Annotated in this window: 48 protein-coding genes and 1 pseudogene (2 of these 49 running past the window's edge); 22 read left to right on the plus strand and 27 right to left on the minus strand. The window is 61.1% G+C overall.

What is annotated here, in order from left to right:
- The 3 genes in view from AC1RMF_RS17570 to AC1RMF_RS17580 are tightly spaced (at most 11 nt apart) and all read left to right on the plus strand, a layout consistent with a single transcriptional unit that may run on beyond the window.
- On the plus strand, positions 1–1,095 hold the 3' portion of the coding sequence (locus tag AC1RMF_RS17570) for an electron transfer flavoprotein subunit alpha/FixB family protein (RefSeq protein WP_493143153.1). 15 nt of this gene lie to the left of the window's left edge; 1,095 of the gene's 1,110 nt are visible here — the last part of the coding sequence; its start codon lies beyond the left edge, outside the window; the stop codon is at positions 1,093–1,095.
- A gap of 11 nt (positions 1,096–1,106) precedes the next feature.
- A complete protein-coding gene (locus AC1RMF_RS17575; protein WP_342619308.1) occupies positions 1,107–2,417 on the plus strand; it encodes an FAD-dependent monooxygenase in 1,311 nt (436 codons plus the stop codon).
- Positions 2,414–2,713 (plus strand): ferredoxin family protein, encoded by a 300-nt coding sequence (locus AC1RMF_RS17580; RefSeq protein WP_493143155.1) that lies wholly within the window; start codon positions 2,414–2,416, stop codon positions 2,711–2,713. Before AC1RMF_RS17575 ends, AC1RMF_RS17580 begins: the two co-directional genes overlap by 4 nt.
- A 15-nt stretch (positions 2,714–2,728) precedes the next feature.
- Here AC1RMF_RS17580 and AC1RMF_RS17585 read toward each other — a convergent pair whose 3' ends face one another.
- Positions 2,729–4,627, minus strand: a complete 1,899-nt coding sequence (locus tag AC1RMF_RS17585; RefSeq protein WP_493143156.1) for a sigma-54-dependent Fis family transcriptional regulator — start codon at positions 4,625–4,627, stop codon at positions 2,729–2,731.
- Positions 4,628–4,869: 242 nt separating this feature from the next.
- On the opposite strand from AC1RMF_RS17585, the gene AC1RMF_RS17590 reads away from it, so the two are divergent.
- From AC1RMF_RS17590 to AC1RMF_RS17605, 4 genes are read left to right on the plus strand one after another with little or no spacing between them, the layout of a single operon-like run.
- Complete coding sequence (locus AC1RMF_RS17590; RefSeq protein WP_493143157.1) at positions 4,870–6,345, plus strand: benzaldehyde dehydrogenase; 1,476 nt, start codon at positions 4,870–4,872, stop codon at positions 6,343–6,345.
- 35 nt (positions 6,346–6,380) lie between these two features.
- Positions 6,381–7,256, plus strand: a complete 876-nt coding sequence (locus AC1RMF_RS17595) for a transporter (RefSeq protein ID WP_493143158.1) — start codon at positions 6,381–6,383, stop codon at positions 7,254–7,256.
- 35 nt (positions 7,257–7,291) lie between these two features.
- Complete coding sequence (locus tag AC1RMF_RS17600) at positions 7,292–7,879, plus strand: gluconate 2-dehydrogenase subunit 3 family protein (protein WP_493143160.1); 588 nt, start codon at positions 7,292–7,294, stop codon at positions 7,877–7,879.
- A gap of 23 nt (positions 7,880–7,902) precedes the next feature.
- A complete protein-coding gene (locus AC1RMF_RS17605) occupies positions 7,903–9,465 on the plus strand; it encodes a GMC family oxidoreductase (RefSeq protein WP_493143162.1) in 1,563 nt (520 codons plus the stop codon).
- A gap of 200 nt (positions 9,466–9,665) precedes the next feature.
- Here the strand turns inward: AC1RMF_RS17605 and AC1RMF_RS17610 are convergent, their stop codons facing one another.
- The 5 genes from AC1RMF_RS17610 to AC1RMF_RS17630 all read right to left on the minus strand — a co-directional run bounded on the left by AC1RMF_RS17610 (position 9,666) and on the right by AC1RMF_RS17630 (position 14,884).
- Entirely contained in the window at positions 9,666–10,778 is a 1,113-nt protein-coding gene (locus AC1RMF_RS17610) for a methyltransferase (RefSeq protein WP_493143164.1), read from the minus strand.
- Positions 10,775–11,407: a TetR/AcrR family transcriptional regulator gene (locus tag AC1RMF_RS17615; RefSeq protein ID WP_342619316.1), complete on the minus strand. Its 633-nt coding sequence runs from the start codon at positions 11,405–11,407 to the stop codon at positions 10,775–10,777. The genes AC1RMF_RS17610 and AC1RMF_RS17615 overlap by 4 nt, the downstream gene beginning before the upstream one ends.
- Before the next feature lie 293 nt (positions 11,408–11,700).
- Positions 11,701–12,621 (minus strand): DMT family transporter, encoded by a 921-nt coding sequence (locus AC1RMF_RS17620; RefSeq protein ID WP_493143166.1) that lies wholly within the window; start codon positions 12,619–12,621, stop codon positions 11,701–11,703.
- A gap of 21 nt (positions 12,622–12,642) precedes the next feature.
- Positions 12,643–14,088 carry a sensor domain-containing diguanylate cyclase gene (locus AC1RMF_RS17625; RefSeq protein WP_493143168.1) on the minus strand — a complete coding sequence of 482 codons (1,446 nt, stop codon included), beginning with the start codon at positions 14,086–14,088 and terminating at the stop codon, positions 12,643–12,645.
- 13 nt (positions 14,089–14,101) lie between these two features.
- Positions 14,102–14,884, minus strand: a complete 783-nt coding sequence (locus AC1RMF_RS17630) for a substrate-binding periplasmic protein (RefSeq protein ID WP_342619319.1) — start codon at positions 14,882–14,884, stop codon at positions 14,102–14,104.
- Between the two features lie 276 nt (positions 14,885–15,160).
- Between AC1RMF_RS17630 and AC1RMF_RS17635 the strand changes: the two genes are divergently transcribed.
- Positions 15,161–16,042, plus strand: coding sequence for a diguanylate cyclase domain-containing protein (locus AC1RMF_RS17635; RefSeq protein ID WP_493143170.1), 882 nt, complete (start codon positions 15,161–15,163; stop codon positions 16,040–16,042).
- 10 nt (positions 16,043–16,052) lie between these two features.
- Here the strand turns inward: AC1RMF_RS17635 and AC1RMF_RS17640 are convergent, their stop codons facing one another.
- Positions 16,053–16,178 (minus strand): hypothetical protein, encoded by a 126-nt coding sequence (locus AC1RMF_RS17640; protein ID WP_493143172.1) that lies wholly within the window; start codon positions 16,176–16,178, stop codon positions 16,053–16,055.
- A gap of 8 nt (positions 16,179–16,186) precedes the next feature.
- Positions 16,187–16,576: a GGDEF domain-containing protein gene (locus AC1RMF_RS17645; RefSeq protein ID WP_493143174.1), complete on the minus strand. Its 390-nt coding sequence runs from the start codon at positions 16,574–16,576 to the stop codon at positions 16,187–16,189.
- Positions 16,577–16,828: 252 nt separating this feature from the next.
- Here AC1RMF_RS17645 and AC1RMF_RS17650 point away from each other — a divergent pair, with 252 nt between their 5' ends.
- Positions 16,829–20,308, plus strand: a complete 3,480-nt coding sequence (locus tag AC1RMF_RS17650) for an EAL domain-containing protein (RefSeq protein ID WP_493143176.1) — start codon at positions 16,829–16,831, stop codon at positions 20,306–20,308.
- A gap of 40 nt (positions 20,309–20,348) precedes the next feature.
- Here AC1RMF_RS17650 and AC1RMF_RS17655 read toward each other — a convergent pair whose 3' ends face one another.
- Positions 20,349–21,209: a class I SAM-dependent methyltransferase gene (locus AC1RMF_RS17655; protein ID WP_493143178.1), complete on the minus strand. Its 861-nt coding sequence runs from the start codon at positions 21,207–21,209 to the stop codon at positions 20,349–20,351.
- A 117-nt stretch (positions 21,210–21,326) separates the two neighbouring features.
- Here AC1RMF_RS17655 and AC1RMF_RS17660 point away from each other — a divergent pair, with 117 nt between their 5' ends.
- A complete protein-coding gene (locus tag AC1RMF_RS17660) occupies positions 21,327–22,547 on the plus strand; it encodes an MFS transporter (protein WP_493143180.1) in 1,221 nt (406 codons plus the stop codon).
- 27 nt (positions 22,548–22,574) lie between these two features.
- On the opposite strand, the gene AC1RMF_RS17665 is transcribed toward AC1RMF_RS17660, so the two are convergent.
- Entirely contained in the window at positions 22,575–23,339 is a 765-nt protein-coding gene (locus AC1RMF_RS17665) for an enoyl-CoA hydratase-related protein (RefSeq protein WP_342619325.1), read from the minus strand.
- A gap of 267 nt (positions 23,340–23,606) precedes the next feature.
- On the opposite strand from AC1RMF_RS17665, the pseudogene AC1RMF_RS17670 reads away from it, so the two are divergent.
- Positions 23,607–23,903, plus strand: a pseudogene (locus tag AC1RMF_RS17670) (PAS domain-containing protein); the annotation flags it as partial.
- A 105-nt stretch (positions 23,904–24,008) separates the two neighbouring features.
- On the opposite strand, the gene AC1RMF_RS17675 reads toward AC1RMF_RS17670, so the two are convergent.
- The 3 genes from AC1RMF_RS17675 to AC1RMF_RS17685 all read right to left on the minus strand — a co-directional run bounded on the left by AC1RMF_RS17675 (position 24,009) and on the right by AC1RMF_RS17685 (position 26,135).
- Positions 24,009–24,602: a hypothetical protein gene (locus tag AC1RMF_RS17675; protein ID WP_493143182.1), complete on the minus strand. Its 594-nt coding sequence runs from the start codon at positions 24,600–24,602 to the stop codon at positions 24,009–24,011.
- A gap of 115 nt (positions 24,603–24,717) precedes the next feature.
- Positions 24,718–25,470, minus strand: coding sequence for a sulfite exporter TauE/SafE family protein (locus AC1RMF_RS17680; protein WP_493143184.1), 753 nt, complete (start codon positions 25,468–25,470; stop codon positions 24,718–24,720).
- Complete coding sequence (locus AC1RMF_RS17685; RefSeq protein ID WP_342619328.1) at positions 25,467–26,135, minus strand: HAD family hydrolase; 669 nt, start codon at positions 26,133–26,135, stop codon at positions 25,467–25,469. Before AC1RMF_RS17685 ends, AC1RMF_RS17680 begins: the two co-directional genes overlap by 4 nt.
- Before the next feature lie 227 nt (positions 26,136–26,362).
- On the opposite strand from AC1RMF_RS17685, the gene AC1RMF_RS17690 reads away from it, so the two are divergent.
- Complete coding sequence (locus AC1RMF_RS17690) at positions 26,363–27,853, plus strand: sensor domain-containing diguanylate cyclase (protein ID WP_493143186.1); 1,491 nt, start codon at positions 26,363–26,365, stop codon at positions 27,851–27,853.
- Positions 27,854–27,870: 17 nt separating this feature from the next.
- Here the strand turns inward: AC1RMF_RS17690 and AC1RMF_RS17695 are convergent, their stop codons facing one another.
- Together AC1RMF_RS17695 and AC1RMF_RS17700 are read right to left on the minus strand one after the other, a co-directional pair.
- A complete protein-coding gene (locus AC1RMF_RS17695; RefSeq protein WP_493143188.1) occupies positions 27,871–30,699 on the minus strand; it encodes a sensor domain-containing protein in 2,829 nt (942 codons plus the stop codon).
- A gap of 164 nt (positions 30,700–30,863) precedes the next feature.
- Positions 30,864–31,661, minus strand: coding sequence for a phytochelatin synthase family protein (locus AC1RMF_RS17700; protein ID WP_493143189.1), 798 nt, complete (start codon positions 31,659–31,661; stop codon positions 30,864–30,866).
- A 96-nt stretch (positions 31,662–31,757) separates the two neighbouring features.
- Here AC1RMF_RS17700 and AC1RMF_RS17705 point away from each other — a divergent pair, with 96 nt between their 5' ends.
- Genes AC1RMF_RS17705 through AC1RMF_RS17715 form a run of 3 tightly spaced genes read left to right on the plus strand, consistent with a single transcriptional unit; the run spans position 31,758 to position 37,354 of the window.
- Positions 31,758–32,558: an ABC transporter substrate-binding protein gene (locus AC1RMF_RS17705; RefSeq protein WP_342619332.1), complete on the plus strand. Its 801-nt coding sequence runs from the start codon at positions 31,758–31,760 to the stop codon at positions 32,556–32,558.
- On the plus strand, positions 32,555–36,703 hold the full coding sequence (locus tag AC1RMF_RS17710; RefSeq protein WP_493143191.1) for a PAS domain S-box protein: 4,149 nt from the start codon (positions 32,555–32,557) through the stop codon (positions 36,701–36,703). Before AC1RMF_RS17705 ends, AC1RMF_RS17710 begins: the two co-directional genes overlap by 4 nt.
- Positions 36,704–36,727: 24 nt before the next feature.
- Positions 36,728–37,354 carry a LysE family translocator gene (locus AC1RMF_RS17715; RefSeq protein ID WP_493143193.1) on the plus strand — a complete coding sequence of 209 codons (627 nt, stop codon included), beginning with the start codon at positions 36,728–36,730 and terminating at the stop codon, positions 37,352–37,354.
- A gap of 1 nt (position 37,355) precedes the next feature.
- Here AC1RMF_RS17715 and AC1RMF_RS17720 read toward each other — a convergent pair whose 3' ends face one another.
- Together AC1RMF_RS17720 and AC1RMF_RS17725 are read right to left on the minus strand one after the other, a co-directional pair.
- Positions 37,356–37,835, minus strand: coding sequence for a hemerythrin domain-containing protein (locus AC1RMF_RS17720; RefSeq protein WP_493143195.1), 480 nt, complete (start codon positions 37,833–37,835; stop codon positions 37,356–37,358).
- Between the two features lie 112 nt (positions 37,836–37,947).
- Positions 37,948–38,748: a DODA-type extradiol aromatic ring-opening family dioxygenase gene (locus AC1RMF_RS17725; RefSeq protein ID WP_493143197.1), complete on the minus strand. Its 801-nt coding sequence runs from the start codon at positions 38,746–38,748 to the stop codon at positions 37,948–37,950.
- A gap of 370 nt (positions 38,749–39,118) precedes the next feature.
- Between AC1RMF_RS17725 and AC1RMF_RS17730 the strand changes: the two genes are divergently transcribed.
- The 3 genes from AC1RMF_RS17730 to AC1RMF_RS17740 all read left to right on the plus strand — a co-directional run bounded on the left by AC1RMF_RS17730 (position 39,119) and on the right by AC1RMF_RS17740 (position 41,413).
- Entirely contained in the window at positions 39,119–39,976 is an 858-nt protein-coding gene (locus tag AC1RMF_RS17730) for a DMT family transporter (RefSeq protein ID WP_493143199.1), read from the plus strand.
- Between the two features lie 109 nt (positions 39,977–40,085).
- Positions 40,086–40,478, plus strand: a complete 393-nt coding sequence (locus tag AC1RMF_RS17735; protein WP_342619338.1) for a universal stress protein — start codon at positions 40,086–40,088, stop codon at positions 40,476–40,478.
- 137 nt (positions 40,479–40,615) lie between these two features.
- Positions 40,616–41,413: a ParA family protein gene (locus AC1RMF_RS17740; RefSeq protein WP_493143201.1), complete on the plus strand. Its 798-nt coding sequence runs from the start codon at positions 40,616–40,618 to the stop codon at positions 41,411–41,413.
- A gap of 15 nt (positions 41,414–41,428) precedes the next feature.
- On the opposite strand, the gene AC1RMF_RS17745 is transcribed toward AC1RMF_RS17740, so the two are convergent.
- Genes AC1RMF_RS17745 through AC1RMF_RS17765 form a run of 5 tightly spaced genes read right to left on the minus strand, consistent with a single transcriptional unit; the run spans position 41,429 to position 46,803 of the window.
- Positions 41,429–42,274 (minus strand): hypothetical protein, encoded by an 846-nt coding sequence (locus AC1RMF_RS17745; RefSeq protein ID WP_493143202.1) that lies wholly within the window; start codon positions 42,272–42,274, stop codon positions 41,429–41,431.
- Positions 42,275–42,334: 60 nt separating this feature from the next.
- A complete protein-coding gene (locus AC1RMF_RS17750; protein WP_493143203.1) occupies positions 42,335–43,963 on the minus strand; it encodes an NAD(P)-binding protein in 1,629 nt (542 codons plus the stop codon).
- 2 nt (positions 43,964–43,965) lie between these two features.
- Positions 43,966–44,976, minus strand: coding sequence for a thiamine pyrophosphate-dependent enzyme (locus tag AC1RMF_RS17755; protein WP_493143204.1), 1,011 nt, complete (start codon positions 44,974–44,976; stop codon positions 43,966–43,968).
- Positions 44,976–46,229: a transketolase C-terminal domain-containing protein gene (locus tag AC1RMF_RS17760; RefSeq protein WP_493143205.1), complete on the minus strand. Its 1,254-nt coding sequence runs from the start codon at positions 46,227–46,229 to the stop codon at positions 44,976–44,978. Before AC1RMF_RS17760 ends, AC1RMF_RS17755 begins: the two co-directional genes overlap by 1 nt.
- Complete coding sequence (locus tag AC1RMF_RS17765; protein ID WP_342619345.1) at positions 46,213–46,803, minus strand: 2-oxoacid:acceptor oxidoreductase family protein; 591 nt, start codon at positions 46,801–46,803, stop codon at positions 46,213–46,215. The genes AC1RMF_RS17760 and AC1RMF_RS17765 overlap by 17 nt, the downstream gene beginning before the upstream one ends.
- Positions 46,804–46,960: 157 nt before the next feature.
- On the opposite strand from AC1RMF_RS17765, the gene AC1RMF_RS17770 reads away from it, so the two are divergent.
- Complete coding sequence (locus AC1RMF_RS17770) at positions 46,961–48,640, plus strand: response regulator (RefSeq protein WP_342619346.1); 1,680 nt, start codon at positions 46,961–46,963, stop codon at positions 48,638–48,640.
- Here AC1RMF_RS17770 and AC1RMF_RS17775 read toward each other — a convergent pair.
- The 5 genes from AC1RMF_RS17775 to AC1RMF_RS17795 form a co-directional block, all read right to left on the minus strand.
- Positions 48,637–50,010 (minus strand): HD-GYP domain-containing protein, encoded by a 1,374-nt coding sequence (locus AC1RMF_RS17775; protein WP_493143208.1) that lies wholly within the window; start codon positions 50,008–50,010, stop codon positions 48,637–48,639. The two genes, AC1RMF_RS17770 and AC1RMF_RS17775, sit on opposite strands and share 4 nt — an antisense overlap.
- A gap of 73 nt (positions 50,011–50,083) precedes the next feature.
- Positions 50,084–52,003 carry an acyl CoA:acetate/3-ketoacid CoA transferase gene (locus AC1RMF_RS17780; protein WP_493143209.1) on the minus strand — a complete coding sequence of 640 codons (1,920 nt, stop codon included), beginning with the start codon at positions 52,001–52,003 and terminating at the stop codon, positions 50,084–50,086.
- On the minus strand, positions 51,951–54,323 hold the full coding sequence (locus AC1RMF_RS17785; protein ID WP_493143211.1) for a DUF3141 domain-containing protein: 2,373 nt from the start codon (positions 54,321–54,323) through the stop codon (positions 51,951–51,953). Before AC1RMF_RS17785 ends, AC1RMF_RS17780 begins: the two co-directional genes overlap by 53 nt.
- A 173-nt stretch (positions 54,324–54,496) precedes the next feature.
- On the minus strand, positions 54,497–54,982 hold the full coding sequence (locus tag AC1RMF_RS17790; protein WP_342619351.1) for a hypothetical protein: 486 nt from the start codon (positions 54,980–54,982) through the stop codon (positions 54,497–54,499).
- 144 nt (positions 54,983–55,126) lie between these two features.
- Complete coding sequence (locus AC1RMF_RS17795) at positions 55,127–56,161, minus strand: zinc-binding dehydrogenase (protein WP_493143213.1); 1,035 nt, start codon at positions 56,159–56,161, stop codon at positions 55,127–55,129.
- Between the two features lie 160 nt (positions 56,162–56,321).
- Between AC1RMF_RS17795 and AC1RMF_RS17800 the strand changes: the two genes are divergently transcribed.
- The 3 genes from AC1RMF_RS17800 to hpf all read left to right on the plus strand — a co-directional run.
- Entirely contained in the window at positions 56,322–56,651 is a 330-nt protein-coding gene (locus AC1RMF_RS17800) for a cupin domain-containing protein (RefSeq protein ID WP_342619353.1), read from the plus strand.
- 28 nt (positions 56,652–56,679) lie between these two features.
- Positions 56,680–57,207 carry a glycine cleavage system transcriptional repressor gene (locus tag AC1RMF_RS17805; protein ID WP_342619354.1) on the plus strand — a complete coding sequence of 176 codons (528 nt, stop codon included), beginning with the start codon at positions 56,680–56,682 and terminating at the stop codon, positions 57,205–57,207.
- 199 nt (positions 57,208–57,406) lie between these two features.
- Positions 57,407–57,671, plus strand: partial view of a ribosome hibernation-promoting factor, HPF/YfiA family gene (gene hpf / locus AC1RMF_RS17810; protein ID WP_342619355.1) — the 5' portion only. Its footprint extends 68 nt past the window's final position; only the first 265 of its 333 coding nucleotides appear in the window; its start codon is at positions 57,407–57,409; the stop codon falls past the right edge of the window.

Raw genomic sequence — 57,671 nt, forward strand, 5'->3', positions numbered from 1 at the left:
GCAGCCGCCCCCGCCGCACGGCCTACCGCCGGACGCGGACGCAATCTGGAACTGTCGGAAGAACTCAAGGCCTACAAGGGCGTATGGGTCTTCATCGAGCATGACCGCGGCCATGTGCACAGCGTGTCGTGGGAACTGGTGGGCGAGGCGCGCAAGCTGGCCGACCAGCTGGGCTGCCCGGTCAGCGCCATTCTGCTGGGCGGGGAAGATGAAGGGTTGGAAAAGTTTGCTGCGGAAGCGTTCACCTTCGGCGCCGACAAGGCCTATCTGATGAAGGACCCGGTGCTCAAGGGCTACCGCAATGAACCCTTCACCAAGGGCCTGACCGATCTGGTGAACAAGTACAAGCCAGAGATCCTGCTGCTGGGTGCCACTTCACAAGGTCGTGACCTGGCCGGCTCGGTGGCGACCACGTTGCTCACCGGCCTGACGGCTGACTGCACCGAGCTGCGCATTGACCCGGTCAGCAAGGCACTGGCGGCCACGCGCCCCACTTTTGGCGGCTCGCTGTACTGCACCATCATGACCCTGGCCTACCGCCCGCAGATGGCGACGGTGCGCCCCCGCGTGATGGAAATGCCGCGCGCCGATGCCAGCCGCACCGGCGAGATCACTTACGACGCACTGGGCATGGTGGAGACGCAGATCGTGACCAAGCTGCTGGACTTCATCGCCGACGCCAACAGCAACAAGATCAACCTGCCCTATGCCGACGTCATCGTCAGCGGCGGCAAGGGCCTCAAGAGCCCGGAGAACTTCAAGCTGGTGTTCGAGCTGGCGCGCGTGCTGGGTGCCGAGGTGGGTGCCACCCGCCCCTGCGTGCAGGCCGGTTGGGTGGAAGCGGACCGCCAGGTCGGGCAGACCGGCAAGACGGTACGGCCCAAGCTCTACATTGCCGCGGGCATATCGGGCGCGGTGCAGCACCGCGTGGGTTGCGAAGCGTCGGACGTGATCGTGGCCATCAACACCGACATCAACGCGCCAATCTTCGAATTCGCGCACTACGGCATCGTGGGCAACGCCATGCAGGTGCTGCCCGCGCTGACACAGGGGTTTGCCGCGCACCTGGCGCTGCGTACCCGCCAGGCCGCCTAAAGGAGAACACGATGAAGAAGCCCTCCCAATTTGATGCCATCGTGGTCGGTGCCGGCCCTTCGGGCAACGCCTGCGCCTACACCATGGCCAAGGCCGGCCTCAAGGTGCTGCAGATCGAGCGCGGCGAATACCCGGGCAGCAAGAATGTGCAAGGCGCCATCCTGTATGCCAAGGCGCTGGAGGAGATCATCCCCGACTTCCGCGAGGACGCGCCGCTGGAGCGCCACATCATCGAACAGCGCATGTGGATGCTGGATGAAAGCTCGTTTGTGGGCACGCATATCCGCAGCGAGGAATACAACAAACCGCCCTACAACCGCTACACCATTCTGCGTGCGCAGTTTGACAAGTGGTTCAGTTCCAAGGTGCGTGAGGCCGGTGCGCTGCTGATCTGCGAAACCACGGTGGACCACCTCATCATGGATGGTGAGCAGGTAGTGGGCGTGCAATGCGACCGCCTGAATGGCGATGTCTATGCGGATATGGTGATCCTGGCCGACGGTGTGAACTCCACCCTGGCACGCAAGGCGGGCTTCCATGGCGAGATAGAGGCCGGCAATGTGGCGCTGGCGGTGAAAGAAATTTTGTTTATGCCGGAAGACGTGATCCGCCAGCGCTTCAACATCGGCGAAGAGTCGGGTGTGGTCATCGAGATGGTGGGGCGCATTACCGACGGCATGATGGGCACCGGCTTTCTGTACACCAACAAGGAGTCCATCACCATCGGCGTGGGCTGCATGCTGGCTGACTTCAAGGCCAACCCCAACAAGACCACACCCTATGGCCTGCTGGAACAGATGAAGCGCCACCCCTCGATTGCACCGCTGATTGAAGGCGGCGAGATGAAGGAATACTGCGCCCACCTGATCCCCGAGGGCGGCTTCCACGCCATCCCGCAGATCTATGGCAATGGCTGGATGATCGTGGGCGACTCGGGCGGCTTTGTGAACGCCGTGCACCGCGAAGGCTCCAACCTGGCCATGACCACCGGCCGCCTGGCCGCCGAGACGGCGATTGCCGCCAAGGCAGCGGGCAAAGGCTTCAAGGCCGCAGCGCTCAGCGACTACAAGAAAAAGCTGGACGCCAGCTTTGTGATGAAGGACTTGTACAAATACCGCGACATGCCCGCGGTGCTGCACAAGAACCCGCAGTTCTTCACCAGCTACCCCGACATGGTGGCGCAAGCCGCACGCACCATGATCACGGTGGACGGTGTGGACAAGAAGACGAAAGAGCGCGCGATCTTTGCCAACTTCCGTCAGACCCGCAAACTCACCGGACTGATGGGTGATGCATACAAACTCTGGAAGGCCATACGATGAACGCCATAGCCGTCAATGTGGAAGACAAGCTCTTCCAGAACCGCTACCGGGTGGATGCCGGGCGGCCCCATATCAAGATCAAGAGCGCCGACGTGTGCACCAACATCTGCGTGAGCAAGAGCTGCACCTACGTCTGCCCCGCCTCCTGCTACAAGGCCGAAGGCAATGGCAGCGTCACGCTGATCACCGACGGCTGCCTGGAATGCGGCAGTTGCCGCATCATCTGCAGCGACCACGCCAATGTGGACTGGGAGTATCCGCGCGGCGGGCACGGGATTCTGTTCAAGTTCGGCTAGGCGTTGGCGCAGGGCCTAACGCAGTAGCTGTTTCAACTTCCGATACAGCGTGGCCCGGCTGATTCCAAGCAGTGCGGCGGCTGCGGCCACATTCCCATTCGTGCGCTCCATCGCCTGGGCGATGGAATCGCGCATGGCCTGGCCCATGTCCAGCGTGCTGGAGGCCGTGCGCGCGACCGCTTCTTTTGCTGGGGCATGTGCAGGCAGGTTGAAGTCGCCCAGGCTCAGCGGCGCGCCGGGTTCGGCCAGCGCCGCGGCCAAGGTCAATGCATGCTGGAGTTGGCGCACATTGCCCGGCCATGGGTAGCACTGGAGCGCGTGCCTCAACGAAGAGGACAGTTGGCTGGATCTGATTCCCACTTTCTCGCAAAGGCTGTCCAACACCGCGTCGAAGTCCGCGCGCTCGCGCAGAGGCGGCACGCGCAGGTTGAAGCCGTGGATGCGATAGAGGAGGTCCTGGCGGAAGAGCCCCTGATCCACCAGCGATTGCAGATCCCGGTGCGTGGCGCAGATGAAGCGCACGTCCACCGCAACCGGCCGGGAAGCCCCCACGGGCAAGATCTCTCCACTGTCGAGCAGGCGAAGCAGGGCTACCTGCAGGCTCAAGGGCATGTCGCCGATTTCGTCCAGAAACATGGTGCCGCCCCGGGCTGCTTCAATCTTGCCGGGGCTGCCGCCGCGTGCCGAACCGGTAAATGCGCCTTCGACGTGACCAAACAATTCGGACGCAATCAGTTCGGGTGCCATGGCGCCACAGTTGATCGCCACAAAAGGGGCCTTTCTGCGGCGGCTGCCAAGGTGCAGGTTTCTTGCCGCCACCTCTTTGCCAGAGCCCGTCTCACCCGTCACCAGCGTGGGCAGCCCGGCCTCGAACGCCCGCAGCGCTACCTGGAAGTTCGCCAGGTAACCGGGGTCATGCGGCCTGCTGCTGACCTGCTTTGGCGGCTCGGCCACCGCAGCGCCGCTCACTGCATGCACTCTAGGCGTGGCGCCTTCGAACACCGCGCTTGCATGAATTCGCACCCCTCCGTTCAAATTCAATGGACCCGCCTGGCGTTGGTTTTCACGGTGGCTGCGGACCCAGCGCGAGAAGTCGCCCTCGAAGATGTCTTCGAACCTGCACCCCTCGCGCACGGTGGGCAGGTCGATGAGGCGGCGCGCAGAACTGCTGGCAGCAATCAGCTGACCATCGCAGTCGAACGACAGGCAGGCTCCGTCTGTCCCCACCCATTCAATCTTGACGAACGCTCCCATGGCGTCAAACAGCTTGCGCTCTATGCGGTGTGCACATGCCTGTGTGAGTGCCATGGCCCCTGCGACCAGGCCTGGGGTGTCACGGGTGACGTCCACCGTCCCCAGCAGGTGCCCTTGGGGATCGAAGATGGGTGTCGCGCAGCAGTGGAACAGCTGGTTGTCCGAAAAATAGTGCTCGGGCCCGAGCACCTTCACTGCGCGTCGCTCGGCGATGGCTACCGACATGGCGTTGGTGCCAATGGCCATCTCCGACAGGTCAACGCCCGGGCGGAACGCGTTGCGCAATGCAATGCTGCGTTGGCTGATATTGCCCGCCACGGACAACACCGTCCCACAGGCATTGGTCAGCATGGCGGCGTAGCCCGCTTCGGCCACACCGGCTGCCAGCTGCTGCAGCTCGGACTGCGCCAGGTCCAGCCAATGGCGCTCGGAGTCCATCATGTGCGAGAGGGTGCTTCGTTCCACCGGAGCAAACGCCACATGCTCGTTGGCCCCCAGACCCGACTGGCGGCATCGCTCCCAGGACTGAAGCAGGGGGTGTTCCACCAAATCCACAGGGAGCAGGCCATCGACAAAGTACCGCTCTCTGGCTTGCCAGATGCGCTGCGGAACATAGCGCTGACCTGCAGGAGATGACGCGCTCGCGCGGGAAATGGTCATGGCACAACTCGTTTCTTGATGGCTCTCAGGCTGTCTCAGATTGAGACCTTCTGTCTCAGACAGAGATGATCTGCGTGAGAAGTTGCCTTGGTTTGATGCACTTTAATGCATGACTTAGATCATTTCATAGGTGAAAACCCGGCATCAAAGGCCGCAAATGCACTGAAATGCATGACTGGCATGCAGGTTGCGGGAGTGGGTCGGTTGGCACATGCAACAACCCCATTCAACGGAGACACAAGATGAGCATCGTTCTGGAGCACATTGCTTCCCAAGCCCCCTGGAAAGGGAAGATTTACAGCAACGGCTGGGCCTCTGCCGCAGGCGGGGTTCACGACATCGTGGAACCCGCCACGGGCGACGTCCTGGGCAGCGTCGGGCAAGCCAATGCCGAAGACGTGGACCAGGCTGCCCGCAGCGCGCAGGCCGCGCGTTCCAAGTGGGCCGCCACCCCCTTTGATCAACGCGCCGCTGTGATGCGGGAGGCGGCGCGCCTGTTCAAGGAACGCGCCTCAGAAATCAACGCCTGGAATATGCGCGAGGGCGGCTCCATCGGTCCCAAGGCGGACTGGGAACTGCATGCAACCATCGAACAGGTGCACATGGCAGCGGCACTGCCCATGCAATCCAACGGGCTGCTGTTTCCCTCTGCCATGCCTGGCCGAACCAACATGTGGCGGCGCGTGCCCGTGGGTACCGTGGGCGTGATTGCGCCCTGGAATTTCCCCTTGCTGCTGGCCATGCGTTCGGTTGCACCCGCCCTCGCCTTGGGCAACGCCGTGTTGCTCAAGCCGGACCCACAAACCGCGGTCACGGGCGGCCAGTTGATTGCACAAATATTTGCCGATGCAGGGTTGCCCGAAGGCGTGCTGCATGTGCTGCCCGGCGGCGCATCCACGGGGGACGCACTGGTCCGCCATCCTGCGGTCGACATGATTTCCTTCACCGGCTCCACCGCCGTGGGCCGCAGCATTGGCGCGATCTGCGGCAGCATGCTGAAGAAGGTGGCGCTGGAGCTGGGCGGAAACAACGCCATCGTCGTGCTGGACGATGCAGACCTGGAAGCGGCCAGCTCCAGCGGCGCCTGGGGCGCCTTTCTGCACCAGGGGCAAATCTGCATGCAGGCCGGCCGTCACCTGGTCCACAAGAGTGTTGCAGAGCGTTATGCCGCGCTGCTGAAGGAACGTGCCGAGAAGCTCTACGTGGGCAACCCGCACGCCGGCCCCGTGCACCTGGGTCCCATCATCAATGACAAGCAGGTGCAGCGCATCGATGGCCTGGTACAGGACGCCCTGCGCTCAGGCGCCAAGGCACTGACAGGTGCCACCCACGAAGGACGCTTCTACCGCCCCACCGTGCTGGATGCGGTGACCCCTGACATGAAGGTCTTCCAGGAAGAAATCTTCGGCCCCGTCGCACCGATCACCGTCTTTGAAAGTGACGCTGAGGCGATCGACCTGGTGAATGCTTCGCCCTACGGGCTGGCTGCCGCCATCCACACTCGCAACACGCAACGCGGGCTGGCCTTTGCCCACCAGTTGCACACCGGCATGGTTCACATCAACGACCAGACGGTGAACAACGAGTTCCACGTGCCGTTCGGCGGCATGGGCGCATCCGGCAACGGGGGACGTTTTGGCGGCCCATCCAATCTGGAAGAGTTCACCCAGACGCAGTGGGTCAGCGTGCTGGAGCAAGGCATCCAGTACCCGTTCTGACATATCGGCATCAACTTCCCCACTCCCCACACACCATGTACAAAACCCTTCGCACCGCCGCGGCCAGCATGGCCTTGCTCGGCACCACCCTCTCCAGCCACGCCATCGACATCGACGCTGGCGACTACACCGCACTGCCGGAAGGCACCAACGTCGGACTGGTCTACGCCCAACACGCCGAGCGCAACACCCTGTACGCCAAGGGTCAGCAGGTTCCCGGCACCAATGGCCTGGACTCTGACATCGGCATCCTGCGCCTCATCCACTTCACCAAAATTGGAGACTACGTTGTGGACCCGCAGGTGCTGCTGCCCTTTGGCAACCTCAAGGCCACAGGCGGCCTAGCGCCAGCACTGGGGCAAGCCAACGGAACGGGTGACCTGATCTTTGCGGCAACGGTCTGGACGCTGAATGACCCGGCAAGCCGCCGCTACTTCGGCATCACCCCGTTCCTGTATGCACCCACCGGCACCTACGACGCCAACAAGGCGTTGAACCTGGGTGAAAACCGCTGGAAATACGCCTTGCAGGCGGCCTACATCCACGGCTTTGGCGACAAGTGGACTGTGGACCTCGCGGCCGACGTGACGGCCTATGGCGAGAACAAGGACGCCGGCGCCGGCAAGAACCTGAAGCAGGACACCTCTTCGCAGGTACAAGCCTTTCTGCGCTACTCACCCAGCGCCACCTGGGACTTGCGCGCAGGCCTGTCCTATGCCCACACCGGCGCCACCCAGCTCGGCGGCGTGGACCAGGGCAACGCCTCCAATGTCACCAAGATACAGCTTGGCACGGCAGTATTTGTGGGCCCCAAGACACAGTTGCTGGCCACCTGGGGCCGCGACCTGAATGTCGACAACGGATTCCAGGAAAGCTCACGCTTGAACCTGCGCCTGCTGCAGGTGTTTTGAGCGCTATTACAGAACCACACACCAAGGAGACTTGCATGTACATGTTCACCAAAGACCCTCGGGCAGAGGCCGCCATGCCGGCAATGGCCGCCATTGGCCGCCTCTCGCGCAGAAGCTTCCTGCAGGCAGCCGCAGCAGTGGGCGCACTCTCTGCCATGGGCCGGGCTACCGCTGCAGCACCGGCCATGAAGTTTGTAGGCGCATCGGAAGCTGCCGTGCTGCAACGCCTGATGGAGGTAACGCTGCCACTGTCGGGCAGCGCCCTGCTGCCGCTGTCGCAGGTTGCGGTCCTGCCAACGCTGGACGGCGCCCTGCTGGCCACCATGCCCCCTCACATCCTGGCCGGACTCAAAGGCGGAATTGGCTACTGGAACGACGGGCCGCGCGCCCAGTTCAATCGCCCCTTCGTGGATTTGAATGACGAGGAGGCCGTGCGCTTTTGCGATGCGTGGGCCAATGGCAGCGAGGTGCCGCAACGCGCGCTGAGCGTCGGGCTCAAGAAGCTCATTGCGCTGGCCTATTTTGCGAACCCGCCCACCTGGGCACCGTTGGGCTATGACGGCCCCAACACCCGCAAGCGCAACATCCCTTCGCTGGGCAATGCCGCACTTCCCCGCAGCTAAAAAAACATACCAGGAGACTCCCAGTGTCAAAGAAAATCATTCCCGTCAAGCAGCCCAAACACGGCCTGCAGGTGACGCAGGCCAGCGACATCCAGGCCGGCAGCGCATTGAAATTGCAGGCCGATGCCGTTGTTGTCGGCTCCGGTGCCGGTGGCGCCATCACAGCTTATGAGCTGGCTAAGAGCGGCAAGAAGGTGATCGTGCTCGAAGCAGGCCCTTACGTGCCATCCGAGAAATTTACCGAAATGTTGGCCATCAGCATGGGCACCATGTATGCCGACGCGGGCGGCCAGTCCAACACCACCGGAGACATCTCCATATTGCAGGGCGCCTGCGTGGGTGGTTCCACCGTGGTCAATGCCGCGCTGTGCTTCCGCACGCCCGACTACTACCTGCACCGCTGGGGCAAGGAGCATGGGCTGACCAACCTCAAACCCGAAACCATGCGCCCCTATTTTGAAAAGGTCGAGCAGCACCTGGGCATCAAGGCCGTGGGCCCCAACGAGACCAGCGCGGGCGCAAAGCTCATTGCCTCGGGCCTGCAAAAAATGAAGCTACCCCTGGGCCGCGCACGCCGCAACGTGAAGGACTGCGTGCAAAGCGGCTTTTGCTTTGCCGGGTGTGCGTCCGACCGCAAGCAATCCATGCTGGTGACCTATCTGCCCTGGGCCGCCGCCTATGGGGCAACCATCTACTCCGACACCCGGGCTGTGGAAGTGCTTGCCGAATCGGGGCGCGCCAAGGGTGTGCGGGCTGAGGTGATGGACCCCGCCACCGGACAAGTGAAGGCCCAGCTCCAGGTGGACGCACCCATCGTCGTGCTGGCAGCCGGCCCGGTGCAAACGCCCATCCTGTTGCAACGCAGTGGCTTGGCCAACAGCAGCGGACAAGTGGGCAAGAACTTCGCCTGCCACCCCACCCTGTCGGTGACTGCCGTGTTTGACAAGGAAGTCAACGACTTCCATGGCGCGACCCACTCGCTGTACATGGACCGCAATACCCTGCCCGAGGAAGGCGGCTACCTGCTCCTCAACGCGGTGCAGGACCCCGTAGAGGCCAGCTTCCAGGTGGAGCCGGGCACGGGCAAGCCTTATGTGGCCTACATGAGCAAGTACAAGAACACCATCCGCCTGATCAGCCTGATCCACGACAAGAACAACGGTGAAGTGGTCTGGGAGAACGGTGTCAAGAAAATCAACTATGACGTGGACGACGAGGATTTCGAGTCCATGAAGAAGGGCCTGGCCACCACCTGCAAGGTGTTGTTCGCCAGTGGTGCAAACAAGGTCTACATCCCATCATCGCAGCACCTGGAAATCAACCGCATGGAAGACGTGGATGCGGCTGTTGCCTCACTGAAGAACGAACGGGCCCGCTACCGCTACACGTCGTTCCATCCCCAGGGCACCTGCCGCATGGGAGCAGACCCGAAAAAAAGCGTGGTCAACCCCTACGGCGAAACCCACGACATCAAGAGCCTGTACATCGCCGACGCCAGCCTGCTACCCACATCGATTGGCTACAACCCTTCGGAGACGGTGTACGCATTGGCGCACTACATCAGTGACCATATCGTGAAGGCTTGACGTGCGCATGCTGCTGCGGATCGGGTAGATGTGATCCGCATCGCTCCCGATCCCGGCAGCTGCGTTACGAGGCCAGGTTCGCGCCAACGGCTTGCGTCTGGCCCGCAAGACCGGGTGAGACGGTGAACTAAACCGTGTCCTTGAATGTCTCTGATGGGCTGGAACCCGACATCGAGATTCATCCAGAGCTGTCGTTGCCATTACCTTGACCGAAGAACCAAAATACTTCCGAGCGACCGAAGCCGCACGACTTCTTGGAGCACCAATCCACTAGCTTGAATCACCGATTTCCATTCGGACAAGGTCCTCTCCCGTCCTCGACACCCAACGAACATTTGCATGTCAAAGGAAGCGCTGGCGATGTCGGCGCCTGTTTCCGGTACGACCATCTCAAGTATCGCCACACACGCACCGCTGCTTTCTATGGCAGCCTGAAGGCTTTGCAGCCCACGTACGCAGGTACTGTCGTCAAAGCCATGCAGGACAGCCGAGAGCAGATAGATGTCTTTAGGACCGGTCGCGACTGGAATCGTATTGAACAGGTCACCAGCCTGGAAGTGGAGGCGTTCGACTCCCTCTATGTGTTGAGTTGCCCAGTACCTCTTGGCTTCCTCGATGACCTGGGGTCGATCCACAATCAACGCTGACAGCTTGGGATGGCGTTTCAAAATGGAGAGCGCCTTGGTTCCCCGCGAGCCGCCTATATCAATAATGCGCTCAAATTGACTCCAATCAAAATCAGTGCTAAATCCGTCGCCAGCCAAAGCCTCAACACTGTCCATGGCTTCAGAAAAAATGCGGTCGAAGTCTGCATGATGGTCAAGGTAATCAAATAACTCCTCACCGTGGCTAAGTTGGAACGGCGGTTTACCGCCACGAATCCCAGCTTCCAACTGTTCGAACCAGGGGCGACTAAATGGCTCCGAGTTGTGCATCAGAATCATTGCCCGCACACTTTGAGGGTCCTCACTACGCAGACAGTTGGACAACTTGTTATTGCGAAAGACCATGGGAGCCAATTCTTCGAAGACCCCGATAGCCGCAAGCAGTCGCATCAGACGCCCGAGCGCATCGCTGTTGACGCCAACCCGTCCTGCAAGCTCCGATGCATGCAGGACGTCCGTCCCAAGAACGGTGGCCAGATCTAGTCGAGCCGCTACGAAAATTGCTCGTGATTGCCAGTAGGCCGAGCCAATTTGGACGAGTCGAAAAGGTGCTGGCGTGACCTTATTGGGAATTGACTGTAGCCAAGCACCAAACCGCATCGCCTTTGCAAATCGGCTCACTGCACTCGCGTTCTTTTGGAATGTCATTCCGCTTCTCCTAAGCAAGTTGGCAATACCGGCGCCAGACCTGCAGAAAATAGGCGCCCATTGAAGCTGGCGAGACTTTCTAGGAAAACGTCATCCATTGGGCGCTCCATTTGTTCTTCGAAAATGTCCTTGAGTAGCATTGGAGTCATCGCAAGACTGACGAAGGCTAGGCGCAGGATGTCGGGGTCGATGTTTGTCGCCATCTTCCCTTGAGACTTCAAGTCTGCGACCTTGAGCGCGCTTCGGGTGCGTCCGCGTTCCAGAAGTTGATGAATAAAACGTCGCCCAGGGCCATGGTGAAGCGCCAAGACCTTCAAGATTAGTTTGGGAAACTCTGGGCGCGCCGACATCGTTCTGTAGTACAGGCTTAGAAATTCTGCGAAACCGGCGGTGGAGGCCAAGAGCGGCCCATCGAGGACATCCAGCAGTGGACTTAAGGATTCGCGAATCATCTCCTCGTAAAGCCCTTCTTTGCTGCCGAAGTAGTATCGAATCATCGACACGTTGGCCCCGGCGCACTCGGCGATGCGCCGGGTCGTGACGCTGTGATAGTCATCGGCGAGGAAGCAATCAAGTGCCGCCTTAATCAAGCGGCTACGAAGGGACTCTGTAACTTTGGAAGTTTCCACGGTAGGGTCGCATGACATTGATGACGGCTAGGTTAGCAGCCGTTAGCCCCGGCCGGAGGGCTTTTCGTCAATCAATATCGACGGAGTGATTGATGTCCCAAACCGTTGTCTGCCGGCAGTTCAGATGGCAATTTCGATGTATCGGCTACCGACAGTCCCGTGGCGACAGCGAACGGTCACGAAACCTGGCCGCAGGGTCCGCTTTCGCGGCACTATTGAATTACAAGCATCTCCAAAGCTGACGTTCAATTATTTATTGCTGGCATCTGCCAGCAGGGCCGCATGAGCCCCATTCAGCCACGAGCGGTTCTTCTATTACTCAGCAAGTTATGGGCACTCACCACAAAGATACCCGCCATGACCATCAGCGCTCCCACCACAAAGCCCACATCCAGGGGTTCGTTCAACACCAGCACGCCCAGCACCACACCGAACACCGGCGTCATGAAGGTGAACACGCCCAGGCGTGAAGCCAAGTAGGTGCGCAGCAGCCAGAACCAAGTCAGGAAGCTGATGAAGGACACCACCACCGTCTGGAATAGCAGGCTGGCTACTACGGCCATGCTCCAGTGCACGCTGGCATGGCCGCCCAGCACCGCAGCGCCCAGCAGGATCACGGCGGCGCCCAGCAGCTGAAAGAGCAGGGTCTGCGTGGGTGATGTCGATGACAGGCGTGTGGTGCGTATGAGCACGGTGGTGGCAGCCCAGGCCATGCCACCCAGGAGCGCAAGAAAGTCGCCGAACAGGCTGGTTCCGGCAAGGGCGCGGCTGGCTTCGGTGTTCTTGCTCAGGAATGAAGCGGCCACACCAGCAAATGCCAGCGTGATGCCAAGCCACTGCATGCGGTCCAGCCGCTCGGAGGGCAATTTGGCATGCAGACCCAGCGCCGCAAAAATCGGCGCGGTGTACAGAAAGACCACGACGTGCGATGCGCTGGTGTAGCGCAAGGCCTCGCCCGCAAACAGAAACTCGGCAGCAAACAGGACCGCAACCAGCGTACCGGGGCGCCATACGCTCCAGTCATAGGCTTCCTTGCGCCAGCGCATCAGCAACGCTACCAGCACGGATGCGCCTGCGGAGCGCAGTGCAATCTGCATGACGGGGCTGATGTCGTGGGCTACGGCCTTGAGCGCGATTTGCTGCGCGCTCCAGATGAGGCACAGCATGACCATGGTGAGTGTTGCCGTCTTGTCGACGGCCAGTCGATGTTCCAAACGAATCCTTTGTCAGAAAGCTCAGGTCTGCTTCACGCAGTCCCGCCCCGCGTCTTTGGCGCGGTACATGGCTTCGTCGGCGTTCTTGACCAGCGCAATGGCATCGGTGCCATTGTCAGGATAGACCGCAACGCCGACGGAGCAGGAAAGTGCCAGCGGCTGGCCGTTGACCATGAAGGGGGCCTTCAGGGCGAGTCTGAATTTGTCGGCCAACTCCAGGACGTGATCTGTCTCGCTGAGGTGAGCCAGCAGGACGACAAACTCGTCACCGCCGATGCGCCCCACCGTGTCCGCGGCACGTACGCACTTCTGCAGGCGCTTGGCCACCTCTTTCAGTATCTGGTCACCGATGGCATGGCCGTAGTTGTCATTGATCGGTTTGAACTGGTCCAGATCCAGAAAGACCATGGCGAACCGGCCGTTCTGTCGCTTGGCACGTGCCAGTTCCTGGTGCAGACGGTCATTGAACAGCGCCCGGTTGGGAAGCCCGGTCAACGGATCGTGCTGCGCCATGTGGCGCAGTTCCTCGGTCATGGAGGAGGCAAAGCGCAGGGCCATCTCCCTGCCGTGGATGAGCTGCCAGGCAAGAAGAGCCATCACCAGGCCCAGAATGGCACCGCCCACGGCAATGCCGGTGGCCATGCTGCGACCGAAGTTGGACTCGAATGAATCTTTGCTACGAAGCAACAGCGTCCAGTTGTGGCCCGCCAGCACCATGTATTCGATGGACTGCAGGGTCTCGGCTGGTGGTCCATCGCCATTGGCATTGCCGTTGTCGGACTGGTACAGCAAGGCGCTGTCCCGGACATCCGTGCCGTCATAGATCGCAACCATCAACCCCGGCGACTGGCTTCCATACAGGCTGGCCATGAAGTCGCTCATCTGGAAGGCCGCATACACCCAGCCCACCAGATGGTCACGGCGCTGTTGCAGGCTCTCGTGCGGCATGCCTGACGCGTAGACCGGCAGGTACATGATGAATCCGGGGGATGCCAGGTTGCCCTGCGTTTTCAACTGGACGTTGCCGGAAATGGCGGCGATGCCGGAGTCCCGCGCCCGCTCCATGGCTTCGCGACGCACCGGATCGGACCAGTCATCGTCGAGCTGAACTTTGGTCTTATGCGGGCTCCAGTCGATCATGCCAATGGTCTGGACACCGGAAAAGTTGGCATCCAGCTGCAGCGCATCAACGTAGTTGTGCATGGCGGTGCGGTTGTTCCATGACGTGGTGGCAAACAGGGACTGCACGCCGCGCAGCATCTGCTCATACCCCTGGACGCGCTGCTCGATGCGGCTCACCGACTCACGCAGGGCAAAGTCAAACTGGAAGCGCAGCGCCTTGCGCGTGCTTTGCCGTTCATGGTCCCAAGTAAACCAGGTGACGGCGAGCATGACGACCAACACGAGCCAGGGCAACTGCCGCAACAGCGTGCGTGCGATGGCGCGATTGTCTTGTTGTACCTTCATGCCAGGGCGGTGCCTAGAAGTTCACCAGCGTGGCAGCCAATTCCGGCTTGAAGTATTTCTCGAATATGCGACCGACGGTACCATCCCTGCGCATCTCGTTGATGATGGCGCGCCACTGCTCCAGCTCGGCAGGTGAGAACGCCTTCCTGGACATGATCAGTCCATGCGGCACGGCCGGGTCCTTGAACTCCAGGATGCTGCTCATCTCGCGGATCTTCTTTTCCTCCAGCGCCGGGAAATCGAATGGCTCAATGATCATGCCCTGGATTTGCCCCTGCATGAGTGCCTGGTACAGCGGGGCCAAACCACCGGCCTGCCTGACGCGGTTGGCCTCCTGCAGCTTGTCCACAAAACGGTTGGCTGATTCGCTGTAACGGAAGCTCCGGATCACGCCCAGTTGCAGGTTGTCATTTTTCTCAAAACTGGCGAGATTGCGGATTCCGGCATCGTTGCGCGCCAGAAGGTAGTACTTGTTGCTGAAGTACCAGGCGAAATCGGCAAATTTGTCCCGCTCGTCGTTGGTAATGCCCGAAAGACTGAAATCCAGGGCGCCGGACTCTATGAGCTGCCAGATGCGTGCGCGTGGCATCAGGCTCACGATGACCTTGCATCCGCTGCGGCGGATCAGCTCGTCGGCCACATCCTTGTCGATTCCGGTGTCGGTATCGGCGGAGTACAGCAGCCCGTGATCGTGCAGTGCCAGGGTGTACGTGCGTGAGCAAACGACGGCGCTGGCGCTGGAGAGGCCCAGGGAGGTGAACGCAACCAGGGCGGCAATCACTGAACGAACGGTCATTTGTTGTATCTCGCTATTGGGTCTCCCGAAACTGCCGCTTGCGCAACCAGAACAAGCGCAGTTTCAAGCCCGGCGGTGCCACCATCTTAAACGATGACTCCGTCCGGCACGCCAGCGAAGTCCCTACAACCTAGCCCGGCAGCATCCCCACACACGGCTCCGCTTGCCCCAAAGCAGCCACAACGTGAGCCAGCGCACGGAAGGCTTTGCCCGTTCCGACAAGAATCGAAAAAAGTCACGTATGTCGTCCAGACCACCCGGTGAAGGCACCATTCCATGAACCAGAAACAGACACTCAAGCGACCTGGCGCGCCCCTGCCAGCCAAGTCATTGACCCAAGTGTTGAAAGACAGCGAGCACGTTGGCGGCATGATCAAGGAGTCCGCAGCCGAGCTCGCGTCGGTCAACTCGGTCCTCAATGACAACCTTTCCAACGGCAAACAGCTCCCCGGGGTCGAAAAAGCGCTGGAGAAAAGCGAAGCCGTTGAACTCAAGGTGCAGGAGGCGTCCGAGAAGCTGGCACAGGTGAACCTGAGTCTGGAAAGAGGGGTTCACGAACGACAAAGGCTGGAGCAGGATCTGGCTGACATCGGGGAGCACCACAAGCAGGCCCTTCACTCCTCGCTACACGATGCGCTCACAGGCCTGCCCAATCGTGTGCTCTTCTATGACCGACTGGAACATGGCATGGAGCAAGCCAAACGGCACGGCTGGAGCCTGTCCGTGATGTTCCTGGACATTGACAAGTTCAAGTCCATCAATGACTCGCATGGCCACGCGGTCGGAGATGCCATCCTTCTGACCATTGCCAAACGCCTGGCAGAAACCACCCGCACTGACGACACGATCAGCCGGCACGGCGGTGACGAATTCTTGTACCTGCTCATGGAAATGGGTGAAGAGAAGGACGCAGCCATCGTGGCAAAGAAAATACTGCAGGCAGTCCAGATTCCCTGCGTGGTGGGTGATACCCGGATTGAGGTCAACACCAGCATCGGAATCGCCATCTACCCACAGGATGGCAGTAGCGTGGAAGCGCTGATCCATAGCGCCGATGCCGCCATGTACCGGGCCAAGCAAAGCGGGTCGGGCTATGCATTTGCAAGCGGCAACCTGCCACTGCCTTCGAATCCGCCAGCCGCCCTCGCACAACCGTGAAGACGCGACCTCAGTGGACGTTCAACGCCGCCTGGTTGCGCCCCATCAGCTTGGCCTGATAGCGTGATCTGTCTGCCAGTCCGATAAGGCTGAGGGGTGAGTTGTTCGTGTCCGGAATAGCAGTGGCCGCACCCACGCTGACCGTTACGTGTTGCTGCGGGCAGCGCTGCCCCAGGCCACTTGCAGCGCATGGTCAAAACCACGGCGATTCAGAATGCCCGTCATGCCATCGTGAACCGCAAGCCTTTCAAGCTCGAGCTGGGCCATCTTGTGAATCGTCATGTCACGCAAAGTCTGCACCACGGCCAGCAGTCTTCCGTCGGTGTCGAAGATGGGACCGGCATCGGCGTAAAGATAACGCTGCGCGTCCATGCCGGTCAGCCGCTCGCATGCCTTGTTCCAGATCATGACCCTGCCGTGCGCGTCCAGCACAAAGGCCGGCACAACCAGGAACTGCATGAGACTGACCGCAAATCCATGGTCTCCATGGACGGATGGGTTGCCGGCAGCGGACTCGCGGTCTTTGCTTTGCACGGCAACATTCTTCCGCTCAAGCGTGGTGGTCATCATGGTGCGTGCGTTGGAGATTGCAGGGGTTTGATCAAGTGAGCGCATGGTAGGTGGAAAGAATCTTTCTGTTTGTGAGCCGTCGCACAGATGGAGCCTGTTCAAGGAACCAAACTTGGGAACTCCAGAGGACACGAAGAAGAATCCCGAGTGGAATATCTAGATACTTGCAACACAAAGGCGGCAAACGAGTCTGCGCAACAAGCGCTACGGGCTTCCGTGAGCCGCTATCGCCGTTTGTTTGAGGCGGCACAGGATGGCATATTGCTTCTGAACGCAGAGACGGCGCAGATAGAAGACGTCAACCCCTATCTGGTGGATATGCTGGGCTATTCGCACGCGGAGTTTCTGGGCAAGAAGATTTGGGACGTGGGCCCTTTTGCTGACAAGGCGCAAAGCAAGGAGATGTTCACAGCCTTGCAGCGGCACGGCTACGTCCGCTACGACGATTTGCCGCTGAAGACCAAGAGTGGCGTCATCATCCAGGTGGAATTTGTCAGCAATGCGTACGATTGCGACGGCATACGGGTGATCCAGTGCAATGTGCGCAACATCAGTGAGCGCCACGCCGATCAGGCCAGCATACGCCACCTCACACAACTCTATGCCACCCTGAGTCAATGCAACAAGGCCATCGTGCACTGCAAGAGCGATGTCGAACTGCTGCAGACGATATGCCGTGTGGCGGTGCAGTTCGGTGGCATGAAGATGGCCTGGGTCGGCTTGATCAACAGCGAAACACGGCTGTTGCAGCCACAGGCCAGCTTCGGCGACGATACCGCGTATCTGAAGAACCTGATCATCTCCACCGACAGCGATATTCCAAGTGGCCAAAGCCCGGCCGGCAGGGCCATCAGCGAACGGCAGCCAGTCTGGTGCCAGGACTTTCTCAATGACGCATCCACCGCACTGTGGCACGGCCCTGCCCGCCTGGCGGGACTGGCGTCATCGGCTTCCATCCCCCTCACCAAAGAGGGCCAGCTGGTTGGCGTCTTCACGCTGTACGCCGTTGAGCCACAGGCCTTTGGCATTGCCACGCGCAACCTGCTGATCGAAATGGCTGAAGACATCAGCTTTGCACTGGACCGGTTTGCCAGCGAGGAGCGCCGACGCAGTGTGGAAGAAGAGGTGAAGTTCAAGAACACCATACTCAAGACGCAGCAGGAAACTTCGCTGGACGGAATCCTGATCGTGAGCGATGAAGGCAAGATCATTTCCTACAACCAGCAATTTGTCGACCTCTGGAATCTGGCGCCCGAACTCATTGGTGCCAGATTGGATGCCCCGGTATTGCGTGCCGTGGCGACACAGGTTGAAAACCCCAGGGCATTCATTGAGCGCATCCACCACCTGAATTTGCATCGCGAAGGCAGAAGCCGCGAAGAACTGCGCCTGCTGGACGGAAGAATCATTGACCGCTACTCCGCGCCAGTCATCGGAGCGGACCTCACCCATTACGGAAGAGTCTGGTACTTCCGCGACATCACCGAACGCAAGAGAGCCACACAGAAGTTCGAGGATCTGCTGGAATCGGCGCCGGACGCCATGCTGATCGTCGATGCCAGCGCGCAGATCGTTCTGGTCAATGCACAGGCCATGCAATTGTTTGGCTGGAGTCGTGCGGAGCTGCTGGCCAAAAAGGTTCACGCCCTGGTTCCGAAAATGGAATGTGATGCGGTCACGGACGGCAGCGGCCACTGCCTGGAATTGCTGCGCGAGCAAATCCAGTCCGCCGGCCCGGCGCTGTCTGGCATACGCAAGGATGGCAGCCTGTTTCCGGTTGAAATCACGCTGAGCCCCATGCAATCCGACGAGGGCTTGCTGCTGATTGCCGCCATCCGCGACGTGACCCAGAACCGGAAATACCAGGAGCGCATCTCCTACCTGAATCGTGTCTACGCCATGATGAGCGGCATCAACACGCTGATTGTGCGAACCGACAACCGCGAAGAACTGTTCAAGGAAGCCTGTCGCATTGCGGTGGACGGGGGATTTCGCATGGCGCTGATTGCCCTGGTCGACCAGGGCAGCCAAAAGCTGGTGCCGGTTGCCTCACAGGGCAAGGACGATGACCTGCTGTCCGCCATCACCAGCATCCTGTCGTCGGATGCGGATGCGGCAAAGACCATGAGTGCCCGTGCACTGATGGAGCGGCGGGCCATCGTCTCCAACCGCTCACAGGGAGATCCGCAGGTACTGTTCAGTGAAAAGTACATCGCTTCCGGTATCCACTCGATGGCTGTCTTCCCTTTGCTGGCGGGAGACAAGGCGGTTGGCGTACTGGCGCTGTATGCGGGTGAGATCGAGTTCTTTCATGGCGAAGAATTGAAGCTGCTGGCCGAACTCGCCGGCAATGTGTCGTTTGCCATTGACCATATCGAAAAGCAGGAGCATCTGAATTACTTCGCCTACTACGATGCACTCACGGGGCTCGCCAACCAAAGGCTATTTCTGGAGCGGGTGGCCCAGGCTGCGCGCAGCGGCCAGGGGATGGGTCATAAGGTGGCGATCGCCCTCATTGACCTGGAACGCTTCAAGAACATCAACGATAGTCTGGGCCACATTGCAGGCGACGAGCTTTTGCGCAAGATGGCGCAATGGCTGATCCGCTCCACAGGCGATGCCAACCTGCTGGCGCGCCTAGGGGCCGATCACTTCGCGGTGCTCATTCCGGTTGTTCACACCTGCCCGGAAGTCGAGCTGATGATTTCCCAGATGATGAAGGCGCTCCAGGAACATCCTTTCCGCCTGAGTGATGCCATTTTCCGCATTGCCGCCAAGGTGGGCATTGCCATCTATCCAGCAGACGGAGCGGATGAAGACACCCTGTTTCGGAACGCCGAAGTGGCGCTCAAGAAGGCCAAGTCCAGCGGCGAACGCTATCTGCTCTACACGCAGAGCATGAACGAGCTGGTCGCAGGAAAGTTGACGCTGGAAAACGAACTTCGCCTGGCCTTGCAACGCGGCGAATTTGTGCTGCACTACCAGCCCAAGGTCAATCTGCTGAACGGCGAGGTTACCGGAGCGGAAGCACTGATCCGCTGGAACAAGCCGCAGGCGGGCCTGGTCGCGCCCGGCCACTTCATTCCCGTGCTGGAGGAAATCGGCCTGATCCACGAAGTCGGGCGCTGGGCCATGGCACAGGCCTGTGCGGACCACAGGCGCTGGCATGCGGCGGGCATGAAGCCGGTGCGCATCGCCGTCAATGTATCGGCGCTGCAGCTGCGCAATCGCACGTTCTTCGACGAGGTACGCGTGCTCATCGAAGGCCATACACAGGCAGAGACCGGGTTGGAACTGGAGATCACCGAGAGCTTGATCATGGAGGATGTCAAGCACAGCATCATCAGCCTGCAGGCCATTCGTGCGCTGGGCCTCACCATCGCGATTGACGACTTCGGAACCGGTTTTTCCTCTCTGAGCTACCTGTCCAAATTGCCGGTGGATAGTTTGAAGATTGATCGCTCCTTCGTGTCGGACATGACATTGACCCCCGAAGGGCTGGCACTGGTTTCCACCATCATCAATCTGGCCCATGCGCTCAAGCTCAAGGTCGTGGCCGAAGGTGTTGAAACCGAGGAGCAGGCTCGCCTGCTGCGTCTGCTGAACTGCGACGAGATACAGGGTTATCTGTTCAGCAAACCGGTTCCTGCCGATGTATTCGAATCGCTCTTTCTGGTTCTGCCCTCCGTGCACTGATTCAGTGGCACGACCCAGATATTGAACAGGCTAGCCCCAACTATGCTTTGGCAGTCGCCACCAGCAATTCTTCGGAATCGCGTGGCGGGCGCAGGCCGTCGGTGCGGCCGGAGAAATAGCGCTCAGCCAGCGCCACGGCTGACACATGCTCGACCCTCGCAAACCCGGCTTCACGCGCCAGTGTCAGCATTTCAGCGGGCGTAAAGAAGCTCAGCCAGGGCGTGCCACTGGCCTTCGCACCGGCCGCTGCGCGCTCCACGCCCACGCGAATCTCCGGGTCGTTGAGCTCAATCGGCAGCATGAACGACATCACCAGGGTCGACCCTTTTGCCAGCGCGGCGACCCGCCGCAGCGTCGCCAGGTTCGCCTCGCGGGACAGATACATGCTGACACCGGTGGATGCCACCACGGCAGGCTGATCAACATCGAAGCCGGATGCACCCAGGCGCGACCACCATGCCTCCCCCGCTTCAAAATCCACAGGGACCAGATGCAGATGGGGCGCTATGCCATACCCCAGGTCCATGAGGCGCTGACGCTTCCAGTGCTGTGACGCCGGCCGGTCGATCTCGTACACCTGCAGGCGCGATGCGAGTTGCGGCTTGCGCTGCACAAAGGTATCCAGCCCCGCGCCCAGAATGACGTATTGCGAAACACCGCCTGCAAGTTGCGCCTCGACATGGTCTTCGACAAAGCGGGCGCGCGCCACAATGGACGCACGAAAAGGCCGCGTGAACGGACTCATATCCGGGCGGTCTTGCCAACCATCCTCCGGTGCCACCAGCTCCAGTCCGACACGGTCCTCCAGCACATGCGGCGCGGCATCGGCTTCAAGATGCAATGCGCGCCACAGTGCGGTGCGCACGGCGGTGTTGTCGGGTACAGCTTGGGGCAGGGACATGGTGTGCTCTCCTTTGGGCCTATTGCACATAGCTTAGCGCCGCTTGCAGCAGCCGTCCGAGCCCGGTGGGAAAGACTCTATTATTTGGATCTGTCACTTCCACAAGGCAATCCCACCATGCGCCAGTCCACCTCCGATAGCGCGAACGTGCCATCGGTCCCGCCGCCCAAGGGGCAGCGTCTCCATCCGGATGTGCTCAAGCTGGGTCTGGTGAGCTTTCTCACCGACCTGAGTTCGGAGATGATCTTCTCAGTTTTTGCCGTCTTCTTCACCACCATCGCAGGCGCCTCCAGCGCATTGCTGGGGCTGATCGAAGGGTTGGCGGACTTTTCCGCCTCGTCGCTCAATTACCTGGCGGGCTGGCTTTCTGACCGCAGTGGCAGGCGCAAGTGGCTAACCACGGCAGGCTATGGTTTTTCCACACTGGCCAAGTTGATCCTGCTGGTATCGACGTCGGTGAGCGGCCTTGCCGTCTTTCGCGTCGTTGAGAGATTGGGCAAGGGCTTTCGCGGACCACCGCGTGATGCGTGGCTATCCACCATCGCAGCCAAGGAGTCGCGTGGCTACGCCTTTGGTGTTCACAAGGCACTGGACAAATCAGGCGCGGTGCTCGGGCCGCTGGTGGCCTATGCGCTGCTGTCCTGGCTGGGGGAATCGGCCAGCACCTATGGTGTCCTGTTTATCGTTGCGTTTGTTCCGGCAGTGCTCAGTGTGCTGGTGCTGACTAGGGTGAATGACCATCCGGGTGTTGCGCATCAGCGCGAAAGCATGCGTGAGAACTGGCGCCAGCTCAGCCCCGGCTTCAAGCGCTATCTGTTTCCGGCCGCGGTGTTTGCTCTGGCGTATTTCAGCCTGGGCTTCCTGCTGCTCAAGGCGCACGCAATGGGGTTTGGTGTCGCCGACGTCGTACTGCTGTACGCACTCTTCAACGTCACCTGTGTGGCTAGCGCCCCCCTGATAGGTCGGCTGGGTGACAAGGTCGGGCGCGGGCGCATCGTCGTGCTCGGGTATGGCGTGTACGCGGCAGTCAACCTGTGGTTGATGGTGGCGAACAGCCGCTGGGAAATCGTGGCGGTGTTCGCCCTCTACGGCCTGTTCTACGCGATCGATGAATCGCAGAGCAAAGCCCTCATTGCCGACATCGAACCCGAGCGCCGCGCAACCGCGGTGGGGGTCTACAACTTTGTGACCGGGCTCATGTACATCCCCGCTTCCCTGGTGGCCGGCGCCTTGTGGACCATCGCGCCGGGCTGGGCCTTTGGTCTGGCCCTGGCACTGTCGCTTGTAGCCATGGTGCTCTTTGCCCTGGTGCGCCCTGCCGCAGTCCATGGAGATTGACGCCTTCACGTGCAGCCCGTTTGCCGTCTAACGATGCAGGAAGTTGGGCTTTCTTTTTTCGAGGAATGCAGCCAGTCCCTCCTTGAAATCATGCTCGGAGAAGCAGGTATGGAACAGCTCGCGCTCCATTGCCAACCCTTGCTCCAGCTGCACCTGCGCCAGATTGACCGCAGTCTTGATGCGGCCCGTCACAGGGCTGGAATAGGACGCAATCAGCCGCGCGATGGAGAGCGCGGTGGGTTCGAGATGTTCGTCTTCGACGACGCGTGAGACCAGCCCCACCGCCAGCGCCTCTTCGGCATTCAAAGCACGTCCCGTCAGCAGCACGTCCATGGCAATGTGCTTGCCAACAGCACGCGTCAATCGTTGCGTGCCACCTGCACCAGGCATGGCAGCCAGGGTGATTTCCGGATGGCAAAAGCGAGCCGAAGCGCCCGCCACGACGATGTCGCACATTTCAACGAGTTCGCACCCGCCACCTGCGGCCAGACCCTTTACGGCAACTACCAAGGGTTTCGTGATGCGAGGGGGAGCAGAGACACATCCCATGAAGCTGGATGCCTTGGCCTCTTCATGCGTCATGGCCGACATCTCCCGGATGTCGGCCCCAGCGCAGAAATGCTTGAGTGCGGAGGAAATAAGAATAGCGCGCACATCCTCGCGCGCATCCAGTGCTAACAGTGCCTCATCGATCTCACGACAAAACGGCACGCTCAGCGCATTCAGGGCATCAGCGCGTGCCATCTGCACATGGCCCACCCCTTCGTCGCATGTAACAACAACAGACGTCATCGTTCCCCATCTCCTATGTGGTTGTTCCGAGTGTCCAGTATGGGTGCAGTAGCGGCTCGGCTGCAAGAGCTCGCGCAGGGCTCTGCAGATTGACCATCCAGTTGCGGCTCGCTCACTAGGCGGGACCTGGACAACACCTCTTCTCTGACATTGATCAAGCAGCCGTTGCGCACTTTGCGGTGCCATCACACTCGATCAATTTGGCCGCATTTTCCGTTTTGATCACTTGAAATCGGACACAGGTAATAGCGGGCCGTTTGAAATCCCATGAACAATCAATCACCTGTTACCCAGAATGAATACGAACTGCCCGATGATGCCTTGCTCGTATCGACGACTGACCTGAAAGGGCACATCACCCGCTGCAACTACGGCTTTGTGGTCGCCAGCGGGTATGACTATGAGGAGTTGCTGGGCCAGCCGCACGACATGGTGCGGCATCCGGACATGCCTCCCGAAGCATTCAAGGATCTGTAGCCCACCGTAGGACGCGGCCGCCCTTGGACGGGCATCGTCAAGAACCGGCGCAAGAACGGTGACCACCTTTCCAGTCGTACAGATGTGCAGGCCCAGGGCGTGGAAACCACGACCGCATCAGTGGAAGATATCTCCAGCACGGTGGCCGAGCGCCCTGCACGCCACAGGACGCCCCCGACTGCACTGCGCCTCTTAGCCCTTGCGGAGCTTGTCGTTGTGCTTTTTCTCGAATAGCACTTCGCTCTGCCGGTTTTGCTTGCCTTGAATGGCGGCCTGCTCGTGCTTGTTGATATGTCCATTGTGGGCGGCCTGTGCTTCCTTGCGATCCACGCCAGCCTGCCCGCGCTCCAGACTACCAGCTTCATGGTTGGTCAGACTGCCGGACTGCACGCCTTGTTCAATGCGCTTTTCCTGGTTGACGTCGCGTTGCACGTCCGCCTGCATGCGCTCGGAAGATAGCGATTGTGGATTGCCCTTGACACCATTGGTTTCAGCGGCCCGGATGTCGTGACTGGCCTTGTCCTGTGCACGTCGCAGCTGGGCGCGCTCTTTCAGGCTGAGCTTTCCGTTCTTGAGGTTCTTGGCCTGCAGGCGATCCACCTGACTCTGTTCACGCTCCAGGCGACCGGCCTCCTGGGTCGTGAGACTGCCGTCCTTCAGGCCGTTCTCAATGCGCGTCTGCTGGTTGACATCACGCTGCACCGTGGTGGCTGTGGTGGTTTGGGCAAAGGCGCCGGTGGCGCCAAGGGCCGCCAGCAGGGAAGCGAGAAGAATGCGGTATTTCATGGAATCCTCTTGGGTGTTGTCAGGTCCGTTCGACCTGCTTCCCCAACGGCCACCACGCGGTCCCTGCTTACCCGCTGCGTGTGAAAGTTTGTAAATCTGCGTCGTGAACGCGCCGCTAGGCCCACAGACCTTTGAGTGAATCAGCGATCAGCTTGAGCGAGACGCCAAACAGGCTGACCTGCACGATGCGGTAGAACCAGACGTCGGCCACGCGCCTTGTCAGGTAAGCCCCGCTGATGGCACCGACCAGCGCGAACGGAACCAGCACGGCCGCACTGCGCAGCGACTCCAGGGAGTAGGGACGCAGAAACTGGTACGGCACGATCTTGGACGCATTGATCACCGCAAACAGAATGGTGGCAGTCCCCGCGAACTCCGCCTTGGGCAATCGCTGCGGCAGCATGTACACCTGAAACGGCGGCGCGCCAGCGTGGGAGATGAAGCTGGTGAAGCCAGCCAGCATGCCCCAGAAACCGCCCTTGGGAATGCTGGGCGCCTGTGCCACTGCATTGCCCTGTTTGCGCAGCCATACGTTGAGGCAGAAGGCCACGCCCATGGCGCCTATGAGGAAAGTGATGGCACGGTCCGAAACCACGGAGGCCGTCAGCCAGCCGATGAACACGCCCAACAGGCTCGCGGGAATGAGGATGCGCAGATTGGGCGCGCTGTAGTCGCGCCGGTACAGGTACACACCCATCACATCCGAGATCACGTAGATGGGCAGCAGCATCACGGCAGCATCTACCGGTGGCATGACCAGGGACATCAGCGGCACGGCCAGCATGCCGATGGCGGGCAAGCCCCCCTTGGACAGGCCCACCAGAAAGGCGGCACCTCCGGCCAGCCACATGTACAGAGGGGTGTTCAAGCGCGGCTCCCTTGAAAGTCCAGCTCCGTCAGGTCGCGGATGGAGTGCACGCGCGACGCGAGTTCCGCATCCAGCTCCTCCATGGGAAAGAGCGAATACACCTGCATGCCCGCGGCCAGACCCGCGCGAATGCCGGGCACGCTGTCCTCCACCACGGCACAGAACGCAGGCGTCACGCCCAGAACCTGGGCGGCGTGCAGAAACAGCCCCGGGTCGGGCTTGTAGCTACCCACCTCATAGGCGGTGAAGATGCGGTCGCCAAAGTACTGGCGCAAGCCGGTCAGGCGCAATGTCAATTCAACCTTCTCGCGCGGCCCGTTGGTGGCCACGCAAAAGGGGATGGTCAGCCCCTGCAACAGTTCCCGCGCGCCGGGAATGACGTCCAGCCCCTGGCTGAAGCGCTCGGCCTGCGCACTGCGCAGCGTGCGGGGAAAGTTCTCGGCAAAGCCTTCGGGCACCTGCGCCAGTCGTGCGCCGATCCAGGCCACCACGTCGTTCATACGCAAGCCGCGAAAGTGCTGGTGCGCTTCCTCCCGCGTGAAGTCCAGCCCCAGCGCACTGGCGTGCTCGTGGATCACGTCCATGCCGGGTACCTCACTGTCCACCAGCGTGCCATCGCAATCAAAGATGACAGCCTGGATGGGATGGTGGGTAGCAGGGTTCATGGTGTTCAATGGCCGCAATGGATGCAAACGCGTACTGTACCTGCCGCCCGCACGCTCCGGTTACCCCGGGGTTTCCGACCAGGCGCCAAACACCCCCTGGCCGCAGAATGGCACTATCGTTGTCCGTCCGTCTGCTGTAGAGTCAAAGGCATAAATACAGCTGGGAGGCCCGTGTGGGTGTTTCGCATTTATTCAAGGCTGATGAAAGTGCAATCGCACGACAAGTCATGTCTGAACGGGTGCGGGTCTTCACCGACCGGACGGTGGATGGGGTCTACTCGGCCATTCTGGGAACCTTCCTCCTGGCCTGGATGCAGGTCCGGGTGGCTGGCCTGGGCCACGCACTGGCGTGGCTGGCCTGCATCAATACGGTGGAAGTGCTGGTACTGCTGCTGGGCTACGGCTACCGCGCCGCCCCCAAAAATGATCTGACCACCATGCGCTGGGGCATCTTGCAGATTGCCTGTGCGCCGCTGCTGGGACTGGCCTGGGGGTCTTCGGTCTGGTTCTTCTGGGTGGACGGCCAGTTCCTGGAATACCTTGCAAACATCACTGTGCTGGTGGCGGTAACGGCCATTACGCTCACCATCGTTTCACCTTTTGCCAGCGCCACAGTGCTCTTTTCGGCAGGCGTGGTGCTGCCGGTGTTGATCCAGCTTCTGGTTGTCCCCAACCCGCTGGCACCCCAGATTGCAGTGGGCATGGTGGTGCTGTTCATCGTGCAGCTGCGCTATGCAAAGGTCGCGCGGCTTCAACTGCTGCATGCCCTGGACACGGCGGTCCGCAATGCGGCACTGGTCAGCCAGATCAGGCTGAGCGAGCAGCATTACCGCCTGCTGGCAGAGAACAGCCATGACGTGATATGGACCTTTGACCTGCACACGGAACGCTTCAGCTACGTCTCACCATCGGTGCATGGCCTGCGTGGCTTCACGCCAGAAGACGTGATGACACAAACACTGGAAGAGGCGATGACGCCGGAATCCGCCGCCCTGCTGCGCAAGACGCTTGCGGAGCAACTGGCCCAGATCGCAGGCGGCCAACGCAACCACCCGACCTGCACCGTGGAAGTCGACCAACCGCACCGGAACGGCAGCATTGTGCGTACAGAAGTGGTGACCTCCGTCATCTTCAACGAAAAGGACCAGCCTGTTTCCTTGCTGGGCATCACGCGGGACATCACCGAGCGCAAGAAGGTCGAGCAGGAACTGGAGCGCCTGTCCCAGGTGGACATGCTCACCGGGCTGGCCAATCGCCGCCGCTTCTTGCAGCTCGCCGAGCACGAACTTTCACGCAAACGGCGCTATGGCGGGGAGCTTGCGGTGTTCATGATGGATCTGGACCACTTCAAGGTCGTCAACGACACCTATGGGCACCAGACTGGCGACCTGGTGCTGCAAAAGGTGGGCGAAATCTGCCGGGACGTCCTGCGTGACGTGGACTGTGTCGGCCGTCTGGGTGGCGAGGAGTTTGCAGTGCTGCTGCCGCGCACCGACGTAGACCATGCGATGGCCGTTGCCGAACGTCTGCGGGAAACCGTGGAAAAGGCCAGCGTTGCCGCACCGCATGGGGAGACGGTGCACTTCACCATTTCCATTGGCGTGGCCACCATGGGGGACGACACCGTCGATCTGGATACCCTGCTCAGCCAGGCGGATCGTGCGCTCTACCAGGCCAAGCACAGCGGGCGCAACCGGGTGTCGCTGTATTCAAGCTGAAAGGCCGCTCCCCGCCACTACACGTTGCGGATGGCCAGCCAAGCGGCTTGCGTCTTCCAGGTCTTTATCCAGTCAAGGTACGCCTCGGGCCGCATGGGCCTGGCAATACCGTAGCCCTGTGCCATGCGGCAACCGAGCTTGAGCAACGCGGCGCCGTGCTCCATGGTTTCCACGCCCTCGGCAATGACGCCACGATGAAATGCGGAGGCGAGCCGGATGACACCTTCCACGATGCCCAGGTCTTCCGCATCCCGGAGCATGTCGCGCACAAAGCTCTGGTCAATCTTCAACACCTCGAACGGCAGCTTGCGCAAATAAGTCAGGGACGAGTAACCGGTGCCGAAATCATCCAGTGCGAGATTGACGCCCATGGAGCGGCACTGATCCAGCACAAAGCTCGCCAAGGTGATGTCGTCGATGGCGGTTGTCTCCAACACTTCCAGCTCCAGAGAAGCCGGCAGGATCTCGGGATACATGGCCAGTGCCTCACGCAAGTCATCGATGAACTCGGCGCTCAGCAAATGGGTAGCGCTGACATTGATGCTCACCTTCACCACATGCCCCTGCGACAGCCAAAGCTGCATTTGCGCAAGCGCCGCCTGCATGACCCAGATGCCCAGGGGCCGCTCCAGGCGGGTGCCCTGCACATGGGGCAGAAAGGCTGCGGGCCGCAGCAGACCCCGCTCGGGATGCTGCCACCGCAACAGCGCCTCCACCCCTTGAACCTCGCCGGTCAACAGATCGATCTTGGGTTGGTAGTACAGGCAGAACTCCTGCTGCTGCAAGGCGCCCGTGAGGCGCTCCACAAACTCCCTGTGCTCCTGCGCCTTGCGGTCGCTCTCGGGGTCAAACAGGTGAAAGCGGTTCTTGCCCGCTTCCTTGGCCAGGTACATGGCCTGGTCCGCATGGCGCATCAGCGTGTCTGCATCCGAACTGTCCTGCGGATACAGGGTGACGCCGATGCTGGCCGACACGCGAACCATGTTGTCGTCAATGTTCAGCAGCACATTGGCGGCGAGCAGAATGCGCTCCAGAATCAGCGAGCACTCTTCCGGCGACTCGATGTCTGCGAGCAGCAACACGAACTCATCGCCCCCTAGGCGAGCCAGCGTGTCTTCGGAGCGCAGCACGGCCTTCAGACTCTCCGCCACCCCGACCAGCAGCTTGTCACCGGTCACGTGGCCGAAGCGGTCATTGATGCCCTTGAACCCATCCAGGTCCAGATAGCAAACCGCCAGCGACAACACGCTGCGATCGGTACGGGCTATGGCCTGCGCCAGACGGTCTCCCAGCAACCTGCGATTGGGTGTGCCGGTGAGCGGGTCGTAATGCGCGACCCGGTCCAGCTCTTCTTCGTGCGCCTTGATCTGACTGATGTCCGAAAACAAACCAACGTAATGCTGCAACCGGCCCTGACCGTCCGTGACCTGCGAGATGGACAGTATCTGTGCATAGATCTCGCCGTTCTTTCTGCGGTTCCATATCTCGCCGGACCAAAAGCCCGTGCTTTCAATAGAGTGCCACATGTCCCTGTAAAAACGCTCGTTCTGTCTTCCGGAAGACAGAATCCCCGGCGACTTCCCCAGTACCTCTTCGGGCTGGTAGCCCGTGATACGGGTGAAGGCCGGATTGACCCGCAGGATGAGGCGCTGAACGTCCACCACCATGATGCCTTCGTAGCTGTTGGCAAATACTGTGAGTGCTTCGCGTTGCGCTTGCTCCAGGACCTTGCGCTCCGAAATGTCGGTGTGCGTGCCTGACATCATGAGAGGCATGCCGTCTGCGTCGTATTCGACGACCTTGCCGCGGGTCAGAATCCACTTCCACTCACCCGTCTTGGTACGCACCCGCATTTCAGCCTCGTGGCTTGCCGTTTCGCCGCGCAAATGCCGCTCGATGGACTGCAGCGTCGAGGGAAAGTCATCCGGATGCACCAACTCAGCCCAGTGGTCGGTGGACACGTCTATCTCGCCCGGTGCATAGCCCAGCATGGATTCCCAGCGCGCACTGACCTGGAAATAGTTGGTCTGCACATTCCAGTCCCAGTAACCCTGGTCCGAACCTTCCAGCACCCTGGATAGGCGCTTCTCGCGATCACGCAACGCCACATCGAAGAGCTTGCTGGGCGTGATGTCCGACAAGGTGCCCACGATGCGCGTGGGCGTGCCCCAGGCATCCCGTTCAACGGCCTGCCCTCTGGCATGAATCCACTTGCCCATCTGCCCCGTCTTGGAAACCAGGCGGTATTCGAACTCAATCCGATCGGACCGGCCTGCGATGTGGTCCGCCATGGCCTGACGCGCATTGGGAACATCCTGCGAATGCACGGTGCGCCAGAAAAAGTCGAGGCTGTGATCGTCTTCGCCGGCGTCATGGCCGGTGATGGCGTAGTAGTGGTCCGAGCGGTAGACCCGTCCAGTGCGCAAATCCCAATCCCACAAGCCATTGCAGGTTGCATCCAGAGCCAGCTTCAGGCGCTCCTGCTCCATCTTGAGCGGTGTGATGTCCCGCGCCACCTTGGACGCCCCGATGATGACACCCTGGGCATTTCGGATAGGGGAAATCGAGACGGAAACGTGCACCTGCTTTCCATCCTTGCGGATGCGAACGGTCTCGAAGTGATCAATCCTCTCGCCTTCCATCATCCGCTCCAGGATGAAGCGCTCTTCGTCCAGGCGATCTTGAGGAAAAAGAATCAGCAGGCTCTGCCCCAGCATTTCCTGTGCGGTGTAGCCAAAGATGGTCTCGGCACCGCGGTTCCAGCTGGTCACAATGCCGTCCAGCGTCTTGCCGACGATGGCGTCATCCGACGAATCCACGATGGCCTGGAAGTAGGCTGGGGTCATATCAGGTGAACCGGATGCGGGGTCGGCCCTTCGCGTCCCTCACACAGCATGGAATCGGTCAGCTCATTCATCCCTTTTGCACCCTTCGGGTTCGTGACCCTTATTTGTATTGCAGTTGATGGTAGCCGGGTGCGTAGGCATGACGCCCACATGGGTATTCACGCTCAGGGCGTGCGTACCAGTATGTAGCCCCGGTTCTCCACCGTGTCGAAGGTGCGCATGCCCTCGATCAGCACCGGCGCTGGCATCCAGATCCAGCCCGCGCTGGAAGGGTTCACATCCAGCACCAGAAATGAGTCGGACACCGCGTCATACGCGCCCAGGGGTGAGATGTGCCCGCCCCCCTGCTGGCCGACCGCGCTGCGCTTGTAGGTGACGATGGCGTAGGTTCCCGGTGTGCCCAGCGCCTGGACCAGGTCTGCGCGCACCTGCTCCTGCGGCTTGCCGTCATCGACGATGACGAGCTGTGTCTCCAGACCGTTGGCGCGCAGCAGCTCATCCATCTGCCGCGTCTGGTAACCGAAATCCTGAATCAGCTTGCCATTGACCAGCACCGGCTCGCCCAGGACCTGGGCACGCTTCTTGGCGCCTTTGTCAATCACGTTGTCCTGGGTGTATCGCGGCAGCGACAAATCGACGCCGGGCGGCAGATACTGCAGGTCTTCTGGACGCAACCGGCTGCGGTCGTGTGGCAAGCTGGTGTTCCGTCCCCTTGCGGCGTTGAGCACGATGGCTGCCGTGGTGGGGCCGCAAAAGGCCGCGTTGCTCTGCGCTTCAAACTGGTTGGCCAGAACCGGGAAGTCGGTCTTGGCACTAGCTCGGGACAGGCGTGCAAGCCCTTCTTCCGAGGCAAACTGCACCAGTGCGGGCGGCTGAGCCGCGGCCATGTCCCCTGCGAACGCGTGGGAGAGCATGGCCCATGACAGCAGACAGAGCAGCCCCAAGCGCGAAATCATTTTCATGTGTGCACCCCTTCTTTGCGTACGCCACTGCAATGTAAGGCAATCCGTTTCAATGCCCCTCCCACCATACAATGCAAACAAATACTTGTTGGATCTATGCGAACCACCTCTTTGCTCGCGGCACTCGCCATGGGCCTTACTTTATGGAGCCCCGGACATGCCGCAGGAGCCGGGGTCAATCACCTGGAGCGCATCCTCGCCAGCACAACCCTGAGGGTCTGTATCTGGCCCGATTACTACAGCATCACCTACCGCAATCCCAAGACGCAGCAACTCTCGGGCATCGATATCGAGCTGGCGCAGGAGCTGGCAAAGGATCTGGCGGTGGACGTGCAATTTGTCGACTCCTCTTTTGCCAGACTGGTGGACGACATCACGCAGGACCGCTGCGACGTCGCCATGTTTGCCATAGGCATTACACCGGCGCGCATGGAAAAGTTGCGCTTCACCCGTCCGCATCTGGCCAGCGACATCTACGCCATTGCCAGCAAATCCAACCGGCGTATCAAGGACTGGGCGGACATCGACCAGACTGGCACCGTGGTGGCGGTTGCCAAGGGCACGCTGCATGAGCCCGTCATGAAAGAGAAGCTCAAGAACGCGCAATTGCTGGTGTTGGATACGCCCTTCGCGCGCGAGCAGGAAGTGCAGGCCGGACGTGCCGATGTCTTCATGACCGACTACCCCTACAGCCAGCGCTTCCTGATCAACGCGGATTGGGCGCGTCTGGTGGCACCACCCGATACCTACCACGTCACCCCTTATGCCTATGCCGTCAAGCCAGGCGATGACGTCTGGTACGCGCGCATGGAACGATTTGTCAGCGATATCAAACGTGATGGCCGGCTGATGGCTGCCGCCAAGCACAACAAGCTCGAACGTATCGTTTCGCCGTGAACCACCCCGTCCAGCAACTTCGCACGGCCCTGGTTGCCGGTCTGCTGCTGTTCAATGCGGCCATGCTGACCGTCACGGGCTACACCTTGTGGATGTTGCGGGCCGAGGCAGTCGCCAACGGATTCGAGATTTCGAAGGTGCAAACCCGCAACTTCGAGAGCTTTCTCAGCCAGAACCTGCGTGCCGCGGAAACCGCACTGGTGCAGACCGTGCAGGTACACAACAACACGCTGTCACTGCGGGAAACGCAGGTGGCACTGGCGGCCACATTGCACCAGTCGCCCTTTCTGCGTTCGGTTTCCTTGCTGGACGAGAACGACCACGTGATCGCCAGCACCAACCCGGCCAACGTGGGACTGACCGTGCCAACGGTAGACTATTTCCCCACCGCCCAGGCTTCTTCGGAAATACTGCGCTTTGGCGCGCCCTGGTCCGGCCGGGACTTCGCCAACGGGGCGGCATCCACCCCGCGGACCCCAGTGGCGCCCGAGGTCCAGAACTTCCTCCCCATTCTGCGCACCATCGACATAGGCGCACGACAGGTGCGGGTACTGGCCGCCGTCAACTCGGACTTCTATCTGAATTACGCACTGCATACCGTGGACCCTGCCGAGGGTCGGCTGCAGATGTTCCGCTATGACGGCGTCCTGCTGATGGATACCGGTTCAGCGGCACAGCTGGGCACGGTGCAGGACTTCATTTCGCACGATCTGCGCCTGGACGAAGCGGAAGTGGGTGCCGTCATGCGTCGCCCTGCAAATGGCGAAAGCACGCTGCTGGCCTACCGCACATCGGCCCTCTTCCCGCTGTTGGTTGTCACCCGCCGGCCCGAGGCCCAGGTACTCAAGCAGTGGAAGGAAGAGGCGACGGTCCTGGTCGCGGTGGTCGTCCCGTCGTTGCTGGTGCTGACCCTTCTGGTATTGGAATACCTGCGCCGGCAAAGGCAATTCCTGGCACAGCAACAGGAAGTGGAACGTTTGCAGCGCATCAACGCCACCGTATTTGCCGAAAGCGCCGACGCCATCATCGTCACCGATCCGGAGACACGCATTCTTTCCGTCAACGCGGCGTTCACCCGCATCACGGGTTACAGCGCAGAAGAAGCGCTGGGCAAGACGCCACGGATCCTGTCCTCCGGCCTGCACCCCAAGTCCTTCTATCAGGACATGTGGAGCGAGCTTCTGCAAAACGGAGTCTGGCACGGCGAGGTGATCAACCGGCGCAAGGACGGCAGCCTGTACAACGCGCGCCTGTCCGTCACCGCCTCCCGCGACAAGGAAGGCCGGCTGCAGCACTTCATTGGCGGCACCGGCGACATCACAGCGCACAACGTGGCCCAGCGTGCGCTCGCGGAGTCACATACCCTGCTGATGTCCATCATCAACACGGCACCGGTACGGGTTTTCTGGAAGGATCGAGACCTGCGCTACCTGGGTTGCAACGAGGCCTTTGCCCAGGATGCGGGAATGACGCAGGCATCCGACCTGATTGGCAAGACCGACCACGACTTGCCCTGGGCAGAGCAGGCCGATCAGTACCGCGGTGACGACCGTGCCGTCATCGAATCAGGAAAGCCCAAGCTGTCTTACGACATCCCCCAGATCGGTCCTGACGGCCACACCTTCTGGCTGCGCACCTCCAAGGTACCGCTCAGGAACCATGAGAACGCCATCATCGGTGTGCTGGGAATCTACGAAGACATTTCCGAATACAAGCGCTCACAAAAGGCGCTGGAAGTCAGTGAGGAGAGATTCCGGCGGACCTTCTACCTGACCCCGGACTCGCTGATCATCAGCCGCGTGACGGACGGCATGATCGTGTCGGTCAACCGTGGGTTTTCACAGGTAATGGGCTACACCTCCTCCGAGGTGATTGGTCGCACGTCAACGGAGATCAATATCTGGAGCGATGTCAGCCACCGCAAGCGCCTGATCGATAGCCTGGAGCAAAAGGGCATCGTCACCAACATGGAAGTCGTCATGTGTGCCAAGGACGGCCACACGGTGCACGGCCTGCTGTCCGCGTCGGTGATGGACCTGGATGGCGAACCGCACATGCTCAGCCTGACCCGCGACATCACCGAACGCAAGAAGGCCGAAGAGAGCCTCAGCCTGGCCGCCAGCGTGTTTTCCAACTCCCGTGAAGGCATCATGATCACCGCGCTGGACGGAACGATCATCGACGTCAACGAGGCCTTCACCAACATCACCGGATATTCCCGGGAAGAAGTGCAGGGCCGAAATCCGCGCATCCTGAACTCCGGAAGACAAGGCAAGGACTTCTACGCCAAGATGTGGAGCGGCCTGTTCGATAAGGGGCACTGGTACGGCGAAATCTGGAACCGCCGCAAGAACGGCGAGGTCTATGCCGAGATGCAGACCATCACCACCGTGCGTGATGGCAACGGACGGGCGCAGCACTTTGTATCGTTGTTCTCCGACATATCCGTCTACAAGGAACACCAGAATCAGCTCGAGCACATCGCCCATTACGACGCACTGACCGGCCTGCCCAACCGCGTGCTGCTGGCCGACCGCATGCGTCAGGGCATCGCCCAGGTACAGCGACACAAGCAGTTGATGGCGGTGGCTTTCCTAGATCTGGACGGATTCAAGTCCATCAACGACACCCATGGCCACGAGGCGGGCGACCAACTGCTGGTCGCACTCTCTGCCCGCATGAAGCTGGCCTTGCGCGAAGGCGACACCCTGGCCCGTCTGGGTGGGGACGAATTCGTGGCGGTGCTGCTGGACCTGCCAGACGTGGAAGCCAGCGTGCACATGCTGACGCGCCTGCTGGATGCCGCGTCCCAGCCCCACATATGGGGTGACATGCTGCTGCAGGTATCTGCCAGTGTGGGGGTCACCTTCTACCCCCAGGTGGACATGGTGGATGCCGACCAGATGCTGCGCCAGGCCGACCAGGCCATGTACCAGGCCAAGCTGGCGGGCAAGAACCGCTACCACGTCTTCGATGCGGAGCAGGACCGCAGCGTGCGCGGCCACCACGAGGACTTGGAAAACATCCGCAGAGCGCTGCGGGAACGCGAATTCGTACTGCATTTCCAGCCCAAGGTGAACATGCGCAGCGGCGCCGTGGTGGGCGCAGAGGCACTCATACGCTGGCAGCATCCCAGCCGGGGATTGCTGGCACCTGCCACGTTCCTGCCCACCATTGAGGACCAGCCGCTGGCGGTAGAGCTGGGCGAATGGGTGATCGAAGAGGTGCTGGCGCAACTGATGCGGTGGCAGCGCGAGGGCCTGCACATTCCGGTCAGCGTGAACATCGGCGCGCGGCAATTGCAGCAGCTCAACTTCGTCAACCGTTTGCGCGAGAGCCTGTCTGCCTATCCCGACCTGCCCGCCGGATCCCTGGAGCTGGAGGTTCTGGAAACCAGTGCACTGGAAGACCTGAACCATGTATCGCGCCTCATCGAAGAATGCAGCCAGATGGGTGTGCACTTTGCGCTGGACGATTTCGGCACGGGCTACTCTTCACTTACCTATCTCAAGCTGCTGCCGGTCACGCAGCTCAAGATCGACCAGAGCTTTGTCCGGGACATGATGGTGGAGCCCGATGACCTGGCCATCCTGGAAGGCACCATCGGCCTGGCCAATGCGTTTCGGCGCCAGGTCATCGCCGAGGGCGTCGAGTCCGTGGAAACCGGCCGCATGCTGCTGCAGATGGGCTGTGAACTGGCCCAGGGTTATTGCATTGCCAAGCCCATGCCCGCGCAGGATCTGTCCGGCTGGATTGCAAGCTGGCGTCCCGACCCGACTTGGCTGAACCAGGCAGAGATCAGCCGCTCCAACCGGCCGCTGCTGTTTGCAGGCGTGGAGCACAGGGCCTGGGTCATAGCGCTGGAGCACTTCCTGATGGGCGAGCATGATGTCCCTCCGCCTATGGACATGGACCAGTGCCGCCTGGGGATATGGCTGAAAAGAGGCGGCCTGGACAGGCACCCGGATCTGGCCGCCGTGCAGAATGCACACCGCCTCCACCACGACGTGCATACGCTGGCTGCGCAGATTCTGCGCCAGCATGCCTTGGGTGAGCGCCATGCCGTATCCGAAGCGCTGCAGCAGTTGCATCAGATTCGCGACAGCTTTCTGGCGGAACTGCAAGTCCTGCTCAGGCAAGGCTGAGCGCAAACCCGCTACCATCGCCCCATGCTCAGTCTGCAAACCGCCATTGCCTTCTTCGGGGTCTCCCTTCTTCTGGGGGTCACGCCCGGTCCTGACAACATCTTTGTGCTGGTGCAGTCCGCCACCCAGGGCAAGCGCGCCGGGATGCTGGTGGTGTTGGGGCTGTGCACCGGTCTGCTAGTGCACACCTCGGCCGTTGCGCTGGGTCTGGCCGCTGTCTTTGCAGCTTCCGAGACGGCCTTTGTGGTCCTGAAGATGGTGGGCGCCGGCTATCTGGCCTATCTGGCCTGGGGCGCGTTCAGGGCCCCCGTGACAGAAGGCGGCGATGCCTCAGCACCCTTGTTGCGCCCTCTGCAGCTCTACCGCCGCGGCATCGTGATGAATCTGACCAACCCCAAGGTGGTCTTCTTCTTTCTCGCTTTTTTGCCGCAATTCGTGGACGCGCGACGCGGCTCGGTGGTGCTACAACTGGCAGAGCTGGGCGCCATCTTCATCCTAGCAACGCTGGTGACCTTTGGCGCCATCAGCTACTTTGCTGCCAGCCTGGGGCAGCGACTACGCGGCTCGGCGCGCGCCCAGCAGTGGATGAATCGCGCCGCAGGCGCGGTGTTTGCCGCGCTGGCCTTGCGGCTGGCAGTAGCCCAGCGATAGGCTATCGCCGTCGGGCGATGGTTGCGGCCCACATGGCCTTGGACTCGGGGTAGATCAACGACTCTTCCAACGCAATATGGCCGTTGAGCAGCTCGAGAAAGGTGCTCACGTTGTGCTGGAACTCTTCCGCATGCACCCAGTCATTGCCCTCGGCAATGGCGCGCAACTGGGGCGCCAGCTCAATCCAGTTCTCTTCAATGAAGCCATGGTCCTGCTGCAGGCTTTTCACTGCTGCAGACAGCTCGGCACTGCCGCTGGCCAGAATCTGCGGAAACACATGCGCCTCTTCCTCGGCATGGTGCTCCCGCGAGGTGTTGGAAAAGAAGCTCTCGATATCGCCCGCCAGCTTGCGGTCCATTTCATTTACACCACCGGTCTCCAGGCGCCGGGCCAAACGCGTCAAGTCCTGCAGCGTCCTCTGGATTTGCAGATGGCAGGCGTCCAGTGCCTCGAAAGGTTGAAGGGGTGCAACGGCAGTCATGGGAATCTCCGGAAAATTTGTGCATGTGCAACAAATTGTGCAGGTCACAGTTTTCCGGAGTTTGAGCAACGTCAATGCTCCTCCAACTTTCAACGATCCCGGATGCTTCCCCTCAGCCGAACTGGTAGGACGCCATGACCACTTCCAGCACGTGGTCCACAAAGATGCGCTCTCCACGGTCCGCGCCCGCCGCGCCGGCAACCACCATGAGAGGAATCAGATGGTCCTCGCGCGGATGGGCCAGGCGCGCCTTGGGGGCTTTCTGCCACTCCACCAGCATGCGGTTGCGTTCGGACTCCTGGGGCTGCGTCACCGCATCATTGAGATAGTGTTCAAAGGCGGTGGCAATGGGCGAGGATGCCGGGTTACCAAAGCCACGCATGTTGTGATAGGTCAGGCCGCTGCCCAGAATCAGGATGCCCTCATCGCGCAAGGGGGCGAGCATCTGGCCCACGCGGATGTGCTCGGCTGCGTCATAGCCCGACTTCATGGACAGCAGAACGATGGGTACGTCCGCCTTTGGGTACATCAGCCCCAAGGGAACAAAGGTGCCATGGTCGAACCCGCGGGTCGGGTCCTGCGCACAGGTGATGCCGCCGGCAGCCAGCAACTCGGTCACGCGCGCAGCCAGCACGGGCGAGCCGGGCGCGGGATACTTCAGGTGATAGGTATGGGGGGGAAAGCCGTAGTAGTCGTAGTCCATGGGCGGATGCTCCGAGGTGGACACGCTGAACTGCGGCGCTTCCCAGTGCCCGGTGATCACCAGCACGGCCCGCGGCCTGGCTGGCAGTCGTTCGGGAAGGTCGCGGAACTCCTGCGCGGTCTTGGCAAACATTTCGCGCATGCCATCCACGAAAGGCCAGGGGCCGCCACCGTGGGACACGAACATCGTGGGGAATCGGGAACTTGTCATCGTCTGGCCTTTCACGTCATGCGGACAATTATGCGTGTCCCGCGCACGACAGCCCAATCATTCGGCCAAACGGTATGCTTGCAATGCTCCCTGCGGGGGATGGCAGTGCCGTTCTCAGGGCCTGAGGGTCAACATGACGCCGGACAGAAGAACAGCGGCCAACGTAACTCCAACAGACACCAGAAAGTCTTTGATAGCTTGTGACATATCTTGATACCTCCTATAAGAAGCCGCGATTGCGATATGTTTCACGGCCTCAGCTTGTCTTGAGCAAAATGTGTGCCGCCAAATCCGCACTACTTAGTTTCTTTTTCCAACAAAGTGTCGCAAATTGAGACGGGAAAGCACCTTCTTGGGGAGACTTGAAACCATGGGCCCCAAATTCGCCCGCCTGCTGCCTTTTGTCTTCGTGGTGCTGTGGTCCACCGGCTTCATTGGAGCGCGGCTGGGACTGCCCCACATTCAGCCGCTGACCTTTCTATCCATTCGCTACGTTGCGGTGCTGCTGTGCATCGTGCCCATCGCCATTGCCAGTCGCGCGCCGTGGCCGCAGAACATGTGGCAGTGGGTACACATCGGCATATCCGGTCTGCTGATGCACGGGTTGTATCTGGGTGGTGTGTTTGTGGCCATCGGCCTGGGACTGCCCGCTGGCCTGGCCAGCCTGGTCGTGGGTGTTCAGCCCTTGCTGACCGCCATTGGCGCGGGCTATCTGCTGGGCGCTACCGTGCTGCCGCGTCAGTGGGTTGGGCTGCTGCTGGGCTTGGTGGGAGTGGCACTGGTGTTGTGGAACAAGCTCGGCCAGGAGTTCGGCCTGCAGGCGCTGCTGCCCGCCGTGGTCGCATTGCTGGCCATCACCGCGGGCACGCTGTACCAGAAGAAGTTCTGCCCCGCATTCGATTGGCGCACTGGTGCGGTCGCCCAGTTCCTGCCCACCACCGTCGTCACCGGCCTGGCGGCAATCGCTACCGAACACGGCGCCATCGACTGGAGTGGTGAGTTGTTCTTTGCCCTGGGCTGGTTGGTGCTGGTGCTGTCCCTGGGTGCCGTGAGCCTGCTCAATTGGCTGATACGCCACAGCAACGCGGTCAACGTCGCCAGCCTGTTCTATCTGGTTCCCCCGTGTACCGCCCTGTTTGCCTGGGCGCTCTTTGGCAACACACTGACCGGCATGGCGCTGGTAGGTATGGCCCTGACCGTCTGGGGCGTCTATCTGGCACGCAGCTAGCCGACCGCACCATCAACACACTACGCCGGAAATTGATCTGCGTCATAGTACAAATGTGCTCAAGCGCTATCATTTGCCGCACACCCATTACAAGCCAAGGAGCTTTCGAATGACAATTCTCGTAGCCTATGTTCCCCGTCCCGAAGGTCAAACCGCCCTCGAAAAAGGCATTGAGATCGCCAAGGAACGCAACGAAACGCTGATCGTGGTGAATGCCACACCGGGCGGCAGTGGTGAAGATCCTTCACGCGCTGACGCACAGGACGTGGAGCGGGTTGAACAGCTCCTGTCGGTGTCCGGCATCAACGCAGAATTCAAGCAGTTTGTGCGCGGCAAGAATGCCGTGGAAGAACTGGAAGAAATGGTTGCCACATACCAGGTTTCATTGCTGGTGATCGGTCTGCGTAAACGCAGTGCAGTGGGCAAACTCATCATGGGCAGCATGGCGCAGGAAATCCTGATGAACATTCCCTGCCCCATCCTGACCGTCAAAGCTGACTAAGTACGCTGCGTGCCATGGGCATGCAGCGGCCTCCGTTCTGAACGCCGCAGCAGTGGATTGCGCCCCTTGGGTGCAATCGAGCTCGCTTACACTCGTGCGTGGAACTTCCATGGAACTACAGCAGGGGAACACGCAAGATGGCGCTCGTCGTATTCAACCAAAAGGGTGGCGTCGGCAAATCCACCATCACCTGCAACCTGGCGGCCATCAGCGCCAGCCAAGGCCTGCGTACCCTGGTGATCGACCTGGACCCGCAGGGCAATTCCAGCAGCTATCTGCTGGGAGAGACCGCTACCGATGACCAAGCAGATGTAGGCGACTTCTTTGATTTCTGCCTGAGCTTCAGCTTCAAGCCGCTCACCGCCACCGACTTTGTCATCGCCACACCGTTTGATAAGCTGCACCTGATGGCGGCCAATGCCGAACTCAACGAGCTGCAAACCAAGCTGGAGTCGCGCCAGAAAATCTACAAGCTGCGCGAAGCACTGCAGCAGCTCAGCGAAGACTACGACCGCATCTATATCGACACCCCACCCGCGCTGAATTTCTACACCCGCTCGGCACTCATAGGTGCCACCGGTTGCCTGATCCCGTTTGACTGTGACGAGTTCTCACGCAAGGCGCTGTACGCCCTTCTGGACAATGTGCAGGAGATCAAGGCCGATCACAACCCCGAGCTGGACGTCAAAGGCATTGTGGTCAACCAGTTCCAGCCGCGCGCCAACCTGCCGCAGCGCATCGTGGATGAACTGATTACCGAAGGCCTGCCGGTGTTGCAGCCCTATCTGCCCTCCTCCGTGCGCATCCGCGAGTCGCACGAGCAGTCCCGCCCCATGGTCTACCTGGACCCCAAGCATCGCCTGACACAGGCACTGGTGGAACTGCACGACACGCTGTTTGCCAAGCCCAAGAAAAAGACGGCCAAGGCCAGATAACCCTGGCGGCACCCCTCAGGCGGGCTGCAGACGCCCCTTGGGTATGCTGCCCGCCTGGCGCTCAAAGGCCGGTGTGTGGATCAGCGCAATGCTGAGCCACACTGCCACGCTGAAGTACAGCGACATCCAGGCCACTTCGCTTTTCCAGACCTGCCACTGGTGCGACACCACCCAACGGGCCGAGGCATCCAGCACGCCCTGCTGCAGACTGAGGTAATGGCGGCCGCTGGCCTCATCCTGCAACCAGCGCGACCAATACATGGGCACGTCCACCAGGAACATGAAGGCCACATAGGCCACACCGGCAATGCCCGTCAGCAGCAAGGCCGGGCGCAGACGCTCGCTGCAGCGCGGCCAGACCGAGAACAGACTGACCACCAACAGTGCGGCAGACAAGCCCCAGAGCGACTCTTCGATGACGTGGCCGATATTGGCGGTGGTAAGTACGGAATACCAGGAGCAGGTTTCGGCAATGGCGATCAACGGCACCAGTGCCGTGGAGGTCCAGCGACCCGCCTTGCTTTGCGTGACGTCGGCGATCTCGCGCATGAGCAAGGCCCATTGCGTGACAAAGCACAGCTCCGCCACCGTGGCCACCGAGCGGCCCACGATCACACTGGAAAACCAGGAGTCAAACAGACAGATGCGCTGCACATCAAACACCGGCAGCGCCGAGCGGTAGGCACAGCCCAGCACATAGCCTGCCGACAGCAGGAACTGCAGCTTACGTGACGCATACACCTCACGCGGAATCTGCCCTTGTCGGCGCAAGAGAAGATGTCCAGAATATGTCAGCGCCATGACATTGACCGCACTCACCACGCACAGGGAAAACCACCAGACCAGAACTTCGTTTGACATGCGCGAGTGCCTCCACCGTTAAACCCAAGGCACTTTAATATATACGATATATACCGTTTTTCAAGTCTCTTCTGGCACCATGTCGATGGCACCGCAGGGGCACTCCTGCACGCAGATGCCGCAGCCCTTGCAGTAGTCGTAGTTGAAGGCAAAGCGCTTGCCCGGCCCCAGCTTGATGACCGCGTTGTCAGGGCAGACACCGTAGCAGTTGTCGCACTCGAAGCAGTTGCCGCAGCTCAGGCAGCGGCGCGCCTCGAACAAGGCGTTGTCCTCGGTGAGGCCGCCCTGCACTTCGTCAAAGCTGCTGGTGCGCCGTGCCAGCTCCAGCTGCGGGCGCACGGTCTTGGGGGCATCGCTGTAGTACCAGCTGTTGATGCGCTCAAAGCCTGCCACTGCATGCTTGACTGTGGGCGCCAACGCCTGGCCGCGCAGCCAGGCGTCGATGTGGCGCGCGGCCTTCTTGCCATGGCCTACGGCGATGGTGACGTTGCGGTCCGCCGGCACCATGTCGCCACCGGCAAACAGGCCCGGGTGCCCGGTCATCATGCTGTGCGGGTCCACCTGTACCACGCCGTCCTTCACCTCCAGCCCCTCCACACCGTCGAGCAGGGAAAGGTCTACGTCCTGGCCCAGTGCCAGCACCAGCGAGTCGGCCTCCAGGCTTTCAAACTCGCCGGTGGGCTGCGGATTGCCCTGGTCGTCCAGCACCATCTTCTCCACCGTCAGCACACCGCCGTCGGCCTGCTTGATGGTGGACAGCCACTTGACCATCACGCCTTCCTGCAGCGCCTCCTCCACTTCAAAATCGTGTGCGGGCATCTTCTCGCGGTTGCGGCGGTAGACGATGATGGCCTCGGTGGCGCCCAGGCGCTTGGCCGTGCGCGCCACGTCGATGGCGGTATTGCCGCCGCCATACACCACCACCCTGCGCCCCAGCATGGGCTTGTCGGCCCCTTCCATGGAGCGCAACACCGATACCGCATCCAGAATGTGCGAGGAGTCCTTGGCGGGAATGAAGGCGCGCTTGGCGATGTGTGCGCCCACAGCCAGGAAGGCGGCATCGAAGCGCCCCTCCTGCATGGTGCGGGCGATGTGCTCCACCTTGGCACCCAGCTCCACCGTCACGCCCATGTCCACAATGCGCTGCATCTCGGCCTCGAGCACGTCGCGCGGCAGGCGGTACTGCGGAATGCCGAAGCGCATCATGCCGCCCATCAAGGGACCCGCTTCCTTGACCGTGACGCGATGGCCCAGCCTGCGCAGATGGTAGGCCGCCGACATGCCCGATGGCCCGGCCCCTACCACCAGCACATGCTTGCCAGTTTCCGCTGCAGGCGCAGCAAACTTCCAGCCCCGCTTGAGCGCCTCATCCCCAAGAAAGCGCTCCACCGAATTGATGCCCACCGCGGCGTCCAGCTTGCCACGGTTGCAGACTCCCTCACAGGAGTGGTAGCAGACCCGGCCCATGATGGCGGGAAACGGGTTGTCGCGCGTGAGGTGCTGCCAGGCCTGCAGGTAGTCGCCGCTTTCGGCGTGGAACAGCCAACCTTGAATGTCCTCACCCGCAGGGCACTGCGCGTTGCAGGGCGGCAGATGGTCGGCGTAGACCGGGCGCTCGGTACGCCAGGAGCCCGTCTTGTTGGCCAGTGAAGAGCCCGGGTCCAGTGTGATGGCAAAGGGTTTTTGCATGATCAGGCTTCCTGTTCCAACAGCTTGAAGCGGCGGATATTGCGGTCGGCATCGGCCTGTATGCGCGCGAGCATCTGCGCATCGCCCTTGGGTCCGAACAGATGGGCAAAGCGCTTTTGCAGCTTCAGGTATTCCTGCACCGGCACGGGATGGCGGAGCTGGGTAACGGCAGTCACTTCGCCGTGCTCGGCCTCAAAGACCGGGAAGAGACCGGTCTCGCGCGCCAGGCGGGCGAGCTTGATGGTGTCGTGGCTGGCAGAGCCCCAGCCCAACGGGCACGGCACCAGCACATGCAGGTAGCGCGCACCGCGGATGGACATGGCCTTCTCCACTTTGGCTTCGAGGTCGCGCAAGTCGGCCACGGTGGCGGTGGCCACATAAGGAATCTCATGCGCCATGGCAATCAGCGGCAGGTTCTTGCCCTGGCCTGCGGGCGCGCCCGGGTGCGGACCCACGGCCATGGTGGTGGCGGTACGCGCACCCATGGGCGTGGCCGAGCTGCGCTGCACGCCGGTGTTCATGTAGGCCTCGTTGTCGTAGCAGATGTAGAGCACATCGTCATTGCGCTCGAACATGCCCGAGAGGCAGCCAAAGCCGATGTCGGTGGTGCCGCCATCGCCACCCTGTGCAATCACGCGCACGTTGTTGGCGGCGCCGTTCTTCTGCGCCTTGACCTTGAGTGCCGCGGCAATGCCGGTGCCCACCGCTGCGGCATTGCCGAACAGCGAATGGATCCAGGGCAGTTGCCACGACGTTTCCGGATACGGTGTGCTGAACACTTCCAGGCAGCCGGTGGCATTGGCTGCAATGAGCTGGTTGTGGGTGGCGCGCATGGCCGCATCCACCACGTAGCGCGCACCCAAGGCCTCGCCGCAACCCTGGCAGGCGCGGTGGCCGGAGTTGAGCGAGTTGCTGCGCTCCTCGCTGGACTGCACGCTGCGCTGCTCGGGCGAGAGCAGGCGGTTGCCTACGGTGAAGGTACCGGTCTGGTAGAACTTGATGGGGGTCGTCATCACAGCACCTTGGAAGCGATGGAACCCACATCGCGCAGCAGGTTCTCGGCAATGGGGCCGCTGCGTCGCGTGGCGGCTTCGCGTTCGAGCTGGCGGTTCACGATGCGCCAGTCCAGGTCCATGAAGGTCAGGGACTGCAGGCTGTCGGTCGTGGCCTCAGCAAAGGTGCGCACCAGGGATGCCTTGCTGATGGCGCGGCCGCCCAGGCCAGCGACCACTGTGTAGCCGTGCAGCTGCAGGCCCGACAAGGCCAGCCGCACATCGGTAGACACCACGCCGCCCAGCCCCACGGAAAAACTCTTCTCCAGCACCACCACCCGCTTCGCACCCTGCAGCGCCGCGCGCACCGCGGCCAGAGGGAAGGGGCGGAAGGACTGGATACCCAGCACGCCGATCTTCACGCCTGCAGCGCGCATCTCGTCCACCGCATCCTTGATGGTGCCCAGCACCGAACCCAGCGCCACCACGATGGTCTCGGCATCCTCCGTGCGGTAGGGTCGTACCAACCCGCCGGAGTCGCGGCCAAAGCGTTGCTTGAACTCCGCCGCAATTTGCGGGATACGTTCCAGCGCCATGGTCTGCTTGGCGTGGGCCAGGTAGCGCACCTCCATAAAGGCCTCCGGCCCCACCATGGCGCCTATGGACACGGGCTCGGCTGGGTCCAGCACCTGGCGCGGCTCGTAGGGCGGCAGAAAGGCGTCCACATCCGCCTGGTCCGGCATGTCCACGCCTTCGTACGCGTGGGTGAGGATGAAGCCGTCCATGCACACCATCACCGGCATGGACAGTTCCTCGGCAATCTTGAAGGCCTGGATGTGCAGGTCCAGCGCCTCCTGGTTGGTCTCGGCAAACAGTTGCAGCCAGCCGCAGTCGCGCTGGCTCATGGAGTCGCTGTGGTCGTTCCAGATGTTGATGGGTGCACCAATGGCGCGGTTGGCCACCGTCATCACGATGGGCAGCCCCAGGCCGGAGGCGTTGTAGACCGCTTCGGCCATGAACAGCAGGCCCTGGCTGGCCGTGGCCGTGTAGGTACGTGCACCGGCTGCCGATGAACCGATGGCCACGCTCATGGCGGCGAACTCGCTCTCCACATTGATGAACTCGCAAGGCGTGAGCGAACCGTTCTTCACCCGCTCGCCCAGACCTTCGACGATGTGCGTCTGCGGTGAAATGGGGTAGGCGCAAATCACTTCCGGACGCGCCAGCGCCACGGCTTCGGCAACGGCGGCCGAACCTTCAACTTGCTTGCGCATGGGCCAGCTCCTTCATTTCATTCTGGACATAGGCATAGGCTTCGCGGGCACCGGCGATGTTGCCGTCTGCGACCTTGCCGGAAAACTTGTGGCGTATGGCATGCTCCACCGCATCCAGCGTGACCAGCCCGGCGAGCGCGGCAAAGCCGCCCAGCAAAACGGCGTTGGGCAAGGGGCGGCCCAGATGCCGCAGCGCAATATCCGTGGCCGGAACCGTGGTCAGGCGCTCGTGGCGAAAGTGCTTGCTGATATCCGCCAAACCCAGTTCATCAAAGGTGCGGCGGGTGTTGATCAGCACATAGCCGCCGGGCTGCAGCCCCTGGAACACGTCGACCTGGTGCAGCAAGGTGGGGTCCTGCACGATCAGCACGTCGGGCGCCAGTATGGGTTCGCGCAGGCGGATTTCATGGTCGTCGATGCGGCAGAAGGCCACCACGGGAGCGCCGGTACGCTCGGAGCCAAAGCTGGGAAAAGCCTGCGCATGGTGACCCTGTTCGAAGGCGGCCAGCGAGAGCATTTCGGCCGCTGTGACCACCCCTTGTCCACCGCGCCCGTGAATGCGAATCTGCAACATGGAAGACCATCCTCTTTGAAACCAAAGGTGAAGGCATTCTGTTCCCGCGCGTCCACGTCAATATTGATTTGCGTCAACACAATGGCGTGCATCACAATGTCTCATCGGCAATGTAGCCGGACAAACAATTACACGCCCACGTCCATGGGCGGCACATATGGCACAGCTGCTAGAAGACATTTCCAACACGCGGGCCCTGGTCGTGGAAGGCAACCCGGCCATGCGCTCGATACTGGTTAGTCAACTCAAGGACTTCGGAATCCGCACCGTGATGCAATGCGGGCGCATTGCAGACGCAAGGCGCATGCTGGAGTTTCAGAGCTTTGACTTCGTATTGTGCGAACAGCACTTTCCCATGGAAAGCGCAACCGGACAGGACTTGCTCAACGATCTGCGGCGCAACCAGCTGCTTCCGTTCTCGACCGTGTTCGTGATGATCACCGGTGAGGCCACCTATGCCAAGGTGGCCGATGCCGCTGAGTCGGCGCTGGATGGCTATTTGCTCAAGCCCCACAAGCCCTCGCAATTGAGCGAGCGGCTGCAGCAGGCCCGGATACGCAAGGCGGCATTGCAGGAGATCTTTTCTGCCATAGAAGAAGGCGACTTTGCCCGCGCCGCCAAGCTGTGCATCGCGCGCTTTGAAGCCCGAAATGCCTATTGGCTGTATGCCGCGCGCATTGGGGCCGAGCTGCTGCTGCGCCTGGACCAGCCGACCCAGGCCCAGCGCCTGTACGAGGCCGTCATCCAGGCCAAGACCCTGCCCTGGGCCAAACTGGGTGTTGCCCGCTCCATGCTCGATGGCGGACAGCCCGCCGCAGCGGTCAGTACGCTGGAAAACCTAATCACGGAAGACCCCACCTACGCCGATGCCTATGACGTCATGGGCCGAGCGCAGTTTGAGTTGGGCAAATTCGAGGAGGCATTGGCAACCTACCGCATGGCCAGCCAGCTCACGCCAGCCTCCATCGGACGGCTGCAGAGTTTTGGGATGATGTCGTTTTATGCTGGCAAGCTCGAAGATGCGGACAGGGCCCTGCAGCGCACAGCGTTCCTGGGCCTGGATTCCAAGATCTTTGATTGCCAGGTGCTGGTGCTCAGCGCCTTCATGACGTTCGGACGCAATGAGCAAAAGGGTTTGCAGCGTTGCGTCAATGACTTTGAACGCCTGCTGGAACGTGACCCAGGGCAGGAACGCACGCGGCGCCTGTCCAAGGTCGTGCAGACCTTGAGCCTGATACACCACCACCAGATTGCGCAGTCGCTGGTGTCGGTGCGCGCCATGATCGGCGAAATACGACTGCCGGAGTTCGACTTCGAGTCAGCCTCCAATCTGGTGGCGTTGCTGGCGCAGCTGGCCAAGCGCGCCATCCAGCTTGAAGAGGTGTACTCGGTGATCGACCGGCTGGCATTGCGCTTTTGCTCCAGCCGGGCCATGAGCGAGCTGCTGATCGGCGCTGCCAAGGCTCACCCCGAATACGCCGACCGCGTGCGCACCTGCAGCGCCAAGATACTCAAGTACGCCGAATACGCCATGTCGCTCAGCCTCAAGGGCGACCCGGCTGCCGCTGTCAAGGAGCTGCTGCTGCGGGGCGAGGAGACACTCAACATCAAACTAGTGGAGTCGGCCTTCAGTGTGCTGGACCGCTACAGCGACAAGATCGGTGACACCACGGAGCTGAAATCGCAGGTGGAGGCGCTGCGCCTGCGGTGCGCGGCGAGCAAGGCACGCGTGGGGCCGGGCGAAGGACCGCGCAAGGCGGGTGGATTGACTCTGCGCGTGGACGGTGCAGCACCAAAAAAGAGTGCGCCCGAACCACAGGCAGCAACTGGCAACTAACCGAGCTTGGGCACGTTGGCCATGGCGGCGCACAAGGCGTCATAGCACAGCGGGTCCAGCGCGGTGCCCACGGTCTTCTTCATCATCTCCAACGTCTGGTCCACCGGCACAGCACCGCGGTAAGGGCGCTCAGCAGTAATGGCATCGAAGATGTCGGCCGTGGTGATGATGCGGGTTTCAATGGCGATGTCTTCAGCGGTCAATCCGCGTGGATAGCCACCACCGTCCAGGCGCTCGTGGTGGGCTCCGGCAATGCGCGCCAGCTCGCGAAAGGCGCTGATGCGCGAGAGGATGGACTCAGTGAGCTCCGCATGCTTGCGCACGGCTTCCCACTCGGCTGCATCGAGCTTGCCAGCCTTGTCGAGCACGCTGTTGCTCACGCCCAGCTTGCCCACGTCGTGCAGCAGTGCCCCGCGCTTGAGCCAACGCCTGCGCTCCAGGTTCAATCCCAAGGTCTCGCTGATCAAGTCGGTGTACAAGGCCACGCGCGCGCTGTGGCCGCTGGTGTAGGGGCTCTTGGAGTCCACCACCTGACCGAAGGCCGTGGCAATGTCGTCCAGGTAGTCCTCATCCAGAGGCACCTCAAAGCGGGCCGGCTCCAGAGCCGCCACGGCCGCGTCGATATCACTGGAAGTCAAGGTGTTCCAGAACGAATCCTGTGCTGCCAGCCGCTCCACCGCATCCACCAGCGCGGGGTCAAACCACTGGCCTTTGCGATTGCGCACTTCGGCCAGCGCCGCCTCCTTGCTGTCGGCCGTGTGGAATACGTCAATGACCTGTGCCAGCAGCGCAATGCGGGAGTACAGCGGGATATCGGTGCCAGCGACGCCACTGGGCTTGCCCGCGCCGTTCCAGTGTTCGTCCAAGTTGTAGATGCCCTGGGCAATGCCTTCGGAGAAGCGCAGCAGCCGAGCGATCTCGGCACCGCGCTGGCAGCGGGTCTGGATCAACTGTGTGGAGTACTCCGACCCGTTCTTGAAGATGTTGAGCACACTCTTGAAGCGCTCAGCCAGCCCGGTCTTGAGGCCGGTGTGCTGCAATACGAAGCGCACCACCTGCGGCAGGCTGTCGCCCACCTGCTTGAAATCACGCTTGAAGCTCAGGTCATCGGTCAGGTAGAGCTCGCAAATGCGCGCCGCATTGCTGCTGCAGCCCAGGTCCTTGAGTAGCAGTGTGTAGTAGAGCTCCCACAACTGCTGCTCGGGCATGCCGATTTCGCGGCCTATGTGCATGCCGATCCAGCAGCAGCGTACGCAGTGCCCCACCGGCTGCCCTTCCGTGATGTCCAGTGCGTGACTCAGTGCGCTGATGAGCTCGGACAGCTTGAGTGCCGAAGCCTTGGTGACAAACTGGATGGGCGGTCTGTGCATGGATGGGTGGGTAATCTGTGCAGATTAAACACCGATCCATTGGGCATGGTCGGAGCAGGGGTGATTGCCGCCGCTAAATTGCGGCCTCCGCTTCGGCTTGCGTCTCGTAGATGTGCGGTGCCAGACCACGGCTGCTGATGGCCGCGCCCAGCTTGTTGCGCAGGAACGCGCTGGTGCTGTAGCGCGTGATGCGGGCGTAGTAGTGCTCGCTCATGTGCTTGACCACTTCGGCATAGGCGTCCATGGCGGGCTCCATGATTTCAAAGCCGTCGTAGTTGACGATGGTGTTGACGCGGTGACCGATCTCCTGGCACTTGCGCTCAACGGCCGCCTGCACATCCTGTGCGTCCTTGGGCGTGAGGAGCTTGAGTCCCTGGAAGTTGAGGAACAGCAGGTTGCGCTCAGGCTGGTAGGCAATGCGGTCCAACAGCGAGATGGACAGCAGCGTGTCCTTCAGCCCCATGGGCTCCTCGCGGAAGATGCGTGCATCCATAGTCAAAGGATTGCGGATGATGGGCTTGAAGGCCATGTAGGGCAGGATGTCGCGCTCGATGTCCACGCCGGGCGCCACTTCGGTCAGCTCCAGTCCTTCGGAGGTCAAGGTCAGCACGCAACGCTCGGTAACGTAGAGCACCTTCTTGCCCATGCGCGCAGCGTATTCGCCGCTGAAGGTAACCTGCTCGATCTGCTCCACGAACTTGCGGAACTTGCCTTCCTTCAGGATGGTGAGTTTGCCGTCCCCCACCTTGACTTCCAGGCCACCTGCGGTGAAGGTGCCAATGAAGATGACCGTGCGGCTGTTCTGCGTGATGTTGATGAAGCCACCGGCGCCGGCCAGGCGCGGGCCGAAGCGGCTGACGTTGATGTTGCCGCGCGCATCGCACTCGGCCAGCCCCAGCACAGCCAGGTCCAGGCCGCCGCCGTCGTAGAAGTCAAACTGCTGGTTCATGTCCAGCTGCGCGGTGGCGTTGGTGGAGGAGCCAAAGTTCAGGCCGCTGCCGGGTACACCGCCCACCACGCCGGGCTCGGCAGTGAGCGTCATGTAGCGCAGCAGGCGCTCTTCGTTGGCGATATCGGCCACGCCTTCGGGCATGCCGATACCCAGGTTGACCACTGCATTGGGCATGAGTTCGAAGGCGGCGCGGCGCGCAATCACCTTGCGCTCGTCAAAAGGCATGGGCGGCAGCGCATCCAGCGGTACACGCATCTCACCCGAAAGCGCCGGGCTGTAAGGCGTGCCGTAGGTTTGCATGTGGTATTCGGGACGGGCCACGACCACGCAATCCACCAGAATGCCGGGCACCTTCACGCGGCGCGGCAGCATGGCCCCGGCTTCGGTAATGAATTCCACCTGTGCAATCACGATACCGCCGGCGTTCTTCACGGCCATGGCAATCGCCAGCGCGTCCTGCGTGAGCGCCTCACGCTCCAGCGACAGGTTGCCATCCGGATCGGCAATCGACGCGCGAATGAAGGCCACGTTCGGCTTGGGCGCCTTGTAGAACAGCATCTCGCGCCCGCCCAGGGCGGTGACTTCCACAATGTCTTCGGTGGTGCTGGCGTTGATCTTGCCGCCTTGCAAACGCGGGTCCACAAAGGTGCCCAGCCCCACCGGCGTGAGGTTGCCCGGCAGGCCTGCGGCGATGTCGCGGTACATGTGGGAGATGACGCCCAGCGGCAGGTTGTAGGCCTGGATCTGGTTGGCCATGGCCAACGCGCCCATCTTGGGCACCAGCCCCCAATGGCCGCCGATGGCAGAGGCAATCAGCCCCGCGTAGGCGATACGGTTGAGGCCGCGGTCCTTGCCATCGCCGGGGCCGCCGCCAAACAGAAGATGCAGATTGCGCGGCTGCGCTGTCTCCAGAAAGCGCTTTTCCAGCGCTGCCAGCAACTCGTCGGGGACACCAACGACCCCGAAACCGGAGCAGACCAGTGTGTCGTTATCGTGTACGAGTGCGACGGCGTCGCTGGCCGACACTATTTTTGATTTCATTGCTTGGCTCCTTGCTGTTTTGATTGTCAGCCACGCCCAGCAACTGCTCCATGCGCTGGATCAATTCCAGCGAGTGGGGAGCCATCTCCGCGCGCGCACCCACGATGAAGTTCACCAGCTCCAGTGCCTTGGCACGGTCTTGCGGCGTCTTCAGCAGCAGGGGCAGTGTTTCCACTGCACGCTTGGGCTCGAACTCGGCGATGATGGATTGCTCCTGGATCAGCTCGCCTCTGCGCTCCGGGCCCATGGCCTGGAAAGGTTCGGTGTGGTTGAGTATCTGGGCCGAGCGCTCCAGCCGGTCGCGTCGCACCGAACCGCGCGAATCCGCCATCAGCACCAGCATGCGGATCACACCGGCTGCCAGGTCGCCACGCTCCATGTTGGCAAGAATCTTCTGGACCTCGGCCGAGCGGCGCAGGTTGCGCCCCTGCTTGCGTTCGTTCTCCAGCTCTTCCGGACGTCCCAGCCAATGCATCAAGGGCGTGCCGTAGATGGCCAGGAAGGTGTTCTCGTAGGCTGCATCGCGCAGGTCGCGCATCAGGTCCATGCCCTGGATGATGCTGTTGGCCATCACCCGCTCCAGCTCCAGAAACGGGTTGCCGGGTGTCACGGAAGGGGTCTGGCTCTTGGCCCATTCGACGAATGGCGTCATGGCTGGCAACAGCGGATTGGCGTCAGAGAACAGCTTGCGGCTGACCCGCGACGGGTGCGATTCGCGCAAGGCCTTGGCGGTCTGCGGCGTGACCATGCTCTTGAGCAAGGGGCGCACCGTGGTGTCGTACGCCTGGGCACCGAGTTCGGAAAAGCGCGCCACGGCAGCGAAGTCCTTTTCCTGGTCGCGGTCGTTTTCCACCGTGGTGAGGATGTCCCTCATGCGGCGCTCGTGGAAGCTGACGTAGAAGTGCTCGTTGCCTTCGTCACCTTCCATTTCGTCAATCTTCATCTCGTACAGACCGGGCGTCAGCGCCTCGATGGTCTTCAGGGTGGATGCCACTTCCGTGTGTTCCTTGCGCGCAATGGAGGACGACACAAAAATGCCCAGGTGGCCCACCTTGTCGTGCACCATGTAGATGATGCGCTGGCCGCGCACGCGAATTTCCAGTTCGTCGACAAAGGTATCCACGATCCAGTTGAGTGCCTGCTGCGGCGGGGTGATGTTGTCGCCGCGGCTGGCAAACACGATGATGGGTGAACGGATCGCCCGCAAGTCCAGTTTGTGGCCTGGCTCCAGCTCAGCCTCGCCACGGGCCAGCTTGTTGCCCACAAACAGCTGCTCGACGATCCAGCGGATCTCGGCTTCGTTGGTGAAGTGGAAGCCCCCCCACCATTTCTCGAACTCCAGAAAGCTCTTGCGCTTGTTGTCCACGTCGGAGAACAGGTCGTAGTATTTGCCGAAGAAGTTGCGGCTGGGGTTGAGCATCTCGAAGTTGGACACCAGATGCGCACCGTCGAACTCGCCGCCGCCCAGGTCGGACATCAGCAGTGCGGGCACCACGCCGCCCAGCAGGCCGCCGTTGTAGCGCATGGGGTTCTCGCCTACCTGGCCCGACCAGGTGGCCACGGGTGCACCGTTGATTACCAGAGGCCCGGTCAGATCGGGGTTGGCTGCAGACAGGATCAGCGTGGCCCATCCGCCCTGGCAATTGCCCACCACCACGGCCTTGGGTGCATCGGGGTGGCGTCTGGCGATCTCGCGCAGGAACTCGGCCTCGGCGCGCATCACCTCCACCAAAGTCTGGCCCGGCTCGGGATGCTGGCGGAACACCACAAAGTACACCGGGTGCCCGGCACGCAAGGCCACGCCGACCTGGCTGTCGGGCTTGAAGCCGCCTATGCCCGCACCATGTCCGGCACGGGGGTCGATGATCATGAACGGGCGCTTGGTATCGAGCACCTGCACACCTTGCGGCGGAAGGATCTTGAGCAACTGGTAGTTGACCGGGCTTTGCAGCTTGCGTCCATCCACCACCACTTCATAGGCATAGTCCAGCACCGGTGGCGTGCCCGCTTCTTCGTGGGCCCGATCGATATTGCCGCGCTCACGCAGAACATCCAGTGTCAGCGCCATACGCCGCGCGGCATTGGCCCCGTATTCCATGAACATCTGGTAGGCCTCTGCCGCCGTCATTGCCTGTGCAATGTCCTGCTGCGTCTGCGCCAGTTCCTTCGACAGTTCCAGTGCGCGGGCCCCGTGTGTTCGGGCAATCTTTTCACGGTGATGCGTTGCGCTGGAGAGAAGCCGGTTGGACTGCTTGGAAAGCGTCTCCAGATCAGCAGGAACATGTTTCTCGAAAGGCGTGGAGCTGAATAGGGGGAGCATGGCTTTATTTGTTTGAAACTCAGAGTAGATTTACTTCAAGTCTTCTGCAGTGTAGGGTAGCTAGGCGTCGTGAAGCTTGCGTGACGCTGAACTGGCAAAGCCTGTTTGCAACGACGAAAAACCCGCAGGCTTCAAGCCCGGCGGGTTTTTCGTGTCTGGCGTATAGCCCAGGCTTACTTGGCGGACTTCTTGGTCTTGGTGGCGGAAGCGACCGAAGCGGCAACCGATGCACCCTTGTCCAGTGCCGAACCCAGTGTGGTTTCAGCTGTGGAGGCAGCAGCCTTCAGGTTCTTGGCTACGGCGGCAAATGCCTCGGGAGCGGGATGGGCCTTTTCCACAGCATCCACGCTGCTATGGAACTGGTCCACGCTCAGGGAAGTGGCTGCCTTGAGGTTCTTGGCAAACAGCGCCATGCTGGCTTCTGCGGAGGCCTTGAACACTTCAAATGCAGCTTGCGGGTCCTTGGCACCCTTGATCGATTCCACGGATTCGGCCAGCACGGCTTGTGCTTCCTTGGCTTGGGCCTGAGCCAGGTCGGCCCATGCCTTGAGGTTGTCCTGCACGGGCTTGAGAGCTTCTTGCATGGCGGCGGGATTCAGTTTGGGAGCCGATTCCGACATGGTCTTGGCGATGGCTTCGAAGGGAGTGTTCTTGAACATGGTGGGGTCCTTTGGTAAAAATTGTTGCAGTGCAGCAATTATTGATCAACGCGGCCCAACGTGCCACTTTTTCACCCGTCCCAAGTGCGATTAGTTGCCGCGCCCTATTTCCTGACCGCACCCAGATCGGAACGCCAACGCGCTCTAGTCCTGCAACGACAGAACCACTTTGCCAAACTGCTCACCCGCCTCCAACCGGTCCAGCGCTGTATGGATCTGCTCCATGGGGTAGGTGCTGTCGATGACCGGGCGCAAACCGGTCTTCTGCACGAAGGCAATGAGTTGACGGAACTCCGACAGGTCTCCCAGCGTGGAGCCCATGATCTGCAGTTGCCGGATGAAGATGCGGCGCAGGTCTGCAGGCGGCTGGTCTCCCGCAGTGGCACCACAGGTCACCAGTCTGCCGCCACGCACCAGGGATTTCATGGCCTGGGGCCAGGTGTTACCGCCTATGTTCTCTATCACCACATCCACGCCGCGGCCCTGGGTCAGCGCGAGCACGGTCTTGGCAACGTCCTGCCGGGAACTGTCGATGCAATGGTCTGCTCCCAGCGCGGCGGCGCGGCTGAGCTTGTCCGCACTGCGGGATGTGACAAACGTAGTCAGCCCCACCAGCTTGGCCAGTTGCAGGGCAGCCAGTGACACACCACCGCCAATTCCGAAAATCAGCACGCTTTCACCAGGTTGCACCCGTGCCTTGGTGAACAACATGCGCCAAGCCGTGAGGTGGTTGCCACACAAGGCCGCTGCGTCGGTGAACGAAAGACCGTCGGGAATGGCGAGCGCATTCTGGACCGGGACACTGACCCATTGCGCCATGGTGCCATCGCGATGCTCGCCCAGGTACTGAATCTTGTTGCACAACACGCCCTCACCGCGCTGGCAGAACTCACAGCGCCCACACATGACAGCAGGGTACAAGGTGACGCGCTGGCCCACCGTCAGGTCCGTTTCCGATGCGTCCACCTCTTCGACAATGCCGGCACCGTCTATGCCCATGACTTGCGGCAGTTTGTGGGTGATGCCAGCGCCGCTGTTGCGCATATAGAGGTCCACGCGATTCAAGGTTGCCACCTGCATGCGCACCAGTGCATGGCCGGGCTGGCGCAGCGGCTTCTCACCCTGGATCAGGGACACCACCTCATTGCCGCCATGGCCGGTGATCACGATACTTTTCATTGACAGGGTCCTCAGACGAAAACAGGAATGAACGGGCCACACGGCTGCGCAATTTTCTCATGCACTCCATGTGGAGATCTGTCACCGGTTTGATATGACGCGGGATGCGGGGTATAACTGAACACAGAACGACACTCGACACTCTTGAGGAGACAGCACCATGTCCATTGCCCATGCCCTTTCAGGCGAACCCATCGACGTTACGCCCTACGACGCACGGCTTGGCGAGCAGCGCTCAGCGGCTCTTTTCAAGTCGGAGCAGCTGGAAGTCATACGCCTGGTGCTGTCTGCGGGCAAATCCATGCCCATGCACAAGGTGAGCGGTGAGATCACCATCCAGTGCATCGAGGGTGAGCTGGACGTGCAGGTGGATGGCAACAGCACCCGCCTGCTGGCCGGGCAACTCATGTTCTTGCTGGGCTCCGTTCCCCACAGCGTGACGGCAATCGCCAATGCTTCGGCCCTGGTCACACTGGTGTTGAACCAGTAGTCGCGCCTCATCCATTCAGGAGTCCCTCATGTCCACACCCCTGGTATTCACGTTTGTAGGGGCTGACAAGCCGGGCCTGGTTCAGGAACTGTCCCGCACAGTGGCCGAGCATGGCGGCAATTGGCTGGAGAGCCGCATGAGCGAACTGGCTGGTCAGTTTGCCGGCATCGTTCAGGTCGAAGTCCCGCTGGCGCGGGCAGCCGCATTGCGCGCTGCGTTGCTGGCACTGTCGGCGCACAACCTGTCGGTGGTGGTGGCGCAAAGCCAGGGAGAGAAGGTCCCCAGCGGGGTTCGTCACCTGCGACTGACGCTTGTGGGTAACGACCGGCCTGGAATCGTGCGCGAGGTATCCCAGGCACTGGCGGCCCGTCACATCAGTGTGCGTGAAATGGATACCCGCATCACCAGCGCGGCCATGAGCGGCGAGCCGCTATTTGAAGCGGCGGCAAGCATTGAGGTGCCCAGCACACTGGATCTGGACGAGCTTCACGGCCAGCTCGACAGCATCTCCGACGCGCTCACCATCCATATTGATCTGGAGGAAATGCCTGCGTAGCTCCGTCAATGCAGGCAGTATGGTTTCTTGCTCAAGATCAAGGAATGCGCATGCCCCCCTTCTCGGCACAGGCTTTGTCGCCGCACCGGTGTAGCGCAGTGATATGCTGTTTACGACGGTGCAGCGAGGACGTTTCGCAAGATCCTTCCAACCGCACCACAATCGGCAGAAGCCTGGAACCACGAAAAGGAGAATGAAAATGAAACTGACTATCAGCGGACACCACATCGAAGTTACCGACGCACTGAAGTCTTATGTGACAGGCAAGCTCGACAAGATCACCGGACACTTTGAGGAAGTGGTGGATACCAAGGTCACGCTGTCCGTGGAAAAGCACAAGGAAAAAGACGGCAAGCACGCCGAGTGCACGTTGCACCTCAAAGGCGCGGATCTGTTTGCCGAATCTTCCAACGCAGATCTGTACGTCGCCATCGATGAAATGGCTGCCAAGCTGGAGCGTCAGG

It is taken from the genome of Rhodoferax sp. GW822-FHT04A08 (assembly GCF_058801025.1).

What these genes read in the sequence shown, in the direction of transcription:
- AC1RMF_RS17695 (WP_493143188.1), bottom strand. Translation starts at nt 30,699, where the DNA reads ATGACCCCAGCCTACTTCCAGGCCATCGTGGATTCGTCGGATGACGCC.
- AC1RMF_RS17770 (WP_342619346.1), top strand. Translation starts at nt 46,961, where the DNA reads ATGGCACAGCTGCTAGAAGACATTTCCAACACGCGGGCCCTGGTCGTG.
- AC1RMF_RS17790 (WP_342619351.1), bottom strand. Translation starts at nt 54,982, where the DNA reads ATGTTCAAGAACACTCCCTTCGAAGCCATCGCCAAGACCATGTCGGAA.
- AC1RMF_RS17705 (WP_342619332.1), top strand. Translation starts at nt 31,758, where the DNA reads ATGCGAACCACCTCTTTGCTCGCGGCACTCGCCATGGGCCTTACTTTA.
- AC1RMF_RS17690 (WP_493143186.1), top strand. Translation starts at nt 26,363, where the DNA reads ATGTCTGAACGGGTGCGGGTCTTCACCGACCGGACGGTGGATGGGGTC.
- AC1RMF_RS17700 (WP_493143189.1), bottom strand. Translation starts at nt 31,661, where the DNA reads ATGAAAATGATTTCGCGCTTGGGGCTGCTCTGTCTGCTGTCATGGGCC.
- AC1RMF_RS17585 (WP_493143156.1), bottom strand. Translation starts at nt 4,627, where the DNA reads ATGACCATTTCCCGCGCGAGCGCGTCATCTCCTGCAGGTCAGCGCTAT.
- AC1RMF_RS17635 (WP_493143170.1), top strand. Translation starts at nt 15,161, where the DNA reads ATGAACCAGAAACAGACACTCAAGCGACCTGGCGCGCCCCTGCCAGCC.
- AC1RMF_RS17780 (WP_493143209.1), bottom strand. Translation starts at nt 52,003, where the DNA reads ATGAAATCAAAAATAGTGTCGGCCAGCGACGCCGTCGCACTCGTACAC.
- AC1RMF_RS17725 (WP_493143197.1), bottom strand. Translation starts at nt 38,748, where the DNA reads ATGACAAGTTCCCGATTCCCCACGATGTTCGTGTCCCACGGTGGCGGC.
- AC1RMF_RS17580 (WP_493143155.1), top strand. Translation starts at nt 2,414, where the DNA reads ATGAACGCCATAGCCGTCAATGTGGAAGACAAGCTCTTCCAGAACCGC.
- AC1RMF_RS17715 (WP_493143193.1), top strand. Translation starts at nt 36,728, where the DNA reads ATGCTCAGTCTGCAAACCGCCATTGCCTTCTTCGGGGTCTCCCTTCTT.
- AC1RMF_RS17745 (WP_493143202.1), bottom strand. Translation starts at nt 42,274, where the DNA reads ATGTCAAACGAAGTTCTGGTCTGGTGGTTTTCCCTGTGCGTGGTGAGT.
- AC1RMF_RS17760 (WP_493143205.1), bottom strand. Translation starts at nt 46,229, where the DNA reads ATGCGCAAGCAAGTTGAAGGTTCGGCCGCCGTTGCCGAAGCCGTGGCG.
- AC1RMF_RS17785 (WP_493143211.1), bottom strand. Translation starts at nt 54,323, where the DNA reads ATGCTCCCCCTATTCAGCTCCACGCCTTTCGAGAAACATGTTCCTGCT.
- AC1RMF_RS17800 (WP_342619353.1), top strand. Translation starts at nt 56,322, where the DNA reads ATGTCCATTGCCCATGCCCTTTCAGGCGAACCCATCGACGTTACGCCC.
- AC1RMF_RS17805 (WP_342619354.1), top strand. Translation starts at nt 56,680, where the DNA reads ATGTCCACACCCCTGGTATTCACGTTTGTAGGGGCTGACAAGCCGGGC.
- AC1RMF_RS17675 (WP_493143182.1), bottom strand. Translation starts at nt 24,602, where the DNA reads ATGAAATACCGCATTCTTCTCGCTTCCCTGCTGGCGGCCCTTGGCGCC.
- AC1RMF_RS17765 (WP_342619345.1), bottom strand. Translation starts at nt 46,803, where the DNA reads ATGTTGCAGATTCGCATTCACGGGCGCGGTGGACAAGGGGTGGTCACA.
- AC1RMF_RS17610 (WP_493143164.1), bottom strand. Translation starts at nt 10,778, where the DNA reads ATGACATTCCAAAAGAACGCGAGTGCAGTGAGCCGATTTGCAAAGGCG.
- AC1RMF_RS17750 (WP_493143203.1), bottom strand. Translation starts at nt 43,963, where the DNA reads ATGCAAAAACCCTTTGCCATCACACTGGACCCGGGCTCTTCACTGGCC.
- AC1RMF_RS17755 (WP_493143204.1), bottom strand. Translation starts at nt 44,976, where the DNA reads ATGACGACCCCCATCAAGTTCTACCAGACCGGTACCTTCACCGTAGGC.
- AC1RMF_RS17625 (WP_493143168.1), bottom strand. Translation starts at nt 14,088, where the DNA reads ATGAAGGTACAACAAGACAATCGCGCCATCGCACGCACGCTGTTGCGG.
- AC1RMF_RS17740 (WP_493143201.1), top strand. Translation starts at nt 40,616, where the DNA reads ATGGCGCTCGTCGTATTCAACCAAAAGGGTGGCGTCGGCAAATCCACC.
- AC1RMF_RS17775 (WP_493143208.1), bottom strand. Translation starts at nt 50,010, where the DNA reads ATGCACAGACCGCCCATCCAGTTTGTCACCAAGGCTTCGGCACTCAAG.
- AC1RMF_RS17595 (WP_493143158.1), top strand. Translation starts at nt 6,381, where the DNA reads ATGTACAAAACCCTTCGCACCGCCGCGGCCAGCATGGCCTTGCTCGGC.
- AC1RMF_RS17720 (WP_493143195.1), bottom strand. Translation starts at nt 37,835, where the DNA reads ATGACTGCCGTTGCACCCCTTCAACCTTTCGAGGCACTGGACGCCTGC.
- AC1RMF_RS17795 (WP_493143213.1), bottom strand. Translation starts at nt 56,161, where the DNA reads ATGAAAAGTATCGTGATCACCGGCCATGGCGGCAATGAGGTGGTGTCC.
- AC1RMF_RS17660 (WP_493143180.1), top strand. Translation starts at nt 21,327, where the DNA reads ATGCGCCAGTCCACCTCCGATAGCGCGAACGTGCCATCGGTCCCGCCG.
- AC1RMF_RS17630 (WP_342619319.1), bottom strand. Translation starts at nt 14,884, where the DNA reads ATGACCGTTCGTTCAGTGATTGCCGCCCTGGTTGCGTTCACCTCCCTG.
- AC1RMF_RS17655 (WP_493143178.1), bottom strand. Translation starts at nt 21,209, where the DNA reads ATGTCCCTGCCCCAAGCTGTACCCGACAACACCGCCGTGCGCACCGCA.
- AC1RMF_RS17590 (WP_493143157.1), top strand. Translation starts at nt 4,870, where the DNA reads ATGAGCATCGTTCTGGAGCACATTGCTTCCCAAGCCCCCTGGAAAGGG.
- AC1RMF_RS17665 (WP_342619325.1), bottom strand. Translation starts at nt 23,339, where the DNA reads ATGACGTCTGTTGTTGTTACATGCGACGAAGGGGTGGGCCATGTGCAG.
- AC1RMF_RS17685 (WP_342619328.1), bottom strand. Translation starts at nt 26,135, where the DNA reads ATGAACCCTGCTACCCACCATCCCATCCAGGCTGTCATCTTTGATTGC.
- AC1RMF_RS17730 (WP_493143199.1), top strand. Translation starts at nt 39,119, where the DNA reads ATGGGCCCCAAATTCGCCCGCCTGCTGCCTTTTGTCTTCGTGGTGCTG.
- AC1RMF_RS17735 (WP_342619338.1), top strand. Translation starts at nt 40,086, where the DNA reads ATGACAATTCTCGTAGCCTATGTTCCCCGTCCCGAAGGTCAAACCGCC.
- AC1RMF_RS17575 (WP_342619308.1), top strand. Translation starts at nt 1,107, where the DNA reads ATGAAGAAGCCCTCCCAATTTGATGCCATCGTGGTCGGTGCCGGCCCT.
- AC1RMF_RS17600 (WP_493143160.1), top strand. Translation starts at nt 7,292, where the DNA reads ATGTACATGTTCACCAAAGACCCTCGGGCAGAGGCCGCCATGCCGGCA.